This is a genomic window from Nonomuraea sp. NPDC051941, assembly GCF_044593615.1.
Genome location: NZ_JBIUCF010000007.1, coordinates 56,180 through 113,850 on the forward strand (window position 1 = coordinate 56,180; position 57,671 = coordinate 113,850).

The window sequence follows — 57,671 nt, forward strand, 5'->3', positions numbered from 1 at the left end:
CAGAACATCAGAGCGGCTGAGCCGGACGGCTCCGCCCCTTCCTTGGAGGAACATCATGAGGACGATCGCTGCAAGCCTGTTCATCTCGCTCGACGGGGTCGTCGAGGAGCCGGCGCAGTGGCACTTCCCGTACTTCAACGACGAGATGGGCGCCGCCGTGACGGCGCAGATGGCCGACACCCTGCTCCTGGGCCGCAAGACCTATGACAGCTTCGCCGGAGCGTGGCCGGAGCGGGAGGCCGAGGGCGGCGAGGACGCGGGCTTCGCGAAGACGCTCGGCGACGCGCGGAAGATTGTCGTGTCGCGCCAGCCCCTGGAGTTCAGCTGGCGGAACTCCGAGCTGCTCCAGGGCGACCTGGTCGAGGCGGTGACCGCGTTGAAGAACGAGCAGGGCGGCCGCATCGCCGTCAGCGGCTCGGTGTCGGTGGTCCGCCAGCTCCTGGCCGCGGGGCTGCTGGACGAACTGCACCTGCTGGTGCACCCGATCGCCGTCCGCAAGGGCGAGCGCCTGTTCGACGAGGGGGAGAGCTCCATCCCGCTGGAACTGATCAAGTCGGAGACGTTCGCGACGGGCGTGCTGTACCTGGTCTACCGGCCCGCCGGGGCGAGCGGTGACGCCTCCTACGACGACGCCAAGGCCCACCTGTCCCAGGGCGGGCAGTAGACGCGAGAGTACAGGGGCATGCCGGCCGATGAGGTGTAGCTGTGCGGCCGAGGTCCATGGAGAACTCGGCCGGCACGACCTCACACAGGTCCAGCTGTGTTGAGGTCGGCGGCGAAGTGTCATAGTCGTACTGCTTCTCCCAGGAGTGAAGCCACGAAGGCTGTCGAACCGCAGAGGTCAGTGATGAAGAAGTCATTCAGAGGCCTTGGCGGCGGCAGGATCGAAGATCACACACCTCCGCTCCCCGGACACCCCGTGCGAACGGACAAGATCGCACGCGTCGGCCCCTCCTGGCGGTACCGGATCTCGGGGCCCTTCCTCCTCACCGCGCTCCTGGGATTCGGCGCCTTGGCCGGCGCCCTCTTCCTGCCCCGCTACCTGCTCGCATGGGACCTGGGCGCGGCAAAGCCGCCGGCCGACTACGCCACCGCCGTGAACAACATCCGCACCGCCCTGCTCCAGGGCGTCGGCGGCCTGGTGCTGCTGATCGGCGCCGGACCATCGGGGAGATCCTCTCCGCGTTCGTCGGCAACCGAGCCTGCGAGCCGCAACGTGACGCCCGGCACGCCGCCACGGCGGCGGGCAGCTCGTCAACCTCTCCTTCCGCGCCCCTGACATCCACGCCGCACTGACCGTGCTCGGCCGCCGGGACACGGTCCGGGGACAGGTGCTCCGCCTCGACCGCCTGGTCCTGCCACGCTGACCGGCGCCGTCGTGACCGGTGCTTCGCTGAAACGCGTGGTCTTCGACGAGACCACCGCCTGGCCCGACGGCTTCGACACCTCCCGTATCACACCCGCACGGATACGCTCGCTCCCGCCTGTCCGTATCAGGGACTACGAAGAGCTCGCTGTCCGGCCGGCGCCCGTCAAGACCGACTCAGCGGCCGAAGCCGAGTAGGCCACATCAGCGGGCAGGGGCTACGCCGGCGTCCGCCCGGGTGTCACCAGGGGTCGACGTCGACGCCGGTGGTGACGATTCGCAGGGCCGTGGAGGCGACCCACGGCCGGTCGTGAGAGCTGATGCCGCCGTAGGACGGCATCGGCAGCTCGGGGAGCAGGGCCAGCACCGCGCTCAGGTGGCGGCATTCGGCGGCTTGGACGGCGAGCTTGACGGTCGGGCCGTGGCGGCGTCCCGGGGGCATGCGGAGCAGCTCGGCACGCGCCTGCGCGAGGGCCTCGACGTCCGCGCCGCCGGGCCCGGCCGGGCGGCCGTGGGCGGCGTTGCGTTCCGCGATCGGCACGGCCTCCTCCACCCAGCAGTTGTAGCGCTCACCCCAGTCCACGAGCATGCGCGGCAGGCCGTGCTCGACGAGGAGCCGCTGCGCGCCCCAGCCCTGGAACCAGCCGTCACCGGACCGGAGCAACTCCTCGGCGAGCTCCACCTTGCCCTTGCGCAGCAGGTAGCCCAGGAACGGGATGCCGACGTCGTCGCCGGCCGCGCCGGTGCCCTCGGCGAGCAGGGCGCGCGCCTCGCCCTCGCGGCCGCATTCCATCAGTGCCCGGACGACCGGGAGGCTGTGGTCCCAGCCGCCGTCGTTCTCGCGGACCTTCTCCCGTGCCCGGTCGAACCACGCGTCGGCCTGTGCGCCGTCGCCCAGCAGCGCATGGACGGCGCCCATGGAGCCCGCCGTCGAGGCGGACTCACCCCACATTCCGTCGGTACGGCTGAAGACGGAATGCGCGTCGTCCTTCAGCCCCGAGGTTGCGAGCATCATCGCCACCTCGGCGGCGACGCGTGGCCGGCGATGTTCGGGCAACGTCCCGATCAGCTCCAGCGCCCCGGCCGTCTCCCCGCGCAGCGCCCTGAGCACGGCCGCGGAGTGGAGCGCCTCGCCGGCCCAGGTGTTGCGGCGGTTGACCCCGTACTCCACGACCGCCTCCCGGAAGGCGTGGAAAAGGTCGTCGACGGTGGCGGTGTCGGGCGGCGGCCACTCCTGAGGGTCCGGGTCCGTCATCGTCCGGCCCCGGAAGGGCTCCAAGTACTCGTACAGCGGTTCGGGCACGCGTTCGGCCGCGGCGGGCGCGTCGGGGACGACCTCCAGCTCACCCCAGTGCACGGGCCAGGCGAACCGCCGGGCGGGCGCCCACGCGAGGGCCGCGGCCAGGTCGTCGTCGCGTCCGGGAGGGGCGATCACGACTCCGGGCAGCAGGGCGACGGCCCAGGTCTCGTCGTCCAGCGCGAACGTGGGGTTCGGTTCGGGGTACATGTCCTCCCCGAAGTCCTCGTCGTCGAGCATCAGGGGACGTGGCGCGGACGGCTGCCGCAGCAACCTGAAGTCGCCGATCACCTCGCCGGAGTCCGCGCGCAGGAACCGCAGCACCGTCGTGCCCAGCACCACGAGCACGTCGTCGGCGCCCCAGTGCACCCCCGTGGCCTCGGCGGGCGCGTCGAAGGAGCGCAGCCGTTCGCCTTCCTCGTCACCGAGCGACCAGATCTCGACGCGGCCCTCGGCGGTCAGGCACGCGGCCCGCTCGCCGTCCGGCTCCCAGGCCCAGGGGCGTACGTCCAGGTCGTAACTCGGCGACCGCAGCTCGAGGTCGAGGTCATACCGGTGCTGCCCGGTTCTGTCCACGATGCCGACGCGCGAACTGCATTCGACGATCGCCAGGCGCGTCCCCCACGACATGAACGTCACCTCGGCGTACCCGGGCCCCTCGGACACCCGCCGCCCCGTCAGCGCGTCCGCGATCACCAGGCGGCCGTCGTGGTGATAGGCGAGGAGGCTTTCGTCGGGGCTCCATTCGCCGGACGGCCACGTGTAGTTGCGGTCGCCCTCGGTCATCCACGTGACGCGGCCCGACGCGGCGTCGATCGAGCAGATCCGCCCGTCGTGCAGGTTCCCGTAGAGCCGCCGGCTGTCCCGCGACCAGACGACCCGGTCCAGGACGAACCGGGCGCGGTCCGACAGCGGTTCGATCCTGGGGTCGTCCGGCCAGACCTCCCCGCCGTCCAGCGGGACGACGGCGCCGTGAGCGCGCGCGTCGGCCTCCTGAAGGACGTAGGCGCGCACACCGTCGGGCGCCAGGGCGAACGGGTCCGGGCGTCCCGAGTAGGTGAGGCGAGCGGTTCCGACGGGTTCGTTCTTCTCGCCGAACGGGTCCCAGACGCCCACGTTGTTCGACCGGTAGGCCATGGCGAGGCGCGAATCGTCCGCCGACCACTGGATGACCTCGCCGTAGCCGGGCCAGCCGATCCCGCCCTCGATCCAGTCGATGACGTTGACGCACCGCCCGGTGGTCACCTCCCAGATCTGCAGGGTGGCTCCGCGGTCGTAGTCGTCGCCTCCGAAGTCGCCCACCGCCAGATACCGGCCGGACGGGCTGAGCGCCTGCGCGGTGATCTCGACCTGGTGGACGTCCGGATGGCGTAGCAGCGCGCCGTGCTCCCGGATCCGCTCGGTCGCGTACCGGTGCGCGTCGACGACGCCGTGGCGTCGCTCCAGCTCGACGAGTGCGGCGCGCAGCGGGACAAGGTCGTGTTCCGGGACGAACGCGGTCCAGTCCGCGGCCCGCAGCGCCGCCTCGAAAGCCTCAGGTCCGGTCTCGGGCGAGTCGGGGATCTTCATGCCCAGTGATCGTACGACCGAGGGTGCGTGGAAGGAGGGTGAACGCGGTCGTCGGCGCGTGGAACGGGATGGAACGCCCATCGGGTGTAGACCCACCGACGAGCCATGAGGAGCTCCCATGTCGTACCTGATGAAAAAGCTGCTGGTCGCGGCGGCGCTGGTCACCGCGACCGCCACTGCCACCGCCACGGCCGCGACCGCCCAGAGCGGCGCGCTGTTCGACGGCTTCGGCAAAGGAGTCGTGGAGGATACGGCGCTCGCCAACGCGGAGAGCGCCGCCAGGCAGAACGCGCTCGACCACGGGTTCACGGCGTGCGACGTGTTCGAGTCGGTGGTCTCCCAGGATGCGCGGACGCACGTGTTCTTCGCGTTGGTCACGGTCCGCTGCGACGACGAGGCCGTGCTGGGATGATCCCGGTGACGGACACCCCCGAGGCCGCACACTGCGCATGCGGCCTCGGGCGGGGTCAGCGGGTGGTCATGAGGGTCAGGCTCTCGTCCTGTACGGAGGCCGTGACGCCGCGGCTGATGCGGTATCCGGCGAGGCCGGGGCCGTCACCGTCGATGATCTCCTGAGCCGCGAGCCGGCCGAGCTCGGGCGCCAGGTTGACGCCGCTGTGGGTGACGAGGTGGTAGAGGCCGGGGACCTCGGGGTGTGTGCCCGCCAGCGGCAGGCCGTCCGCCGGCACGGGCCGGACGCCGAGGCGTACGCCGGCCAGTCGGGCGGCGCGCAGCGCGGGAAGGACCCGCTGGCCGCCGGCGTGCAACCGTTCGGCCAGGGCGTCGTCGCTCTGGCCGGGCAGCAGCGCGTCCACGGGCCAGGAGATGGAGCAGATCCGGTCTCCGGGGGCGGGGCGCAGGTCCACCTCGGGCGTGGCCAGGATGGCGTCGAGCCGCAGGCCGGGGACCGGGGTGCTCTCTCCCACCAGCCCGGGGATCCGGGTCATGGGCAGGTCGGTGCCGGCCAGCGCGGCGATGCGGTCGGCGTCCGGGCCGGTGCAGTTGACCACCCAGTCGGCCTCCCAGCGTCGCGTGCCGGTCTCGACGCCGGTGACGGCGTCGCCGTCGCGGATCAGCGCCTGTGCCCGCAGGCCGTACCTGATGTCGGCGCCGAGCGTGGCGGCGCGATCGAGCAGGCGCTGCACGAAGAGCGGGGCGTCGTACCACGCGCTCTGGTCGTGGACCACGAGCTCGCTCGCCGTGCAGGCCGCCGGGTCGACGGCGGGGGCGAGTTCGCGCAGCTCGGACGGGTCGGCGATGCGGCAGGGATGCCCCCACGACTTGAGGCGGACGGCCCGCTCCCTGAGCCCCCGCTGGCTCTCCTCGCTGTCGCCCCACTGGATGGCGGGCATGGGGTGCCGCCACGACGGGCCTTCGAGCTCCTCGGCCAAAGTGGCGTGCAGGGCCGCGCTGGCGCGGTTGAGCTCGTAGTAGGCGCGCGGGGTCTTCAGGTGGGTGACGTCCATGGAAAAGGTCGCGCTGGAGGTGCCTGCGGCGGGGCCGCCGGCCTCGATGACGACGACCTGAGCCCCTGCGGCGGCCAGGTGGTAGGCGACGGAGGCACCGAGCACTCCGGCGCCGAGAACGATGACGCGGGACACGTGGATATCTTTCCTTCGGGAGTCAGAGGACCTTGCTGAGGAATGCCCGGGTGCGCTCGTGCCGGGGCTCGCCGAGCACGGCGCCGGGCGGCCCGGACTCCACGACGACCCCGTCGTCCATGAAGACGATGGTGTCGCACACCTCGCGGGCGAATCCCATCTCGTGGGTGACGATGATCATCGTCATGCCGTCCTCGCGTACGAGGTCGCGCATGACGTCCAGGACCTCGCCCACGAGCTCCGGGTCGAGGGCCGAGGTCGGCTCGTCGAACAGCATGAGGTCGGGCCGCATCGCCAGGGCGCGGGCGATGGCGACGCGCTGCTGCTGGCCGCCGGACAGCTGGTCGGGGCGGCTGTTCGCCTTGTCGGCCAGCCCCACCCTGGTCAGCAGGGCGTGGGCGCGCTCGCGTACCTCGGCCTTCGGCTCCTTCTTGACCATGATCGGGGCCATCATGATGTTCTCGAGCGCGGTCATGTGCGGGAAGAGGTTGAAGCGCTGGAAGACCATCCCGATGTCCACCCGCTGGGCGGCGATCGCCTTGTCCGGCAGCTCGTAGACCTTCCCGTCGCGCTCCTCGTAGCCGATCAGGTGGTCGCGGAAGTAGAGGCGGCCGGCGTCGATGCGTTCGAGGTGGTTGATGCAGCGCAGGAAGGTGGACTTGCCGGACCCCGACGGGCCGATCACGGCCAGCACCTCTCCCTCCGCGACCTCCAGATCGATGCCTTTGAGTACGTCGAGCGCTCCGAACCGCTTGTGCACGCCTTCCGCGCGGATAAGGGTCGTCATCGGCTGAACCTGCGTTCGATGTAGTGCTGCCCGGCGTTCAGGACGGTCGTGGCCACCAGATACCAGAAGCACGCGACCGTGAGCAGGGCGACCTGCTGGAAGTTCCTGGAGTAGATGCCCTGGATCGAGGTCAGGAGCTCCGGTACGGCGATGGCGAAGACGAGGGAGGTGGTCTTGAGCATGGAGACCACCTGGTTGCCCGTCGGCGGGATGATGACCCGCATGGCCTGCGGAAGAATGATCTTGCGCAGGGTCTGGAAGCGGGTCAGGCCCAGGGCGTGGGCCGCCTCCGTCTGACCGTGGTCGACGGAGGTCATGCCGGCCCGCACGATCTCGGCCATGTAGGCCGCCTCGTGCAGGCCGAGGCCCAGCACCGCCGCGGTGAGCTGGGTGATGATCAGGTTGGTGTCGACCTCGAAGAACGTCGGCCCCCAGGGCACACCGAGCCCGATCTTCGGCACCACCGCGGACAGGAAGTACCAGAACAGCAGCTGCACCAGCAGCGGCACGCCGCGGAAGACCCAGATGTAGAACGCGCTCAGCGCCGCCAGCAACGGGTTGGGCGACATGCGCAGCACGGCCAGCACGATGCCGCCCGCGACGCCGACGAGCATGGCGAGCAGCGTGAGCAGCAGCGTGGTGCCGAGCCCGCTCAGGACCGCGGGGGAGAAGAGGTACTCGCCGACCACCTTCCACTCCATGCGCGGGTTGGCCACCCAGCCCTGCAGCAGGAAGATCACCAGGAAGCCGAGGACGGCCGCGCTCACCCAGCGCCCCGGATGGCGGAGCGGGACGGCCTGGATCCGCTCCCGTGGAGCCGGGGGAGCGGTCTGCCCGGTCGTGGTCACGACTCGCCGCCGTTGAGCACGGCCTTGTCGAGGGCGCCCGACGACATCTTCCACTTGTCGAGGATCTTGGCGTAGGAGCCGTTCTCCATCAGCTTCTGCAGCGCCTGCTGCACGGCCTTGGAGAGGTTCTGGTCCTCCTTGTTGACGAGGATCCCGTACGGCAGGAAGCGGTAGGGCTCGCCCACCTGCTTCATCCGGCCGCCGGACTGCTCGGCCTGGTAGGTGATGGTGGGCGTGCCGCCGATGAAGGCGTTGGCCCGGCCGGTGGAGACGGCCTGCAGACAGCCGACCGTGTCGGGGAACACCAGCACCTGGACCGCCGGCTTGCCCGCGTCCGTGCACTTCTTCTTCTGCTGCTCAGCGTCGTCGGCCTGGGCGGTGCCCTGCTCGACGGCCGCCGTCTTCCCGCAGAGATCGTCGAGCGACTTGATCGTCTGGGCGTCCTTCTCCTGGACCAGGAGCGAGCTGCTGGTCTTGAAGTAGTCGACGAAGGTGACCTTTTCGCGGCGTTCCGGCTTGTCGAGCATCGCCTGGATGGCCAGGTCGTAGCGGCGTGCCTGCACACCGGCGATGAGGCTGTCGAAGCTGGCCTGGCTGAATGTCACCTCGACGCCGAGCACCTGGCCGATGGCCTTCATCAGCTCGGGTTCGAGGCCGATGACCGACTTGTTGTCGGTGTCGAGGAAGACCAGGGGCGGGTAGTTGTGACCAGCGGCCACGTTGAGCGTGCCGCTCTTCTTGATCTTGTCGGGCAGCAGGTCATGCAGTTCCTGATTCTTCTGCTGTGCCGGGGCGGCCGCCTGGGAGGCGCCGCCTCCGGAACAAGCTGTCAGGGACAGGAGTCCCGCCAGGCCGAATGCGGCGGCTGTTTGGGTGAACCGCATCGCGCAGGACACCACCTCTCGCGCTTGGTACTACTACGTTCCGTAAACACCAATATTGGGGGTCCGTTTGGATACGACAAGGTAAGCGAGCATGCGCATTGGTGCACATCCTGTTCACTCCTCCTTATCCTCTTTCTCATCCGCCCCAGGTAGCCGCCCAGGTGATCGATCGCCTTGCCTCAAGATGGTCCGCGGTCTGGTGATGCTTATCGCCGGACTGTTAAGTTGAGCCGATGCTTACTCCCGCCCAGCTTCAGGCGATCCGTGAGGTGGTCGCCACCGGTTCGCTCCGGACCGCCGCCAAGCGCCTCGGGTTCACCCCGTCGGCCATCTCGCAGCAGGTCTCCTCGCTGGAGCGGACCCTGGGCGTCCAGCTGTTCGAGCGCCTGCCGCGCAGCATCCGGCCCACCGCGGCGGGGGCCGAGCTGGCCCGCAAGGCAGCCCGGCTGCTGGCCGACCTCGAGGCGGCGGAGGAGGAGATGCGTTCCTTCGCCACCACCCACCGGGGCAGGCTGCGGCTCGGCAGCTTCTGGTCCGCCGGGTTCCGGCTGGTGCCCGCCGTGCTGGCCGAGTTCCTGCGCGACCGGCCCAACGTGGACATCCGCTACGAGGAAGGCGATCCGCACCGGACCATTCCCGCCGTCAACGAGGGGCGGCTCGACCTGGCCGTGGTCTTCGAGTACGGCATGGTGCCGCACAACTGGCCGAAGGACCTGACCATGACGTTGATCATGGAGGAGCCGCTCTACGTGCTCGTGCCGACCGGTCACCGGCTGGCCGCCCGCAAGCGCATCCAGTTCGGCGAGCTGTCAGCCGAACGGTGGATCTCCTACACCGAGGGGATGGACGCCTCGCTCAACCTGTCGCACATCTGCGCGGCCAGCGGCTTCGACCCTGACGTGCTGTTCCGCACCAACGACTACAACCTGCCCTTCGAGCTCGTACGCAAGGGGCTGGGGGTGGCGATCGTGCCGGAGCTGGCGATGATCGAGTCGCGCGAGGTGTGCGTGTTCCGGCTCGGTGACCCCTCCCAGGTCCGCAGGGTCTTCACCGTGTGCCGCGCCACCGACCCCAACCCCCTGCTCGGTCACGCGACGAGCATGCTCATCAACGCCGCCGAATCCCTGCACCAGCGCGCGGACCTCCCCATCGCCGTATGAACCCGGCCCGCGCGGCCGGCGCTCAGGGGCCGAGCAGCGGCTCGACGGCGTCCCACGTGGGAGGCGCAGGCCATTCGCTCCCCTCCGCCGCCTCCAGGCCGATGACCGCGCAGGCCAGCAGGTGTTCGCCGGGCGGCAGCTCGCCCGTCAGCGTGGGGATCGTGGTGCGCGGGGCGAACACGTTGGTGCCGGGCAGGGGCGTGACCAGGGCGCCCTCCCGCCCGCCGGACAGGTCCTCGATCACGCACAGGCCGTTCGGCGAGTCGAGCCGGGCCCACCCACTACCGGTCTCCACTCGGGTAGGCGGCCGGTCCCGGTCGACCGCGAAGGCGCCCTCGGCCGTGCGCAGCGCCCGTCCGGTCCTGATCCGGTGCACCCGTACGTGCCACGGGGGCAGCGCCACCAGCCAGGTCTCGATCTCCACGTCGTCCCAGGGCTTCCAGTGCTCGTGCAGCACGCCGTCGGAGGCGGAGACGTCGTACGGCAGCTCGCACGGCCGCCAGTGCTCGCCGTCCTCGCTGAGCGCCAGCGTGCTGTCGAAGGCGCCCTGTTCGAGCCCCAGTGTCCCGGCCGGCACGCTGAAGCCGAAACGCGTGGAGTAGGCGAACTTGGCGTACTTGGCCGCGCCGTGCCGCATCCACGGGGCGTGCTGCCCCGCGCTCAGCAGCACCACGTGCCGTCCCTCCTCGCAGCGCAGCAGCGCCACGCCCGCCTCCGGCTGGGTGCTGACCTCGGGCAGCGGCGGCGCGTCGGCCTCCTTCGCGGCCCAGAACGGGTGCTCCGCGGGCAGGGCGAGCGGCAGGAACGCCTTCATGGCCCAGTACGGCGAGCCGGGCGCGTTGTACTGCTCGGCCAGGTGCGGCTGGGGATAGCCGTAGCCGATGGTGAGCAGCCCGGCGGTGTCGCGGATGGGCCGGCCGCCCCACCAGCGCACGTTCCGCAGCAGGTGGCCCTTGGTCACCTCCCACGGCAGCGCCTCGACCCCGGCGAAGGCCAGCGCCCCCCAGAACGCCGACTGCGCGAAGCGGTAGGTCAGGCTCCTGCCGAACGGGACCGCAACCCCCTCGCTGGTGAACCAGTGCTGGAAGTCGTGGGCGAACGCCGCGGCCCGCTCGCGGAAGCGCCCGGCCCTGGCCGGGTCGTCGCCGAGCGCCGCGTAGATGAGGCCGTAGTAGTGCATGGCGAACGGGATGTAGTAGTCGCGCTGCCACTTGGGCCCGTCGGTGTACCACCCGCGCCCGAGGTCGAACTCCTCCAGCCGGTCGAGCCTGGCCGTGTTGGCGTCGCGGTCGTGGGCGACCCCGACGCGGTCGAGCCCGAGCCCCACCATGACCGGGAAGAACAGCCAGTTGTTGTCGTTGGGCTCCACGGTGACCGCGTGCCGCAGCCAGGCGGCCACCATGTCGCGCTGCGGGCCGGTCAGCGGGTCCCAGACCTGCTCGGGGGCCAGGGCGAGCGCCAGGCCGATGGCGGCGGTCTCGACCAGCCGCTGGTTGCGGTCGAAGGCGGTGCCCCAGTAGTCGGGGTGCTCGGGGTCGGTCCCGGCGGCCAGCCCGGCGCGCCAGAGCTCCCAGTGGTCGAACGCCCCGCCGCCGGCCGCCAGCGGCGCCAGCCCCCACAGCGGCCGGGCGAACGCTTCCAGCTCGGAGGCGGCCTGGTCGTAGTGCGCCGTGTTGAACCCCAGCCGCAGCCGCCCCCCGCCCGCGCTGAATCTGGTGGTCAGTGGTGCGACCAGGTCCAGGACCTGCCGCTGCAGATCGTCTCGGTCGCTGCCAGGCCGCCCTGCGCGGTCGTCGGTGTCCACGGGTTCTCTCTCCTCCGCTGGGAAAGCGCTTTCAGAAAGACAGGGTTCCCGCCGCCGGCCGCACTTGTCAACAGTGGGGCGGTGCCGTGCTGTCGCGGACGTGCAACTCCATCGGCAGGTAGACCGGCTCCCCGTCGTGCCCCTCGGTCATGAGGGCCTCCAGCATCTCGGCCGCCTGCCTGCCGAGCTGACCGCGCGGCACCGACACCGTGGTCAGGCTCGTGTGCGCCACGTGGTCCAGCGCGATGTCGTCGAACCCGACCACCGACAGGTCCTCGGGAACCCGTACCCCGAGCTCGCGCATCCGGGTCACCGCCCCCAGCGCCACCAGGTCGTTGTAGGTGGTGAGCGCGGTGGCGCCGGTGCCGGCCACGTCGGCGGCGGCGTCGTACCCGGAGCGGCTGGTGGACCCGCACGGCAGGATCGTGACGGAGATGCCGAACGCCTTGGCCGCCTCCAGCGCCCTGATCCGCTCGGCGTTGGCCCAGGACACCTCGGGCCCGCTCAGGTAGGCGACCCGGCGGTGGCCCAGCTGCGCCAGGTGGCCGCAGATCAGCATCATCCCGCCGAAGAAGTCGGCGGAGACCGCGGGCGCGGCGATGCCGGGGACGATCCGGTCGAGCAGGACGAGCGGGTGGTCCCGGGCGGTCAGCACGACCAGGTCCGAGCGCTCCAGGCGGGAGGAGCAGAGCAGCACCCCGTCGCAGCTGCGCATCAGGTCCGCGACCAGGTCGTGCTCGATCGAGGGGTCGTCGTCCGACTCCATGACCATGACGCGCCGCCCGTGGGAGCGGGCGACGGCCGAGACCGCCTTGAGCACGTCGGGGAAGTAGGGGTTGGCCAGGTTGGGGACCAGCACGCCGATGGTGCCCCACTCCCCGCGGGCCAGCCCCTGCGCCGCGGCGTTGGGCCGGTAGCCCAGCTGCCTGACCGCGTCGTGGACGCGCGCCGCCAGCGAGGGGGCGACCTTGGCCGTGCCGTTGAGCACGCGGGAGACCGTCGAGGCCGACACCCCCGCCGCCGCCCCGACGTCGCTGATCGTCACCCGGGCCGAGCGGCCCTGCCGCAGATTACGCACCCGCTCCTCCTGCCCCCGTGGAGCGCCCGTCAGCCGAGCAGCCCGCGTAGATGATCAAGATCCCGCCGTACGGCCGCCGCCGGGTCGGCCGCCGGGTAGTGGACGTGCAGCGACAGCACTCCGGCGTAGCCGCGTGCGCGCAGCCCGGGGACGATCTCCGGCCAGGGGACCACGCCTCCGTCCGCGAACGGTTGCCACTCGCACACCCAACCGTCCGCGGTGGACCGCCAGACGGCGTTCTTCACTCCCATGCAGGCCATCCGATCGCCCAGCAGGTCGACGTTGAGCGCCCATGCCTCGCTGCCCTCCTTGGCCTGGTTGCCGGGGTCGGCGTAGAAGCGCACGTCGTCCAGGTCGCCGGCGAGTGCGAGGGCGAGCGAGGCGGATGGATGGATCGTACCGTGATGCAACTGGACCGCCAGCCGCACGCCGTGCCGGGCCGCGACGGCGGCCAGGCGGGACAGCGCGGCCTGGGACTCCTCCAGCTGACGGCGGTATCCGGCGGCGGGGTCGTAGCGGAAGAAGCCCACCCGCATGAGGGGGACGCCGCTCTCGCCGCAGGCCGCGATGATCCGTTCGGCGTCCGCGTCGGCGTCGAGCAGGTCGGTGGTGACGACGTCGAGGGTGAGCCCGCGGCGTTCGAGCTCGGCGGCGACGACGGCGATGCCGCCCGGGTCGGCGGGGCTGACCGTCTGCCCCTCGCGCACGACGAGGTCGACCCCGTCGGCGCCCACCGAGGCCACGGTCTCGGCCAGCCGGGCGGGGTCGATCGGGCCGAAGGGCTTGGTGAAGGCGAGCAGGCGCACACGTACTCCCGAAGTGCTGAAAGCGCTTGTAGAGATTTTTCCGGCGCGCCGAGCTCATGATCTTATCGGCGCGCGCCGCCGAGAAGTGCCAGGAAAACCAGCATATGTCTGGCGGTACGGGTCGTCGACGGACGGGTGTCATGACCGAGCATCGATCTGAAACCGCTTTCTCACAAGTCTTGAATCGGCCTGTGACCGGGGTTACTCTCGGACCCACCTCTCGGGCAAGCGCTTACCCGATGCCCGACACCCCTCTGACCTCCGTCTCTCGGGAGGGCTTCATGAAACTCCATCGGCCCGCGATGATCACCGCGATCCTGGCCTCGCTGCTCGTGGCGGCGTGCGGCACGTCGAGCACCGGCCGCGACGGCGGCAGCGGCTCGCAGACCACGCTGCAGATCTGGGACTTCTCCGCCGAACAGGTGAACTTCCACAAGGACATCGGCGCGCAGTTCACCAAGGAACATCCCAACATCAAGATCGAGTGGCGCTCGATTACCCAGGCCGACTACATGAAGACCCTGCCCCTGGCCTTCCAGAGCAACCAGGCGCCGGACATGTTCTACTGGAACGCGACCGGGCTGTCCCAGCTGCTGGACCAGAAGTGGATCAGCCCGCTCAGCCCGGGCACCACCGTCCCCGCCGACTTCACCAAGCGCTGGCCGGACGGGTCCTTCCTGGAAGGCATCAACATGCAGGACGGGAAGACGTACGGCTTCCCGTTCTCGGAGAACCTCTACTGGGGCTCCGGCTACATGTTCCTCAACAAGCAGGTCTTCCGGCAGGCCGGGCTGGACGTCAACAGCCCGCCCAAGACCTGGACCGACCTCAAGAGCGCCTGCGCGCAGATCAAGGCCAAGACCAAGGCCGAGTGCATCGCCGCCCCCACCAAGGGCGTGGACATGCAGCGGATCTGGTTCGGGCTGATCAGCAGCGTCTCGACGGACGATTTCTTCGACTACAAGACGGGCAAGTTCGACCTGACCGAGCCCGGGCAGGTGAAGACCTTCGCCTACATCCAGGAGCTCAGCAAGGCCGGATACCTGGCGCCGGGCACCAACGACAAGAACTTCTCCCGCCAGCAGTTCGCCGCCGACCAGGCCGGCATCATGTTCGACGGCACCTGGCTGCCGAGCGTGTGGGCCAGCCAGGGCTTCGGCAGCGACAAGTACGTGGTGGCGCCGCGCCTCAACCCGGACGACGGGCAGACCGGCGCGGCCGGCCGCAAGTACGACACCAACAAGTACTGGGTCAGCTCGCAGACCAAGAACCCCGACGCCATGTGGACGTTCATCCAGTGGATGACCGACCCGAACGGCTACTTCGTCAAGCAGTACTACAAGAGCGCCTTCGGCACGCTGGCCTACGTCGACAACCAGAAGATGGTCACCGACCCGGCGCTCAAGCAGATCATGCAGATCGGCGGGCAGCCGGGCTACCGGGTCCAGCTTCCCGTGCCGCTGCTCAAGTGCCCCGACATCGCCAAGTCCAAGGCGTACGTCAACGCGCTGGCGAAGACCCCCGACGCGGAGTGGGAGGCCATGGGCGAGGCGCTGGTCAGCGGCCAGTCACTGGAGTCGGTGGGCGCCGCCATCGTCAAGCAGCGGCAGACCGCCCTGGAGGAAGCGCTCAAGCAGGAGGCGGCCAGCGGCCTGAAGGTGTCGATGGACTGCTACACCTTCCCCGACTGGGACTACACCAAGGACTACACGAAGGACATGTACAAGAACTGACCGGTCGGCGCCCCTTCTCCCTCGTGAGGACATCCATGACAACCACCGCCCCCGCCCCCGGTAGGGAGAGGGTGCCGGACAGGGACCGGACGCCCGCCGAGCGTGTGCCCGAACGCGTCGATCACTCCCGCGAGCGCGTCCGCGGCTTCGACAGGGTCTGGCTGGTCGTCTTCCTGGCCCCCTTCCTCCTGCTCTACCTCGGCTTCACCCTCTGGCCGCTGGCCGCGACGATCTACTACTCCTTCTTCGACTGGTCGGGCATCGGCCCGATCGACCAGTTCGTCGGGGCCGACAACTACGGTTCGATCCTGGTCGACCCGCTGTTCTGGCTCTCGGTGGTCAACACGCTGATCTTCGCCGTGCTGACCACCGTCATCAAGCTCCCGATCTCGCTCCTGGCGGCGATCGTGCTCACCCGCAAGTGGCTGCGCGGCAAGCGGTTCTTCCGGACCCTGTTCTTCGCGCCGCTGATCATCCCCGTCGCCATGGCGGGCCTGGTCTTCACCTACCTGCTCAACCCGTCCAACGGCGCGCTGAACGCGATCCTGCGCGACCTCGGCCTGGTCGACCAGGGGTTCGACGTGTTCGCCAACCGGTGGAGCGCGCTGCTCGTGCTCGTGCTCGTCTCCGTCTGGCAGATCTTCGGCCAGTACATGATCTACTGGATCGCGGCGCTGCAGAACGTGCCGGAGGAGGTCTACGAGGCGGCCGACATCGACGGCGCGGGCGAGTGGAAGAAGCTCACCCGCATCACGCTGCCGATGATCAGGCCGGTCGCCGTGATCATCACCCTGCTCGGCATCGTGAACGCCATGCACGTCTTCGGGCTGGTCGTCACCCTCACCGCCGGTGGGCCGGGCACCAGCACGTACGTGGTGTCCTACTTCATCTACCAGAACGCCTTCGGCTCGGTGCCGTTCGCCTACGGCTACGCCTCGGCCGCGGCGCTGCTGTTCTCCGTCATCGCCTTCGTCCTGGTCTCCGCCCAGGGCGTCGCGGTCCGCCGGGCCCAGCGGCTCAGGAAGGAGTATGGCGTCTGATGGCCACGATCAGCCAGGCCGCCCGGCGCAGCCACAGGACCCGGGCCAACCTCATCGCCCTGCCGATCCTGGTGGTCATCGGGCTCGTGTGGGTCTATCCGTTCCTGTGGACGATCTCGGCCGCGTTCAAGACCCAGGCCGGGATGTTCACCAGCGGCGCGAGCCTCATGCCCGACCAGCTGAACTTCGACAACTTCGTACGCGCCTGGGTCAACGCCGGGTTCTCCGGATACTTCTTCAACACGGTGCTCTACTCGGTCGCCTCGACCCTCGTCGAGCTGGTCAAGGCGGCTCTGTGCGGCTACGTGCTGGCCAGGTACGAGTTCCCCGGCCGCACCCTGCTCTACCGGATGATCGTGGGGACCCTGTTCATCCCGGTCGCCTCGATCATCGTCCCGCAGTTCGTGCTGATCGAGAACCTCGGCCTGCTGAACACGCGGGCCGGCGTCATCCTGGCCATGTCCGGCGGCGCGGGCGCGCTCTACGTCCTGCTGTTCGTCGGGTTCTTCTCCAGCGTCCCGAGCGACCTGTTCGAGGCGGCCAAGCTCGACGGGGCCGGCTTCATCAAGACGTTCGGCCTCATCCTGCCGCTGGCCAAACCGGTCATCGCGGTGGTGGTCATCTTCCAGTTCATCAGCAGCTGGAACGAGTTCAACATCCCGCTGGTGTTCACGCTCGGCCAGCCCGACCTGCAGAACCTCGCCGTCGGGATGCTCTCCTTCCAGGGCGAGCACGCCACCGACTGGACCGGGTTCGCCGCCGGGATGACGATCTCGTTCCTGCCGATGCTGGCGATCTTCCTGTTCTTCCAGAACTACTTCACGCGCGGCCTGGCCGGCGCCACGAAGGGGTGACAGTCCGCTTGAAGACGAGGCACGGCGCGTTCGCCTACACCTGGGACCTCGTGGGCGACCCCGCGGGGGCCGAGCGCATCGCCGGGCTCGGTGTGAGCACGGTGACCCTGCAGGCGGCCTACCACTCGGTCCGGGCCACCACCGCGTGGCATCCGCGCCACCGCATCGTGCAGGCCGATCACGCGGCGGCCTACTTCCGGCTGCGTCCCGACCGCTGGCGGGGGCGGCTCAAGCCGTACCCGCCGAGCTGGGGGGTGCCGGACGAGGACCGGTTCGGGACGGCGCTGGCCGCGCTGGCGGGGGCCGGGCTGCGGGCCGAGGCCTGGATGGTGCTCACGCACTCCTCGGTGCTGGGCCGCGAGGCGCCCGACCTGACGGTCAGGAACGCGTACGGCGAGTCCTACCCCTACGCGCTCTGCCCCGCCCAGCCCGCCGTCCACGACTACGCGCTCACCCTCGTGAGCGAGGTCTGCGAGCAGTACGACGTGCCCGCGCTGATGCTGGAGGCGTGCGGCTGGCTGGGCGCCGAGCACGCCGGCCACCACGAGAAGACCTCCGGCGCCCACCTGTCCGCCTGCGGCAGGGCCCTGCTGTCGCTCTGCCTCTGCCCGGCCTGCCGGAACGGGCTGGCGGAGCGCGGCCTGGACGTCGAGGAGCTGGCGCGCGACGTGCGCGCCGCCGTGGACGGGGAGCTCCAGCAGGGCGTCCCCGCCGGGGAGAGCCTGGGCGACGCGCTCGGCCACGAGCGCGCCCAAGCCGTCTACGACCACCGCGGCCGGGTGATCGCCGACCTGGTCCGGGACGTGGCGGTGCCGGCCGCCGGCCGCGAGCTGCTGCTCATGGCCACCGACGACCCGCAGGTCACCGGCCCCGACGTGGGGATCGACCTGGCCTCCTTCGACGCGCCGGTCGACGCGTACGTGCTCAAGTGCTGGGGCCCGGAGGAGGCGGCGTTGGCCCAGGTGAAGGCCGCGGCGAGCCGCACCGAGATCCCCCTCGTCGCCAACCTGACCGTGCTGGAGGACGGGCACGCCCGGATCCCGGCACTTGCCGCCGACCTCATCGCAGGGGGAGCGCGGCAGCTACGTTACTACCACGCCGGGTTGGGCTCGCCTGCCCGCCTGGCCAGCGTGCGGGCGGCGGCTCGCGTGAAGGAGAGGCAATGCTGAACGGGCTGTACGTGATGGACCCGAACCGCTTCGACGACGTCTACGGCCCCCAGGCCAGGGAGGCGATCGAGCGGCACCTGACCATCGCCTCGCCCCTGCTCACCGCCGACCGGATCACCCCGGACGTGCTCGCCGATCTCGACGTGCTGGTGACCGGGTGGGGGGCGCCCAAGCTGGACGCCGACCTGCTCGCCGCCGCGCCCAAGCTCTCGCTGGTGCTGTACGGCGCGGGCTCCATCAAGCCGATGGTCACCCCGGAGATGTGGGCGAGGGGAGTGCGGGTCACCTCGGCGGCCACGGCCAACGCCGAGCCGGTCGCCGAGTTCGCGCTCTCGCAGATCCTGTACGCGCTCAAGCACGGCTGGCGCTACGTGCTGGCCGCGCGCGCCGCCGCGGCCACCGCCCCGCGCGGGCCCGAGATCGGGGCCTACGACGCGGTGGTCGGCCTGGTCTCGCTCGGCGCCACGGGCCGGGCCACGGCGCGGCTGCTCGCCCATCACCACCTCGACGTGCAGGCCTACGACCCGTACGCCGACCCGGCGCAGGCGGCGGAGCTCGGCGTGCGTCTCGTCGGCCTGAAGGAGCTGTTCGCCACCTCCGACGTGGTCAGCCTGCACTCGCCGCTCACCCCCGAGACGCAGCGCCTGGTCGGCACCGAGCTGCTGGAGTCGATGAAGCCCGACGCCACCCTGATCAACACGGCGCGCGGCGCCCTCGTCGACGAGGCCGCGCTCGTGGACGTGCTGAGCCGGCGGACCGACCTGTTCGCGGTCCTCGACGTCACCGAGCCGGAGCCGCCCGTCGCCGGGTCGCCGCTGTTCACGATGCCCAACATCGTCGTCACCCCGCACGTGGCGGGCAGCCTGGGCTTCGAGCGGCGCCGCCACGGGCAGGCGATGGCCGAGGAGCTGGCCCGCTACATCGCGGGAGAGCCGCTGCTGTACGAGATCACCGAGTCCGGGCTGGCGAGGAGGGCGTGAGCCCAGCCACCCTGGTGCTGCTGCCGCCGCACGATCCGGCCACCGCGGGCTGGCGGGCCCGGCTGGAGCAGGCGGTGCCGGAGCTCGTCGTGCTCCAGCCGGAGACCCAGGAGGAGGCGGCGCGGGCGCTGGCGGAGGCCGACGCCGCCTACGGCACGCTGCCCGCGGACCTGCTGGCGCACGCCGGACGGCTGCGCTGGCTGCAGGCCCCGCAGGCCGGGCCGCCTCCGGGCTTCTACCATCCGGCCCTGGTCGCGCACCCCGTGCAGGTCACCAACATGCGCGACACCTACACCGACCACGTGGCCGCGCACGCGCTGGCGCTCGTGCTCGCGCTGGCCAGGGGCCTGCCCAGGTACGCCCGCGAACAGGCCCGCGCGCGCTGGGCGCCCGACTGGGACCCCGGCGCCGTGCTGTCCATGGGCGAGGCCACCGCCCTGGTGGTGGGGGTGGGTGCGGTCGGGGCCGAGGTCGGCAGGTTGCTGGCGGCGTTCGGCACCAGGGTGGTGGGCGTGGACGCCCGGCGCGGCGGCCCCGTGCCGGGCTTCGCCGAGGTGCTGCCGGCCGACGCCCTCGACCGGCGGCTTCCCGAGGCGGACCTGGTCATCCTGACCGTTCCGCACACCCCGGCCACCGAGGGCCTGCTGGACGCGCGGCGGCTGGCGCTGGCCAAGCCCGGGGCGTACGTCGTCAACATCGGCCGCGGGCCCATCGTGCGGCTCGACGACCTGACGGCCGCCCTGGCCGAAGGGCGCCTGGCCGGCGCGGCCCTGGACGTCTTCGAGACCGAACCGCTGCCCGCCGATCACCCGCTCTGGCGGCGTCCGGACGTGCTCATCACCCCGCACGTGGGAGGCGTGGGGCCGCACGGCGACGAGCGGCGCTTCGCCGTACTGCTGGAGAACGCCCGGCGCTTCGTGGCCGGACGCGAACTGATCAATCTGGTCGACAAGTCCGAATGGTACTGAATCACGTGAACCGGATAGCACGCGTCGAGACCTTCACCGTGGGCCTGCCCTCGCTGCGCGACTTCGCCGTGGCGGGCGGGTCCGTCGTCCAGGGCGGCCGCCCGGCGGTCAGAGTCCTGGTGAAGGTCACCGCCGACGACGGGGCCATCGGGTGGGGCGAGGCCACCCCGATCCCCTCCTGGACGTACGAGACCACCGAGTCCATCGTCTCCACCATCGAGAACTACCTGGCCCCGACGGCCGTCGGGCGCCCGCTGTGGGACCTGGACGGGCTCTGCCGTGCCTTCGACCGTACGATCAGCAAGGGCTTCTCGATCGGCATGCCGCTGGCGCGCGCGGCGGTCGACGTGGCCTGCCACGACGCCTACGCCCGCAGCCTCGGCCTGTCCCTCGGCGAGCTGTGGGGCCGGCGCAGGCGCGACACCATCGAGCTGGCCTGGATCGTGGCCACCGAGTCGGCCGCCGTGGCCGCGGACTCGGTGGCCGAGGGCCGCGCGCTGGGCTACCGCCACGTCAAGGTCAAGGTCGGCCTGCACACCGAGGACGAGGACGTGGCCATCGTGGAGGCCGTGCGCGCCGCGGCTCCCGACGCCGTGCTCTGGGTGGACGCCAACCAGGGTTACACGGCCGCCGTCGCGCTCCGGGTGGCCCGTCGCCTGACCGACCTGGACGTGGCCGTCTTCGAGCAGCCGCTGCCGTCCAACGACGTCGCCGGCCTGCGCCGCCTGCGTGACGCCAGTCCCATCCCGGTGGCCGTGGACGAGAGCCTGCGCCATCCGAGCGACCTGGCGACGTTCGTCCGGCTCGACGCCATCGACGTCGCGGTCGCCAAGGTGCAGCGCTGCGGCGGGCTGACCCTGGCGTTGCGGCAGTGCCAGCTCGCCGAGGACTGCGGCCTGGCGATCATGGGCTCCGGCCTCACCGAGTCCGACATCGGGCTGGCGGCCTCGCTCCACCTGTTCGCGGCGTTCGGCGTGGACACGCCGGTGGACCTCAACGGCCGGCAGTTCATCACCAGCCCGTACGCCACGGATCCGGTCATCACGGTCACCGACGGCGTCGCCCAGGTGCCCACCGGCCCGGGCCTGGGGATCGGAGTGGACGAGGAGGTCGTCCGCGCGCTCGCTCTGTGAGCAGGCGTTCACGCGATCGCCTTGAGATCCCGGCCGGCGTGAGCACCAGGCACTGTAACGCGGGAGCGTGTCCCCCTGAGGGTCAGGCCGTCGAGGCCGGCTCGGGTGGCGACGTGGCGGGGGCCGGGCGGCGTGGTGCCCGCAGCCCGAGCGCGCGCCGGCCGGCCTCGACGAGTTGCCGGAGCAGGACGTCGTCGTCGACGTGGACCAGGGCCGGCCTGGCCGCGGAGGCGATGCCGGCCAGCACGATGGTGGCGTTGACGTAGCCGGCCGGGCCGGGCGTGATGTCGGCGAGGATGGCCAGCTGGCGGTTGATCAGGTCGCTGGACTCCGGCTGGCCGCGCAGCAGGTCGATCGCTCCGGGATCGGTGGCGAGGACGGCGACCACGGCCCGGTGCTCCACGGCCAGGGTGGCGTAGGCGGTGAGCAGGTGCTCGGCCCGCGCGTGGGGCGTACGTTTCGTCTCGGCCGATTCGATGCCCGCCCGCAGCTGGCGCAGCGCCGGTTCGACCACCGCGCTGAGCAACTCCTCGCGGGTGCGGAAGTGGTGGTAGACGGCGGCCTTGGTGATGCCCATCTCGTCGGCGATCATCTGGAGCGACGTGCCCGCGAAGCTGTGCCGGGCGAACAGGCGAACCGCGACGTCGATGAGGCGCTGCCGGGTGTCCGGCGCTACGGACCCCTTCCGGGCGGTTCTCGCTGTCACGTCTGCTCCTTCTCTCCTGTGGTCTGCCCGGATTCTAGCTTGCCGATCGGCAAGCATCAAACCTGCCGACCGGCAAGTGATTTACCTCACAATGCCTGGTTTGCTACTTGCCGATCGGCTAGGAATTAGCTTGCCGATCGGCTAGGTCGGCACTTGTCGTGCAGGACCGAAGGAGAGACCTATGGCCGACGCTCCCGGGTACCCGATGCCCAGGGACAGCCGCTGCCCGTTCCACCCACCGGCGGACGTGCGGCGGCTGACCGCCGAGGAACCCGTCTCCAAGGTGCGGATCTGGGACGGCAGCACGCCGTGGCTGATCACCCGGCACGCCGACCAGCGGGCGCTGATGAACGATCCGCGCCTCAGCATCGACGAGAAACTGCCCGGGTTCCCGCACATGACCCGAGGCCGGGCGGAGGCCGCGAAGGTCACCCCGGCGCTGATCACCAACACCGACGCGCCCGAACACACCCGCCTGCGCCGGATGGTCAACGCCCCGTTCACCGTCAAGCGGGTCGAGGCCCTGCGCCCGGCCATCCAGAAGATCACCGACGACCTGATCGACGCCATGCTGGCCGGGCCGCGGCCCGCCGATCTCGTCACCGCGCTGGGCCTGCCCGTGCCGACGCTGGTGATCAGCGAACTGCTGGGCGTGCCGTACGAGGAGAGCGCGTTCTTCCACCGCAACAGCACCGTCGCGGTCAGCCACAGCGCGTCGGAGCAGGAGGCACAGGAGGCGGGCGCCGCGCTCTTCGGCTATCTCGACGGCCTGCTGGGCCAGAAGATGACCGCTCCCGCCGACGACATGCTGTCGGAGCTGGCCGCCCGGATCAAGGCCGGCGAGATGACCCGCGCCGAGGCCGTCACCATGGGCGTGGCCGTGCTGATCGCCGGACACGAGACCAGCGCGAGCATGATCTCCCTCGGCACGCTGCTCCTGCTGCAGAACCCTGACCAGCTCGCCGTGCTGCGCGACATCGACGACCCGAAGGTGATCGCGAACGCGGTCGAAGAGCTCCTGCGCTACCTGACGATCGTGCACACCGGGGTCCGGCGGATCGCCCTGGAGGACATCGAGCTCGGCGGCCAGGTCATCCGGGCCGGGGACGGCATCGTCTTCGACGTGTCCGCCGCGAACTGGGACGCCGGCACGTTCCCCGAGCCCGAGCGGCTCGACCTGGGCCGGGCCGCGCGCCATCACCAGGCGTTCGGGTACGGGCCGCACCAGTGTCTAGGCCAGTCGCTGGCCCGCGTGGAACTCCAGGTCGTCTACGGCACGCTCTACCGCCGCGTGCCGACACTCCGCCTGGCAGTGCCGGTGGACGAGGTCCCGTTCGCATTCGAGGGCATCGCCTACGGCCTGCGTTCTCTGCCCGTCACCTGGCTCGGTTGATCAAGGAAGGAAGAAATCCCATGCGAGTAGAACTGGACGAACCGAAGTGCGTGGCGTCGGGGCAGTGCGTGCTGGCCGCCCCCGAGGTGTTCGACCAGCGGGACGATGACGGCGTCGCGATCCTGCTGGACGAGACTCCCGCCGCCGGGCTTCTCGACGGAGTCCGGGAGGCCGTGGCGATCTGCCCCGCGGCGGCGATCCGGCTGGTGGAACGATGAAGCGGATCCTCGTCGTCGGCGCCTCGGCCGCCGGACTGGCGGCGGCCGAGACTCTGCGCAGGGAGGGCTTCGACGGCACGCTGACCCTCGTCGGTGACGAGCCGGAGGCTCCCTACGACCGTCCGCCGCTGTCCAAGCAGATCCTCTCGGGCGAGTGGAGCGCCGGGCGGCTGCCGCTGCGCCCGCCCGCCGATCTCGACGCGCTCGGCCTCGACCTGCGGCTCGGGGTCGCCGCGACCGGTCTTGACCTCGCCGAACGTACGGTGCGGCTGGCGGACGGCGCCGTGGTGCCGTACGACGGGCTGGTCGTGGCCACCGGGGTGCGGCCGCGCCGCCTGCCCGGCCGGGGCGCGCACGTGCTGCGCACCCTGGACGACGCCCTGGCCCTGCGGGGGCGGCTGGGGCCCGGGCGGCGCCTGGCCGTGGTCGGCGCGGGATTCCTCGGGGCGGAGGCCGCGGCGGTGGCCCGCGGCCTCGGCTGCGAGGTCACCCTCCTCGAACCGGCGCCGGTCCCGCTCGCCCACGCCCTCGGCGAACATGTCGGACGCGTGCTGTCCCGGGCCCACCTGGAGCACGGGGTGAACCTGCGCACCGGGGTCACCGTGACCGAGGTGGACGAGGGCGGGGTACGGCTCGCGGACGGCGAACTGGTCGAGGCCGACGAGGTCCTGGTCGCCATCGGCTCCCTGCCGAACACCGAATGGCTGGCCGGCAGCGGCCTGACGGTGGCCGACGGCCTGGTCTGCGACGCGTACTGCGCCGCCGCGCCCGACGTGTACGCCGCCGGGGACGTCGCGCGCTGGCACAACCCGCTGTTCGGCACGTCGATGCGGATCGAGCACCGTACGAACGCCGCCGAACAGGGCATGGCCGCCGCCCGCAACCTGCTCCACCCCGAGGCGCGCAGGCCTTTCGCCCCGGTGCCCTACTTCTGGTCCGACCAGTACGACATGAAGATCCAGGCGTACGGCCAGCTGCGTGGCCATGACGGCGTGGCCGTGATGGAGGGGGACCTGGACGAGCGCCGGTTCCTGGCCGCGTACCGCACCGGGGACCGCCTGACCGGAGTGCTCACGGTGGGCATGCCACCCAAGGCGATCCGCCCCTGGCGCCAGGCGATCGCGGCCGGCGCCGACCGGCTCCCCGCCTCGGCCTAACGAAAGACCGACACGAGCCAGCAGCCAAAAGCGCCCGCCCCGCATCACCTCACGAAAGAGAGTCCCGCCATGGCCACGATGAAATCAGTCCAAACCGGGGCACAAGGCACGATTGACGTGGTGGACATCGAACGTCCCGTCCCCGGCCCCAAGGACGCCCTGCTGCGGATCCGCGCCTGCGGCATCTGCGGCACCGACCTGACCTTCATACGCATGGGCGGCATGCCGCTGGGCCCGGACGGACAGCTGACCTCGATCCCGCTCGGGCACGAACCGGCGGGCGAGATCGTCGAGGTGGGCGCCGAGGTCACCACCCTGAAGGCCGGCGATCGCGTCGTCGTCAACCCGCAGGCCGCTCCCTCAGGCATCATCGGCTGTGGCGGCGCGCTCGGCGGCATGAGCGAATACCTGCTCATCGAGAACGCCGTCGCGGGCAAGAGCGTGGCGGTCTTCCCCGACACGGTGCCGTTCGCCGTCGCCGCTCTCAACGAACCCATGGCGGTCGCCCGCCACTGCGTCAACCGCTCCGGGGCCGGACCGACGGACAAGGTCCTGGTGTTCGGCGCCGGCCCCATCGGCCTGGGCGCCGCGATCTGGCTGAAGCTGCGCGGGGTCGAGCACGTGACCGTCGCCGACGTCATCCCGCAGCGCCTGGAGACCGCCCTGGCCGTGGGGGCGGACGCCGTCATCGACTCCGCACGGCAGGACGTGGCCACGCGCCTGACGGAACTGCACGGCCAGGGCACCGACTCCCTGGGCCGGCCCCGCCCCGGCACGGACATCTACATCGACGCCGCGGGCGTGGCCGCCGTCGTCAACACGGCGCTGTCGTCGGCGAAGTGGGGCGCCAAACTGGTCACGGTGGCCGTGCACACGAAGCCCGAGCCCATCGACCTGGGCGCGATCCTCCGCAGCGAGATGACCATCCTCGGCTCCCAGGGCTACCCCACGGAGATCTTCGAGGTGACCCCGGAGATCGTGGCACACCAGGAGCGCTTCGCCCGGCTGATCAGCCACACCGTCCCCTTCTCGGAGGTCGGGCGCGCCTTCGACCTCACGCTGACGCCCGGTGCGGCGGAGAAGGTAGTGGTGACCTTGTGATGGGCGAGGGCGTGCTTGGCGATATCGCCCGCGACGTGGTGAAGGCGATGAAATGTGACTCCGTCAGGAAGTCTTTGTGTATACGCTCTACTTTGCGAGCCGCATTGATTCCACGAATTGCCGATCGAATGGCGTGGGCAGCCGAACTGCGACTGTTTCAGGAGCAGGCGGCGTTGTCGACGCCAGTGAGGTCAAGTACTTGATGGCGGGAGCCCTTGGCGTTCCAGTACATGAGTAACCCCGTGCCGTCGATGGCGAGACGGATGATTCCGGGGTTATAACGCACGTAAACCGTATAGGGCGCTGGCGCATCGGGTGGATCGAGCAGGGCTACCCGGCCGGCGCAGCGATCGTAGATTGCGACGGCCGTCCCCCGTGTTCCGATGGCCCACGCGGTGGAAACAAGTCCGCTTTTGCCTTGACCGCGGATGAAGGGTGGGCCGAAGAAGCCGAACCTCTCTCGATACAAGCTTGTCTGGAGGTGTTCGGCCGGTACGAGTTGACGGCCTGTGCCGTCGAGGCGCTGCACGACGACCTGTGTCAGCTCTCCAGTCCGTCTGCTCGCCTCGCTTACGCACCACGCCGGCCCGCAGCGGGCGAACGATCCGTCCAGGCGGCCGATCCGCCGCGTCTGTCCGGTGGACATGTTGGTCAGGGAGCGGTCTTCGTTCTGGATCCAGGGCCAGGAGGACGTACGCAAACTGTCGCCAACTTCAACCCGGGTGATGGCGCCTCCCTCTGGGGGCATGCGGTGGATCTCTCCGTCCCCCCACCAGACCAGCCCGGCGGCGTCAAGTCTCAGTCCTTCGACGAACTTCGGGCCATCAAGTCTCGAGGCCAGTCGTTTCATATGTCCGTCTCGCCATGGGGCCGCCCAGACTTCGCGAGCCCCCAGGTCATCTCCCGAGATCCAGGCGATCCGGGTGGTGTCCGTGGTCACGGCCAGGATCTCGCCTGCCGACTCCCTCTCAGGCGCCTTGCCGATCAGCCGGTGTCGGCCCGTTCGGTGGTTGTAGGTGAGCAGGGCGGTGCGTCTGTCATCGGGGTCGCCGTCGTGGACCATCAGGACGACGTCACGATCGACCATCGTGGCAGGGCGGACGTCACCGACGCCGTTGATCTCCTGAGGAACGGTGAAGGCGGCCTTGCGCCACACCTCTTGTGCGGCTGGCAGGACCGGCAGTAGAGGGGCTGGTCGCGCCGGTTCCGTGCTGTGCCGCGCCGAGGGGTGTTCGACAGGCCCCGATCCGAGTGCCAGAAGCAGGATCACGACGAGCACCACTTTCGATCTCAACGGCCCCGCCTTCTTTCCGAAAATGCGCGGGCCGGAGGTTATCTCCGGCCCGCGCATTTGCTTAGATTGTCTGCTTCGGGAACTTGCTGTAGTTAGATGAATGGTCGACGTCGATGCACTTGGCCCAGTCCGGATACATGACCTTGGGCTTCAAGTCGCCAGCGCATGGAATCTTCGAATTGTCGCAGACGTTGAAATTTCGCTCGACCATGATGTACAGGCTGTGCCTGATCGGGTGCCAGTCGTACTCTTTGTGCTGAAGTTTGCCGTTCTTGTCCTTATAGGTGTAGACGAAATCGAGGATGAGTTCGCTCCTCAGTGCGTGCCGGTAGGCCTTGATGTCGCATTGCTCGAAATCGCCCGTCGGACAGTTGCTGAGGATGCCCGTGAAGTAGTCGCGGATCTCGCGGCTGTCACGTACCTTCGACGGGTTGTAGTCACCGCACTCCTCGCTGGCGTTGCCGCCCCAGGTGGCGCCGAAGTCCAGGCCGGCGGTGATCTCCGGGGAACCCTTCACCTGTCCTTGGATGGCGAGTGAGGCACTGGGCGAGAAGCTGGTCTTGTTCCACAGGAAGCAGGCCGTCGAGGCGGCCTTCAGCGTCACGTTCGACTCCCGCTTCGAGGGGTCGGTGTCGCTCTTGTGAGTGCCTCTCAGTTGCTTGGCGAACTCCGACTTCTCTCCCCACGCAGCCGTCTGATTGGTAGTGCCGAACGTCACCATGCTGCTGAGGTTCTCGATCTTCCACCGTTGGTTCTTGGTGAACGAGCCCGCCGCCTGGCCGATGTTCCAGTCGGAGTAGAGGCGGGTCGAGTAGAACCAGCCCTTCTTTCCCAAGTTATCGATTTGACGGCACGTCACCCATGCTCCCGGAGCTCGCGCCTCAAGCGGCCCGAGCTCGCTGGTGCAGCCGCTGACGCTCGTTCCCGGAGCACAACCCCCTGATTCCGCGGTGGCCCGCAGACCGGTCGGCGGCAGGGTCCCCGGCACCATGTTGCCGCACGCGTCATAGACGTCCGTCGAATCCTGCCCAGCCTCGACCGGCATCTCGATGATGGTCAGACCGCCGCACCGGTCGTGGACGAATACCGACACGGTGAACTCGCTTGGCTCGACCTGCCCGGCGATCCCCGCGCGCATGGCTGGCGAGGTAGTGCCGTTTGGTGTCGTCTCCTTCCACGTCCGCTTGACCATGGCGGTTACCCGCGTCGTTCCATCCCGCCCGAGTTGGGGCACCACATTCTCGAGCATGACCTGAGAGTCGGACCGCGTCACCTCAAGCCGGTCCAGCTCACCCTTCTGTGAGAGCAGCAAATCGTTGAGCAGCGAGAGCTTGGCCGTGACCGGGGCGGCGGGGGTGATGCCGGGAGCTTGCCAGACGCTGGCCGCGCTGCCTTCCAGGACCGCGTCCTGAGCCTTGAAATAGGCGCGGATCCGCTCGGTGTAGTCCGCCACGGTCGTACCCGCGTCCGAGTCTGCGGCAGACCGTGACAGCTCGCGGTCCACGTTAACGTTGCAGGGTTCGGGGCCAGGCTTGGGCGGAGGAGGCACGGCCTTGGGCGTGACCGTGGCCAACGCCCACTCGCCCTCCCCGAACTGTGTCCTGGCCCGAACCCTGACCGTGTAGGTCTTGCCGTTGGTCAGGCCGCCGATGGCGACAGTGGGCTCGGTTGTCTTGAACTCCTTGACAATCGTGTCGCCGTCCAGTGCTTGGGCGTCATAGCCATCCAGCATGACCATTCCGCCGTTGTCCTCCGGCATGCCCCAGCTGAGCACCGCCCCGCTGTCACCGGGCGACGCCACCAGGTTGAGCACCGCGCTCGGTGGGCCAGGCTGCATGTACGACAGCGCCATCGACATTTGTTCGGCCGCATCCGCCGTGCTGAAGGTCACCATCTCCTCCCGATTGGAGGTGAGCACGTACCAGGTGTATGTGCTTTCGGCGATGTCGGCCTGCGGGCTCGCGATCGGCAGGTCGTACGTCACACCTGGGTCGACGTATCCGGTGAGGTCAGAGCCCTTTGTGTCGGCAGTGACACCGCTCTTCAAAGCCCTCATGGTGACGACCGTGTCCGCCGGGCAGGTCCCTCCGGAACAAGACGGACTGCCCAGCTTGAGTAGTGCCTTGGTGAACGTGGCCCCGTCCGGAACCGCGTCCAGCCTGATCCCGATCACGCCGGCGACCTTGCCAGTGCTTGATCCGCCGACCTCGATGTGATCGCTCTCGGTGAGCGAGCACGGGGCGCCGTCGCAGGCGGCCGGGTCGGTCTTGGCGATTTTTAGGACGAAGTTGTCCTTGGCCAGCGTCAGGTTCCGGACTTCATCCGTGGGAGGCGGCGGGGACGTGCCGGGGGTGGTGAAGTTGACGGCGACGGTCTTGGGGGTGCAGACCTCTTCGACGCCCTCGCCGGTCGCGACCGCGGTGGCCATCGACCGGGCGGCCGGGGCGGTGCCCTGCTGGACCTCCAGGTAGTCGAGTTCCAGGCCGAACCAGGCCTGGTTGATCCAGACCTCGATCGTGTTGGATCCGGCCTTGAGATTCACCGTCGTGGTGAAGTCGGTCCAGCCGGAGGAACTCTCGGCGAGGCTGTGCGCGCTTGTGGTCCCGTTGACGGAGAGCCCGATCGTGCTGGCCATGGCGGTCATGTAGCGCAGCCGCAGCGTCGCGCTGCCGGCGGCGGTGGCGTTGACGGTCCACTTCGCGCTGTCACTGGTGCTGTCACCGACGATGGCGGCGCCGGCCGATGTCCCCTCAGGGACATCCGTTGTCTCCTCGAAACCGGACAAGGTGGCGTCTTCGGCCTCATAGCGGCCCGATCCCGGCGTGGGGGTCGGGGTTGGGGTCGGGGTGGGCGTGGGAGTGGGGGTGGGGGTGGGGGTGGGGGTCGGGGTGGAGCCGCCGGTCGGGCCGGTGGCGCAGGCGACCATCTGCCACTTGTACGTACGCCCCGCCTGCACCGTGCCGGGCGGGAGCTGGAAGGAGGCGCGTTCTCCGCCGTTGACCGTGCGCGAACCCAGAGGGGCGGAGCCGACCGGGAGGTTCTGGTCGTCGTACAGGTAGTACTTGGCCATGACCGGGCCACCCGAGGGGCGGTTGACCATGCCCGAGAGGATGGGCTGGGTCGGGTCGGCCATGCCGGTCTCGGTGTCGGCGGGCAGCTTCGGCGCGTCCGAGGTGATCCGGTAGGCCGGGCTCTCGTTGCAGGAAGGCGGCGTCAGGCCGCTGCGGCAGGCCTTGACCACGAACTTGAAGCTGGCCGGGTTGTCCAGCGTGAACACCTTGTCCAGGCTCTGCCCGGAGGGGATGTTGTTGTGCGTGGTGGTGCCGGGCACGCCGACCAGCGCGCGGATCTCCTCCGCGGTCAAAGCTCGCTGGTAGACGTGGACGTCGTCCACCGCTCCGCTGAGGTTCTTGGAGATGACGCGGGCGCGGCCGATCTCGAAGGCGCCGCGGGCATTCCAGGTGGCCGTGAAGGAGCGTTCGGACGACAACGCCCCGTCCACGTACAGCCGGATCTTCTGGGCGCTGTGGTCGTACTGCACCGTGACATGCGTCCACTCCGCGACCTTGGCCAGGTCCTTGGACTGGATCGGCACCTCGCGGATCGTGTCGGCCGTGTCCTGTTCCAGCGTGGAGAACCACCAGCGCTGGTCGAACTCGGGAGCCGTGGAGGTCTCGTACTTCAGCACGAAGCCGGGCTGGTTGACGCCCATCTGCGAGAACACCGTCTGCGGTTCGCTGCTCTTGTCCAGCCGGACCCATGCCGAGACGGTGTAGCTCTGGTTGGTGTCGAGCACGGGCTTGCTGGTCGCGGCGTACCCGGAGCCGGTGAACTTGACCGCCTGCCCGAGCTGACCGGCCTCGCGGCTGTAGCTGCCGGACAGGGTGGCCGGCAGGTTCTTGCCGGAGGAGTCGGCGGCGGTGGCGCCGCTGGTCTCGTCCAGCTTCCAGTACGCCGCCTCACCCGCGGGCAGCTGGGCGGCCGGAGGTGCCATGGTGGAGTCGTTGACCGTGACGGTGTAGTCCAGGTTCGCGCTCTCGGGGACGCTCGACTTGTAGGTCACCTTCACGTTGGTGCTGCGCGCGATGGCGTCGTTGCCGCTCATGGAGTCGATCGACTCGGCGCTCACCGTGGGGATCTCCGGCGGGAGCACCCAGTCCACGCTCAGTTTGGGCACGTTCTGCCCGAACAGCTGCGGCCAGAACGCGAACGACTCGGAGAACCACGTGGGGACCGGGCTCTCCGACGACAGGCTCAGCATCAGGCCGTTGTTCGGGGTTCCCGAGGCCCACAGCCGGGTCATCGCGGTCAGGTCCCAGCTCCACACCGAGCCGGTCGTCCCGGGCAGGGAGCACGGGTCGATCGAGGAGCGTCCCTCCGGCGTGGTGGCGGGCTGGTTGCCCCAGAAGGTGCTGTCCGCGACCCACTTGTCGGTGATGCGCTGGGCGACGATGCCCTGGAAGGCGCTGCAGTTGCCGACGTCCTGGCGCAGCATCAACTGCATCGTGGACCTGACCACCTGGCGGCCCGCGATCGAGGAGGTGTCGAACGCCATCAGTGCCCTGTCCAGCGTGTCACCGTCCCGCGAGTTCGACCGGCCCACGTATCCCGGCGAGGACTGCCGGGTGGGCGACCTGACGCCGACCTCCTGGCTGATGCCGAGCGTGGTGGTGGGATCGACGGTGACCGGGTAGGTGGTCGCGGGATCGGCCAACCACTCGGTGTCCGGCTTGAGCACCAGCACCTGGCCGTCACCCTCGGACTTCACCTGGGTGGTGACCTTCTCCTCGCGGCCACGGCCCCCGCTCGCCGCCGCGTCCCACATCCGCGGACCCGGCGCCGACAGCACGGTCTTGCCGCCGTGGTCGGTCAGCTTCAGGCTGCCGCGCTTGGTCATGGCCAGCTTGAGCTCGCCGGCCTCGACAGGGATGCGGAACTCCACCGGCCCGGCGGGCCGTTCGCGCAGCACCACGTCGTGCCGGAACCCGGTGGGCAGGGCTGTCACGACCAGATCGGCCCCTGGGCCGGCGGCGTCACGATAGGTGGCCACGTTCCCGCTGACCTGCGGCCGGGGCAGCTCCTTCGGCCACGACAGCGCCATCTTCTGGCCCTTGGCGCGCTCCAACGACGCGAACGGCCGGCTCCCGCCCAGGGAGAACGCCACATCGGCCAGGCCTACCTTGGGCTTGAGCACGCCGTCACGTTCGGTCAGCGTCGGATCGATCCACGCCCACGAGCCGTCGTCCTGCTTGAGCTGGGCGGGCCCACCGTAGGACTGGGTGGTGAGGTGCCCGTCGGGATAGGCCCAGGTGCGCGACATCTCCGTGTAGGCGGCCTCCACCGGAACCGCCTTGCCCTGTTCCCTGGCCTTGGCCACGGCCGCCCGCAGTTCCGCGTCCGGATCCTCCGGCTTGGGGAACGTCGTGACCGACGCGGCGGCCGGGGGCTCGGGCTTGGCCGGATCGGCGTCGGCGGGCAGCGCCACGAAAAGGGACGTGGTCAGTGCGGTGACGGCCGCCGCGGCCGTCCATCCGGCGTAGCCGGATCTGCGCCGGGGCGGCGACGCCGGTGGCGCCGGCATCGCCAGAGGGAGATCTCCCGATAAGCGGCGCCGGCCGCCAGGGGGGATCGGGGGGTGAAGGGGCACCCGTTTACTCCATCCATGTCAGGAAAGCCCCGGTTGACGAGCAGGCCGGAGACCGGCTCGACCGGGGATGGCCACATGAGCATGGATGAGACCTCTGTAGAGATTGTCTAGATCTTGTCATGATCATTGTGGAGTCGATCTGTCATCGCATGTTGCGAGGTCTGCGACAGCGTGTAAGGGGGTTCGGGTGAAGTTCCGCATTTTGGGGTCGGTCGAGATCTGGCGCGGTGGAGCCGAGGTGCCGATCGTCGGCGAGAAACAGCGGACGTTGGTCGCGCTGCTGGTGCTCCGGGCCAACCGGGTGGTGCCGCACGACCAACTGCTTCATGCGCTCTGGGGAGACGATCAGCCGGCCGCGGGGCGGCGGGCTCTGCACAACTACCTGTGGTCGGTGCGCCGCCTGCTCGCCGATGACGACGACCTCTCGACGAGCTCCGGCGGGTACTCCTTGAAGGTCTCGGCGCGGGGCTCCGACCTCGCCGTCTTCCGGGCCGAGGTCGCCGCCGCCGGCGAGGCCCGGGCCGCGGACGACCTGTCGCAGGCCGCCGGGCGGCTGCGTGCCGCACTCGATCTGTGGCGCGGGCCCGCGCTGACCGGGACGCGCCTGGAGTTCCAGACCGCGCAGGGTTACGCACTGGAGGAGGCTCGATTAGCCGCGCTCACGGATCGTATCGAGGTGGATCTGGCCCTGGGCCGGCACGCGGAGCTGATCGGCGAGCTCCGGCAACTCGTCGTCGCCGCTCCGCTGCAGGAGCGCTTCCGCGGCCAGCTCATGCTGGCCCTGTATCGCGACGGCCGGCGCGCGGACGCGCTGGAACAGTACAGGCTGGCCCGTCAGTGCGTGCGCGACGAGCTCGGTCTGGAGCCCAGCGACGAGCTCACCAGGCTCCACCAGGGGATCCTCGCCGGCGAGCCCGAGCTGCTCAAGCTGAACGATTCCGAACGGGCGCGCGTTACCCAGCCCTCACGGCCGGAGGTCGTCCCACGGCAGTTGCCCGCCGACGTGGCCCGGTTCACCGGCCGTGAGAAGAACCTGGCAGCGCTCGACCTGCTCCTGTCCGCGGATTCCGGCAAGACGCTGGTGGTCTCCGCCATCGCCGGCGCGGGAGGCGTCGGCAAGACCGCCCTGGCCATCCGCTGGGCGCACCTCCGTGCCGCCCATTTCCCCGACGGTCAGCTCTACGTGAACCTCCACGGCTATTCGCGCAACGCCACGGTCACCTCCGTGCAGGCACTGCGGCAACTGCTGCGAGGGCTCGGCGTACCGGCTGAGGAGATCCCGCTCGAGACGGACGAACGATCGGCCATGTACCGTTCGGTCCTCGCCGGCAAGCGCGTGCTCGTCGTCCTGGACAACGCGGCCGCTGCCGATCAGGTCCGGCCGTTGCTTCCCGGCTCGTCGGCGAGTCGCGTCCTCGTCACCAGCCGTGATTCGCTGCGGGGCCTGGCCGCCACGCACGACGTCGACCTCGTCGTGCTGGACGTGCTCGCGCCGGAGGAGGCGGAGGCGATGCTGCGTGCCTTCCTGGACGACGACCGGGGTCAGGAGCCGATCGGCGAGCTGGCCGCCCTGTGCGGATACCTGCCCCTCGCGCTGCGGCTGGCCGCCGCGCACCTTCGTGACACGCAGGAGCCGGTGGCCGACCTGGTGGCGCGTCTGCGCGCGGGGAACCGCCTGGAGACGCTCGAGTTCGCGGAGGACCCGCACATCGGCGTCCGCTCCACGTTCGCGCTGTCCTACCAGGCACTGCCGGAGTCCGTACGTACGGTGTTCCGCGCCGCCGGCCTGCACCCGGGACGGGACCTCAGCCTCGACGCCCTGGCGGCCATGACGGGGCAGAGCCCGGAGGCCACCCGCCAGGCCGTGGCCGCACTCGTACGCGCCCATCTGGTCCAGTGCTCCGACCGGCAGCGCGTGAGCATGCACGACCTCATCCGGGAGTACGCCAGAGACCTCGCGGAGGCGGAAGGGGGGCAGGCCGAGGCGCTGGCGCGGCTGCTCGGATGGCACGCGCACACCGCCCGGGCGGCGATGACCCACATCGACCCCGACGTGCGGCTGCTGTGGCCGGACATCCCGGGACCCGCGGGCGGGCCGCAGGACTTCGCCGACCGGGACAGCGCCATGGCCTGGCTGAACACCGAATGCCACAACACCGTTTCCCTGACCGTGCATGCCGCCCGGCACGATGCGCCGGTCGCCGCCTGGCAGCTGGCCTACATCACGGCGTACCACTTCTACCTGACCGGGCGCATCGACGACTGGATCGTCGCCCACCAGGCGGCGCTGGAGGCCGTACGCCAGGTGGGCGACCTCAACGGTGAGGCGAAGGTCCTCACTACTCTGGGCCACGCCTTCATCGAGGCCGACCGGTACGGCGAGTTCCTGGACTGCCAGCGCAGGGCGCTCGAACTGGCCGTGGCGACGAACGACCTGCGCATGCAGGCGGAGGCCCAGTGTTACGTGGCCTTCGGGCTGTTCAGGATCGGCCGGCTCGCCGAAGCCCTCGACGCCAACGCGCGTGCTCTGGAGCTCTACCGTGCATACGACCATTGGCCGGGGGAGATGGCCATCGTCTACCAGACGGGGCAGATCCATCTGCGGCTCGGCAAGATGCACAGTGCGCTGGAGCACATGGAGCGCACGCTCGCGTATCTACGCGAGCACGACCGGCGCCACGACGAGACGTACGCCCTGTTCGAGGTCGTCATGGCCAACCTGGGCCTGGGAAATGTGACAGCGGCCCTGGAGAGCGCCACTCTCGCCCTCCGCATCGCCCGCGAGCTCGGCGACCGCATACTCCAGGCCCTGGCGCTGTGCCACCTCGGTGAGGTCAAGGCGCGGCAGGGTCTCCATGACGAAGCGCTCCGGTTTCAGGAGGAGGCTCTGATCCATGCTCAGCAGCTGCGGGGGCGGCTGACCGAGTGCAAGGTACGCAACGGGCTGGGACGTACGTACGAGATGCGCGGCGACCACGAGGAAGCCGGCAGGCATTTCCGCGCGGCCCTGGACATCGCGGCGAGGATCGACGACCCCTACGAGCTGGAGGCCGCCCAGGCCGGGCTGGCTCGGATGATTTAGGCGCTGTTTGTCGCTTTCATGACCTCGTTCGGGTGGTGCGGATGTCAGCGTGAATGAATAGGGCCTTTTTCGAGGTCCGGCCGGAGAGGGGTACGACATGATGAGATGCCGGGTTTCGTGCGCCCTTCTCCTGTCGGCCGTGGCCGTCGTGCCGGCGCCCGGTGCGGCGGCGGCGTGGCACGAGTCGTGTCCGTCGCCGGGCGCGAGCAGGGTGACGGTCGTGCTGGTGCACGGTGCGTGGGCCGACACCTCCAGCTGGAGCGGGGAGGTGCAAGCTCTGCAGCGGGCGGGTCACGCCGTGCGGGCGGTGGCCAATCCGCTGCGCGGCCTGACCGGTGACGCGCAGACCGTACGGGACTTCCTGCGGACCCTCCCGGGGCCGGTCGTGCTGGTCGGGCACTCCTACGGCGGCTCGGTGATCACGAATGCCGCCGCCGGCGACCCGCGCGTCAAGGCGCTGGTGTACGTCAGCGCCGCGGCGCCGGACGTCGGCGAGACCACGGGGCAGCTCAGCGGCACCGGCTCGGCGCTCGGCGGTGACCCGGCCACCCTTTACGACCGCTCGGCCTACCCCGGGTCGAGCGGCGGCGCGGCCGACCTGTACCTGAAGCGGGAGGTGTTCCTCCGCTCATTCGCCTCCGACCTGCCCCGCGAGACGGCCGCCCGGCTGTGGACCTCCCAGCGGGCCGCCTCGACGGTCGCGTTCACGACGCCGTCGAAGGCCGCGGCGTGGAGGACGGTCCCGTCCTGGTACTTCATCCCCACCGGCGACCGGATCATCGTGCCGGCCTCGCAGCGGGCGATGGCCAAGCGGGCGGGCTCGAAGGTCACCGAGTTCCCCGGCGGCTCCCACCTCACGCTCATCTCGCACCCGGACGCCGTGACGCGGGTGATCGAGGACGCGATCTGCTCCGTACGCTGAATCCAGAGGCCCCGCTACCGCGAACAACACAGAAAAGGGGATCCTGATCATTCGCGGAGGCGCTCGTGGGCGGTTCGCCGGGGGAGAGATGCGCGCAACGGATCGTGGTCGGCGAGGCGAGGGAATTACCGGAGTGGCTGGTCGACGGCATGTTCCGCCTGCGCCACACAGTGTTCTACGAACGCCTGCAGTGGGACGTCGACAGCGTCCGCGGCAGGGAGCGCGACTCCTACGACGACTGCGATCCGGTCTATGTGATCGGCTACGCGGAGGACCGCCAGGAGGTCACGGGGTGCTGCCGGCTGCTCCCGACCGTCGGTCCCTACATGCTCCGCGACGTCTTCTCCGAGGCGTTACGCGGTGGCCAGGCACCGTGCGATCCGGCCGTCTGGGAGCTCAGCCGGCTGGCCACCGCGGGCGCCTGGTCCCACAAGGCGACGGTGGGTTTCGGGCCGCTCGCCCGCGCGCTGCTGCGGGAGGCGTTCCGCTGGGTCGACCGGCGCGGTGACACGGTGGTCGCGGTCTCCAGCCTGGCGGTGGAGCGCAGCGTGAACGCCATGGGCGTCGCGACCCGGCGCTTCGGCGACGGCGGGGCGACGCGGCTGGGCAGTCTGCTCTGCTCCGCCTACACCACCTCCACCAGGGACTTCCTGGAGAAGGTGGGCTAAGTGACGTTTCGGCGGTGCCGGGCCGGATCAAATCTTCATTGACGTGCCGCAGGCCAAGAAGTTCATCTCGCCGAAACCCAAGGCGGGATCGCGCCGGATAGAGTCCCGCCATCCTCGACAACGTTGATCCTTTCATCGGCACCTCGGCGACCGACCTGCCCCGGGCACGTGGTCTGGCCGCCACTTGGTGGTGGCCGAAACCGCAGGTGGGCAACACCCACCCGGGGGCCACGTCACCGCTCGGCATGGTGTCGGCCTGCGCCTACTCCGGCGCGTACCCGACGGGGTACGGGAGGTACACGAAGAACACCGAAGGTGTGCCCGAGGAGATGCTGGAGCGGCTGCAGGCGTCCGGGTTCACCCATTTCCAGCAGTCCGGCACCGGCGCGATCCGCAAGTACTACAACTACGTCCGGGTCACGCCGATGGTGCAGCCGCTGGACGCGCTGGGGGAGGCCTGGCCGCTGCACGACGAGGTGGCGGAGGCGGGCTACTACGCGGCCACCCTGGACACCGGGGTCCGCTGCGAGCTCACCGTGGGCGCCAAGGTCGCCGTGCACCGGTACACGTTCCCGCAGCACAGCAGCGCCCGTGTGGTGATCGATCTGTCCTGCGGCGGGCTGGACATCGAGCTCGGCCGTACGGTGCCGCTGCGGGCCCAGGTGGAGAACATGGGGCACGGGCGGACCCAGGGCACGGTCGTGATGGAGGGCGTCCCGCTGTCGGTCGTCGTGGACGTCGACAGCCCGGGCTGGCGGCAGATGCTCTGGTACGACCGGCGGCTCATCGACGGCGGCACGCGCCTCGACTTCGACAGCATCCGGCACACCACGCTGCGCCCTTTCGGCATGCTCTACATGGGCCCGGCCGCGCCGGGGCAGACCATCGAGGTACGGCTGGGCTTCTCGCTGCGCGGGTGCGACCAGGCGCGCGAGAACCTGGAGCGCGAGTGCGGGCAGGGGCAGCCGGCGTTCGACGCGGTACGCGCCGGGACCCGCGCCCGCTGGGGCGATCACCTCGACCGGGTCCAGGTCGAGGGCGGCACGCCGGCCCGCAGGACCGTGTTCGCGACGGCGCTCTACCACGCGCTGATCAAGCCGTGCGTCGCCGACGACGAGAGCCCGTTCTGGCCCACTCCCGGGCCGTTCGCGTTCGACGTGTGCACCATGTGGGACATCTACAAGACCCAGCTCCCGCTGCTCGCGGCCATCGCCCCCGATCGGGCCGCGGACCTGCTGGAGTCGCTGATCCGGGTCTGCGAGGAAGAGGGCAACTTCCCGATCGGCTACCGGATGTCCCGCGGCGCCGACCGGTTCTTCCGCCAGGCCAGCGCGCTCGCGCACACCGCGCTGGCGGACGCCCACGCGCTCGGCTGGGCGGGCCTGGACTGGAACTGGGCGCTCGTGCACATGGTCGACGACCTGCGCCGGATGTACGGCGAGGACTTCTTCGAGCACGGAGTGGTGCACCCGATCACCCACACTCTCGACCTCGCCTACGCCCACCATTGCACGGCGCAGGTCGCCCGCGCGCTGAACGACCGCCGCCTCGCCGCCGACCTCGAGGACCGCAGCCGTCACTGGTCCAACGCCTTCGACCCCGGCACGGGGCTGCTGCGCGACTCGGAGTTCTACGAGGGCGGCAAGTGGAACTACTCGTTCAGGCTGCTGCACGACATGGCCGCGAGGATCGCCCTGGCCGGCGGCGACGCGGCCTTCATCGACAAGCTGGACAGGTTCTTCGGCTTCGGCGCCGCACCGGTGACGCAGCCCGGCCGCCGCCCGCGCACGGCGGAGATGGCGGCCGGTTACGCCCTCAACCGGTTCGAGGGGCTGAACAACGAGCCCGACATGGAGGCGCCATGGGCCTACCACTACGCGGGCCGGCCCGACCGCACGGCCCAGGTGGTGCAGGCGGCGCTGACCTGGCAGTTCGGCACCGGCCCCGGCGGGCTGCCCGGTAACGACGACTCCGGCGGCCTGAGCTCGTGGTACGTCTGGGCGTCGCTGGGGCTGTTCCCGGTCGCCGGACAGAACCTGTTCCTGGTCAACGCGCCCGCCTTCGAACGGGCCGTGCTCCGGGCCGGCGGCAACGAGTTCGTCATCGAGACCAGCGGGCTCCGCGAGACGCCGATCGGCGTCGACGGCATCGATCGCGACCCGCCCGCGCAGTACGTACAGTCGGCGACCCTCAACGGCGAGCCCCTGCACGCGACACACCTGAGCGCCGCCACCGTGCACCGGGGCGGCCGGTTGCACCTGCGGCTGGGGCCGGAGCCGTCGGCGTGGGGCCGGGGGCTCCGCCCGCCGTCCCTGTCCGATCCGCCCGCGACACCGGAGGAACCGTGATGACCCACCCCCGTCGCCGTCTCGTCATCGTGGTCAGGGCCGACCCGGTCATCTGCGGCCACTCCGGCGAGGCCCGCAATCTCGCCGAGGTGGCGCTGACCCGCGGATTCGACGACGTACGGCTGCTGACCTGGCCGATCCCGACGCTGCAGGCGGCCGGGCTGCCGCTCAAGCCGCTGGACCGGCTGCTGCCGTACAGCGCCGGGATCACCGTGGAGCGGCCGGAACCGGTCGGCGACTACCGGGTCCCCGACGGACGCCACCAGGCCGGGCTCACCGGCCGCCTCGTCGAGCTGCTCGCCGAGCCGTTACGCACGACCTGCCTGTCCATGTACCTCGCCCCGCACACCGCGGTGGTCGTGGACGCGGTCGCGGCCGCGCGGGCGGCCGGGTTCGCGCCGGACGTCCACACCATCGCGAAAGCCGTCGGCTCCGACGTGACCAACGTGATCCGCTCGTGCCTGCGGGAAGGCCGGTTCGGCGCGGCGACCGTGCTGTTCACCACCTTCCTGGCCAACGACGAGGTCGTCGCGGTCTCCGAGTACACCCGGGAGGAGATCGTCGCCTCGGCCGAGCAGGTGGACGCCCACTGCGGCACCACGTTCGCCGAACAGTGCCGGCGCCGCGTCACCGTCAGCTACCCGCCCATCGACTCCGCCGCCTTCCTCGACCCGGACCCGGCCCAGGTGGACGCCGCGCTCGCGCGACGCGGCCTGGAGCGCGACGGATACATCCTGTTCCTGTCCCGCGTGACCCGGGCCAAGGGGATCCACGACCTGCTGGCCGCCTTCGGCCGGATGCGCTGCCGGTCGCGGGTGAAGCTGGCCGTCGTCGGCACCGGCCCGGCGCTGGAGCAGGTGCGGGCGGCGGCCGAGGGCGACGACCGGGTGGTCCTCTTCACCGACGTCGACGACCAGGAGAAGCCGCTGCTCATGCGCGGCTGCGCGGCCTACGTCCTGCCCACCAAGCCCGAGCCCGAGTTCGTGGAGACGTTCGGCATCGCCCTGGCCGAGAAGATGCTCTCCGGCGGCGGGCCGATCGTCACCACCACGACGGGCGGGACCCTCGAGGCGGTCGGCGACACCGCCGTCGTCATCGAGCCCGGCGACGTCGCCGGGCTGGTCGCGGCCGTGGACCGGGTGGTCCTCGACATGCCCGCCGCCGAACGGCAGGACCTGGAGCTTCGCGCCCGCGCCCGCGCGATGTCCTTCGACCGGGTCGCGGTGTTCGACAGCTTGTTCCCACAGGGGACGCCTGCCGTTGCTTCTTGCTGATTTTGGACGTGTCTGAATAAGTCCCGAACACGTCCATATGTTTCGTGGTAGGACGTACGAGCGAACGTAGGGGATCGGCTGGATGTTGCGCTCGGCCCGCCCATGGTGCGCGCGCTCGCCGCGCGCTGCCGGGCTACGGGGCCGTCGACGGGGATGATCAGAGTCGGCCGCGTGCCGCGCGGGGGCCAGCCGACGACGATTGGAGCAATGTGCGACGAAAGTACTCTGTGCTGGCTGCCGCCTTCGTGGCGTTAGCGGCGCTTTTGCCCGTCTCGCCGGCCGCAGGCGCGGCCACGCGGGACGGAGCCTCGGGGGAGACCACGACAGGCAGCATCGCCTGGGCACCCTGCGAGGAGGAGCCCACCGCCGAGTGCGGCAAGCTGGCCGTCCCGGTCGACTGGTCCAACCCGAACGGCGAGAAGATCGACCTGGCCATCGCCCGGCGCAAGGCCACGGACCCCGCGGCCCGGGTCGGCTCCCTGGTGATCAACCCGGGCGGTCCCGGCGGGTCCGGCGTGGAGTCCGTGTACGGCGCCACCTGGTTCACCGATGAGCTCCAGAGGCGCTTCGACATCGTCGGATTCGACCCCAGAGGCGTGGGCCGCAGCCACCCGGTGATCTGCTCGGCGTCGGTGTACAACCAGATGCCGCACACCGTCATCTCCTCCCAGGCCCAGTTCGACGCCTGGGACGCCTTCACCAAGAAGCTGCACAAGGACTGCCGGGAGCGCACCGGCCCGCTGTACGACCACGTCGACTCGCGCAACGTGGCCCGCGACATGGACGCCCTGCGCGCCGCCCTCGGCGAGGAGAAGCTGACCTACTACGGCATCTCGTACGGGACGCTGATCGGCCAGATGTACGCCGAGATGTTCCCGAACCGGATCCGGGCGCTCGCGCTGGACAGCAACATGGACCACAGCCTCGGCGTCGCGGGCTTCCTCGCCACCGAGGCGGTCGCGGTCGAGGACGCGTTCGACGAGTTCGTGGGCTGGTGCGAGGCCGACGAGAGCTGCGTCCTGCACGGGCGTGACGTCCGCGCGATGTGGCGGGACCTGCTGGCCAAGGCGCGGCGCGGGGAGCTGTACTACCCGACCGCCCCGGACAAGCCGATGACGGAGCTGCAGGTCATCTACAACGCCGCGCTCGGCACCGAGGGGCCCGACTGGCGCACGCTGAGCGAGGTCATCAACTGGCTGAGCGGCGGCGCTGAGCCGTCGTGGGTGCCGCCGCTGCCGGGGCGGGGCCCCGTCGAGGGCGACGTGGCCGAGCTGCCGACCCGGATCCTGTGCCAGGACTACAACCTCCGGGTGCGGAACTACGCGGAGTACGCGGCTCTCATGAAGGTCTCCAACAGCCTGGCGCCCGACGTGCGGTACCACCCGTTCCCGTACGACGACCTGCCGATCTGCCTCAACTCGACCCCGACGAACCCGCCGCATGCGCTGCGGTACACGGGTGACGCCCCGATCCTGCTCGGGAACTCGCTGCACGATCCCGCCACTCCGTACATGTGGTCCGCCAACGTGGGCCGCCAGCTCGGCTCGAAGGCGACGCTGCTCACCTACGAGGGCTGGGGCCACCGCATCTACGGCAAGGACGAGTGCAGCACGGTGCCCATCGACAACTTCCTGATCTCGCTGACGGTGCCCCCGAAGGGCTACCGCTGCGAGGTGGGCGGCAAGGCCGAGATCATGGCCAAGCGGCAGCCCGGGCGGCTGTGGCCGACCGACCGGCTCAACTGGGGCGGCTCGTTCGTGACCCCGTCCTTCAAGACGGCCGGCTGAGCCAGCCGGCGCTGACGCCGCCCATGGCCCGGGTACGTGGCCATGGGCGGCGTCTCGCTTTCCCGTCAGGAACGGGGCCGGCGGGCGTGCAGGACGAAGGCCGGGGGCCAGTTGCGCCAGACGGTGCGGCTGGGGACGACCTCCTCGAAGCGGTCCGCCAGCAGGTCGCGGAAGCGGCGCGCGGAGCTCAGCGGGACGGCGTGGAGGTAGGTGAAGGCGGTGAAGGCGCTGTACGGCCCGAGGATCGCGGTCGTCGCGTCCATGAGCTGCTGCTGATCGGCGGCCGGGAAGAGGGTCCAGGGCAGGCCGCTCACCACGACGTCGGCGCGCTCGATCCCGCGCTCGTCCAGGAGCCGCCGCAGATGCTTGGCGTCCTCCTGGATCACCTCGGCTCCCGGGTAGCGGTGGCGGAGCAGGTCGGCCAGGCGCGGGTTGAGCTCGATGGCCAGGTGGCGGCCGCGGCCGTCGAGCCGGCGCTGGATCTCCGCGGTGAACGGCCCCGTGCCCGGGCCCAGCTCGACCACGACGGGCTCTCCGCGCTCCGGCAGAGGGCAGGAGACCGCGCGCGCGAGGTGCCGCGAGCTGGGCGCGACGGCGCCCATCCGCAGCGGGGATCGCAGCCACTGTCCCAGGAACAACGTGAGGTCGTTCGGCGCGAGCCGGGCCGGGGCCGCCTCGGTGTGGTGGCGGTCCGGTTCGCCTGTGGCGCGAGTGGTGCTGGAGGTCATGCTTTCCCTTCGCGATGTGCGGATGCGGGGCATTGCGATCACTTACGTCCTCACCGGCTGGCCGACCAGGTCATTGGAGAGCTCTACCCAAATGAGATGTCCTGATTAGTGTGGGGTTGTCCGAGCCAGTGCGCATCCGGTAGTGGGGATCCGGCCTTGTCGGTGTCGTCGGCAAGGGTGTCGCTCCAGTTGTCGCGGCCTGTGACCTGGTAGTAGACCCTAATGCCGATGCGGCCGCCCGCGTGCCCGCCGGCCCGGGGAATCACGTCGGGCGGTGCCATTGGTAGCGGCGTTCCGGGCGGCCGGTGCCGCCGTAGCGCAGGGAGACCTCGACCTGGCCGATCGCGGCCAGGTGCTCGAGATAGCGGCGGGCGCTGACCCGGGAGACGCCCACCTGGGCGGCGCACTCGGTGGCCGACAGCGTGCCGCCGCTTTCCCGGAGCGCGCGTTTGACCAGCTCGGCCGTCTCCACGCTCATGCCCTTGGGCAGCGTGGCGGGCATCGCCGAGCCGGTCCCGGACAGGAGCCGGTCGACGTCGGCCTGGCTGGTGATGACCGTGCTGCCCAGGCCGGCGCGCTGAGCGGCGTAGCGCTCCAGCCGGACGCGCAGGTCGTCGACGTCGAACGGCTTGAGCAGGTAGTCGCTGACACCCCGGCGGGCGGCCCCGCGTACCGCGTCGAGCTCGCGGGCCGCGCTGATCACGATGACGTCGCAGTCGTGCCCGGCGGCGCGCATCCGGGTGATGACCTCCAGGCCGAAGACGTCGGGCAGGTACAGGTCGAGCAGCACCAGGTCGGGGTGGAGCTCGGCGACGCGCTCCAGGGCCTGCTCGCCGGAGCCGGCGGCGCCGATCACCCGGAAGCCCTCGATCTGGTTGACGAAGCCGCTGTTGACCTTGGCGACCATGAAGTCGTCGTCCACGACCAGTACGTCGATCATCGGGATACCTCCATCGCCAGGCGGCCGACGGACATGCGGGCGGTGAACATGGCGCCGTCGGCGGTGTTGGTCACCGCGACCTCGCCGCCGCGCCGGCGGCAGACGAGCTGGATGAGCGCCAGGCCGATGCCGCGTTCGCCGCCTTGAGCGGCTTTCGTGGTGAAGCCCCGGGTGAAGACCTCGTGGGCGAGTTCGGGTGCGACGCCGGGGCCGGAGTCGCGTACGACGATCTCGACGCTGGAGGTGTCCTGACGCAGCTCCACCTCCACCCAGGCCGGCTCGCCGCTGCCGCAGGCGGCGTCGATGGCGTTGTCGACGAGGTTGCCGGTCACGGTGGCCACGTCCGCGGCGTCCAGGGGGTCCAGCCGGTCCAGGGCGGTGCGTCCGGACAGGCGCAGCTCGACGCGGCGTTCGGCGGCGAGGGAGGATTTGGCCATGAGCAGCGCGGCGACGGAGGTGTCGCGGACCCGGCTGCTGAGGCTCAGGTCGAGGGACTCGCGGTGCTCGCGGATCGCCCGGATGTAGCGGACGACCTCGTCGTGCTCCCTGACCTGGATCAGCCCGGAGATGACGTGGAGCTGGTTGGCGAACTCGTGCGCCTGGGCCCGCAGCAGCTCGGTCGAGCTGCGGAAGGAGCCGAGCTCGCGTTCGAGCTGGGCGAGCTCGGTGCGGTCGCGCAGGGTGGTGACCGAGCCGAGGCGGCGGCCGTCCTTGTCGATCATCATGCGGTTCATGACCAGCACGCGGCCCCGGTGGAGGGCGATCTCGTCGTGGGCCTCGTCGGCGCCGCTCAGCACGTCGTACAGGCGGCCCTGGACGCCGAGCGCGGTCAGGCTCATGCCGACGCAGTGGTCGGGGAGGTCGAGCAGCGTCCTGCCCATGTCGTTGACCATGGTGAGCCGGTGCTGCGGGTCCAGCGCGACCACGCCTTCGGCGATGCCGTGCAGCATGGCCTCGCGGTGCTCGGTCAGGCCGGCGATCTCGCGCGGCTCCATGCCGAGGGTCTGGCGTTTGATCCGCCTGGCCAGCAGCCACGACCCGGCGCCGCCGAGCGCGACGGCGACGCCGAGGTAGGTCAGCAGGTACGAGGAGGCGCCGACCAGCCGTTCCCCCACCGTGGGGGCGGCCACGCCGATCATCACCGTGCCCAGGTGAGCGCCGTGGTCGGCGGGGGCGTCGCTCAGGACGGGAACCTGGGCGGCGACCTCGGGCACCCCGTCGACCACCAGGTGACCGGACCAGCCCCGCGCCCGGGCGACGCCGGGATCGCCCAGCGGCAGCGCGGCCCCGACGATGGTGGTGTCGGTCGAGCTGATGATCTTGCCGCTCGCGTCGGCCACGGTGACCATCGTGACGCCGGACTGGGTCAGCGTCGAGTGCACCAGCGGGGCGAGCACCTCGCCGGGCGCCGGCTGGTCGATCTGGGCGCGTACGAGCGGATTCCAGGCGAGCTGTTCGGCCAGCGCGGTCACCCGCCGTCCCTCGACGCGGTCGAACGTCGCCTCGGACTGGGCCAGCGAGAGGGCGCCGACGGCGAACAGGACCATCAGGACGATGGCCAGTTGCAGGATCAGCATCTCTCCGGCAAGAGTCGGGCGGCGGCGTCTCACGAACACAATGAACACAATCTCCGCTGGTCACACAAGGCAGACGGCCTGTCGGCCGGGTTCGCATAATCATGGCGCTGCACTTGTCCATGCGAAAGAGACCATTGTGAGAAATCGGATCGGCGCCCTTCTCGGCGCACTGGCGGCGCTGTCGATGCTCGCGGTCAGCGCCTGCGGGGTGACCGCGGCCAAGCAGACAGGCACGAGCGCGAGCGCGGCCGGCGAGCCCGTCAGCGGGCTGCGCATCATGGTGCCCAACACCCCCGGCGGCGGCTACGACACCACCGCCCGTACGGCCGCCAAGGTCATGGAGGACACGAAGATCGCCTCGGGGGTGCAGGTGTTCAACCTGCCCGGCGCGGGCGGCACGGTCGGCCTGCAGCGCACGATCAACGAAAAGGGCAACGGCAAGCTGGCCATGCTGATGGGCCTGGGCGTCGTCGGCGCCTCCTACGCCTCCAAGTCCACGGCTACGCTCACCCAGACCACGCCGATCGCCAGGCTCGTCGAGGAGGCGGGCGCGATCGTGGTGTCGAAGGACTCGCCGTACAAGACGATCGGCGACCTGGTGGCGGCGTGGAAGAAGGACCCCGAGAAGGTCACCGTCGGCGGCGGCTCCTCGCCGGGCGGCCCCGACCACCTGCTGCCGATGCAGCTGGCCAAGGCCGTCGGCATCGACCCCAAGCAGGTGAACTTCGTCTCCTACGACGGCGGCGGCGAGCTGCTGCCCGCGATCCTCGGCAACAAGATCGGGTTCGGGGCGAGCGGCTACGGCGAGTTCCTCGACCAGGTCGAGGCCGGCACCGTGCGCATCCTCGCGGTGACCAGCGCGGAGCCGATCGACGTCGTCAAGGACGTCCCCACGCTCAAGGCCTCCGGCATCGACCTGGTCTTCAGCAACTGGCGCGGCATCGTGGCCCCTCCCGGCATCGGCGACGCTGACAAGAAGACCTGGATCGACGCCATCACCCGGATGCACGACTCCCAGGAGTGGAGGACCGAGCTGACCAAGCGCGGCTGGACCGATGCCTTCCTGCCCGGCGACCAGTTCACCGCCTACCTCGCCGAACAGGACAAGAGCGTCGCGGCGATCCTTTCCGAACTCGGGCTGGCATGAGCCGGGATCGCGCCCAGTACGGCGTCTGCGCCCTCCTGACCCTGACCGGCGCGCTGGTGATCGCCGACGCGCTCCGGATCGCGCACCTGACCAGCAGCAACGACCCCATCGGCCCTCGCCCGGTCCCCATCCTGCTGGGGGCCTGCCTGCTCGCGGTCGCCGTCGCGTACGGCATCGACGTCGCCCGCGGCGGCCGCGGCGAGCCGGAGGCGGGCGAGGACGTCGACCTGACCACCCGCGTCGACTGGCGCACGGTGCTGCTGCTGATCGGCACCTTCCTGCTGAACGCCGCCCTCATCGACTGGCTGGGCTGGGTCATCAGCGGCACGATCCTGTTCTGGGGATCGGCCTTCGCCCTGGGCAACCGGCACCATGTGCGCGGCCTGCTGATCGCCGTCGCGCTCGCGCTGATCACCTTCTACGCGTTCGCGATCGGCCTGGGCGTCAACCTGCCCGCCGGCGTGCTGCAGGGGATCCTGTGATGGACAACCTGCGCCTCCTGCTCGACGGGTTCGCCAACGTCGCCTCCCCGGGCAATCTCCTGGTGGCCCTCATCGGCGTGGTCGCCGGCACCGCCGTCGGCGTGCTGCCCGGCATCGGCCCGGCCATGACCGTGGCGCTGCTGCTGCCGGTCACGTACGGGATGGATCCCACCCAGGCCTTCATCCTGTTCGCGGGCATCTTCTACGGCGGCATGTACGGCGGCTCGACCACCTCCATCCTGCTCAACACCCCCGGCGAGTCCTCCTCGGTGATCACCTCGATCGAGGGCAACAAGATGGCCAAGGCCGGGCGGGCCGCCCAGGCCCTGGCGACCGCGGCCATCGGCTCGTTCGTGGCCGGCACGATCGCCACCCTGGCGCTGGTGCTCGTCACCCCCGTGGTGGTCAGGTTCGCCATCAGCCTGGGCGCGCCCGACTACTTCGCGATCATGCTGCTGGCCTTCGTCGCGGTCTCGGCCACTCTGGGCGGCTCGCGGGTGCGCGGCTTCGCCTCCCTGCTGGTCGGGCTGGTCATCGGCACCGTCGGCATCGACGGGGTGACCGGTCAGCAGCGGCTCACGCTCGGCATCCCGCAACTGGCGGACGGCATCGACGTGGTCGTCGTCGCCGTTGGCATCTTCGCCGTCGGGGAGGCACTGTGGGTGGCCGCGCACCTGCGCCGCAAGGCCGTGCCCGTCGTGCCGGTCGGCCGGCCGTGGATGGGCGCGGAGGACTGGCGGCGCTCCTGGAAGCCCTGGCTGCGTGGCACCGCCCTCGGTTTCCCCTTCGGCGCCCTGCCCGCCGGCGGCGCCGAGATCCCCACCTTCCTGTCGTACGCCACCGAGAAGCGGCTGGCCGAGCGGCCCGAGGAGTTCGGCAACGGCGCCATCGAAGGCGTCGCCGGACCGGAGGCCGCCAACAACGCCTCCGCCGCCGGCACCCTGGTGCCGATGCTGGCCATCGGCCTGCCCACCACGGCCGTGTCCGCGGTGATGCTCGCCGCGTTCGAGTCGTACGGCATCCAGCCCGGCCCCCTGCTGTTCGAGCGCCAGCCGACCCTGGTCTGGACGCTGATCGCCAGCCTGTTCGTGGGCAACCTGCTGCTGCTCGTCCTCAACCTGCCCCTGGCCCCCGCCTGGGCCAGGCTGCTGCGCATCCCCCGGCCCTACCTGTACGCGGGCATCCTGTTCTTCGCCTCCATGGGCGCCTACGCGGTCAACGCCCAGCCGTTCGACCTGATCCTGCTGCTGCTCCTCGGGCTGCTCGGCTTCGGCATGCGCCGCTTCGGGCTGCCGGTGCTGCCGCTGATCGTCGGCGTCATCCTCGGCCCCCGCGCCGAACTCCAGGGCCGCCGCTCCCTGCAGCTGTCCGGCGGAGACCTGTCGGGCCTGCTCGGCGGGCCCGTCTCCTACACGATCTACGCCGTCATCCTCGTGCTGCTCGCCTGGCCGTTGATCAAGCGCCTCCGGAGAGGCTGAGGGCCGCCTCCGCACGGAGGCGGCCCCGTCGCTCACCTACTGCTGGCCCTCTTCCGGCAGCCCGTTGTCGAACTGCTGCTGGGGCCGCACCTGCTTGTTCGGCTTGCCCCGCTCGCCCCGCGCCAGGACGGCGGCGTCCGGGTAGTCGGTGACGAACGCGTCCACGCCCAGGTCCAGGTGCGCGCGGTACTCCGACAGCGCGTCACCGTGGTCGGTCGCGACCTGGCCGCGGCGCAACTGCAGCGGCAGGTACTGGTTCTCGCTGCGGAAGGTGTACACGCCGATCTTCAGTCCCGCCTTGTGCGCATCGGAGACCAGCGTCGTCGGGGTGCCCGAGCTGCCGTCCGGGTTGAGCGGGATCGCCGAGGACTTGTCCGGCCCGATCCACTGCGCGTACTGCGCGATCTTCGCCAGTCCCTCGGGCTTCATCATGTCCGCGTAGGTCGTCGGGTCCCCGGCCGCGGTCAGGTCGTACGGCCGGCCGGTGGTGCCCAGTGCCTGCCACAGCGGCACGCGCAGGTCCTTGGCCACCCGCTTGAGGCTGGACGGCTCGAACGACTGCACCACCACCGGGCCGCCCGGCCGGTTGAGGCCGTTGCGCTTGACGGTCTCGATCAGCGGCTCCTCCAGCGGCAGCCCGATCGACCTGAAGTACGTCGGGTGCTTGGTCTCGGGGAAGACGCCGACCTGCCTGCCGTACTGGCGGGAGAGCCGCTTGGCCAGGTCGAGCACCTCCTGGAAGGTGAGCACCTGGTAGTAGCCGTCGTAGACGGTGTTGCGCTGGCGGATCGCGGGCAGCCGCTCGACCGCGCGCAGCGTCTTCAGCTCGGCCAGCGTGAAGTCCTCGGTGAACCACCCGGTCACGTTGCGCCCGTCGACGACCTTGGTGGTCTTGCGCGTGGCGAACTCGGGGTGGAGCGACACGTCGGTGGTGCCGGAGATCTCGTTCTCGTGCCGGACGACCAGCACGTGGTCCTTGGTCGGCACCAGGTCGGGCTCGATCCAGTCGGCGCCCATGGCCACGGCGAGCTCGTAGCCGCCCTGCGTGTGCTCGGGGCGGTGGCCCGCCGCGCCGCGGTGGCCGATGACGACGACCTGGGACCGGTCGGGCGTGGCCTCGGCGGCTGCCGGAGCGGCGCTCGCTCCGGCGAGGGGGGTGATGATGGCGAGCGTGGTGGCCGCGATCTTTCGCACGTGAAACTCCCTGCGGCATCGGCACCGGAGACTCTCACCGGTGATCGCCGCGGCGATTATGGTAAGGACCGAAATACGCTTATGGGCCAATATTGGCGAAATTTCCGGTGACACCGTGGTGGGAACAAGCCGCGGCCCGCTCGGCAACAACAGGTGTGCTACTTCAGAGCCGTGAGGCCACAGAATGAGCGGGACGAGCCGGGCCGAGGTGGATGACGCCGCCTGCATCGAACGGTCCCGGCGCGACCCCGAGGTGTTCGCCGAGGTCTTCCGCCGGCACGCCGCGGACATCACCCGCTACGTCACGCGCAGGCTGGGCGAGGACGCCGCCGACGACGTGGTGGCCGAGACGTTCCTGGCGGCGTTCCGGCAGCGCGACGGCTACGACCTGTCCCGTCCGAGCGCGCGGCCCTGGCTGTACGGCATCGCCACCAACCTGATGCGCCGCCACGTCCGGACCGAGGTCCGGCAGTTGCGCGTCGTGGAACGCACCGGTGCCGACCCCGTCACGGCGTCGTTCGCCGATCGCAGCGACGAGCGGCTGAGCGCCGAGGCATCCGGGCGGCGGCTGGCGGGCGCGCTGGCGGCGCTGCCCAAGGGCCACCGTGACGCGTTGCTGCTGGTCGCCTGGGGCGGGCTCAGCTACGCGGAGGCAGCCGAGGCGCTGGGCGTACGCCTGGGGACCGTGCAGTCGCGCATCAACCGGGCCCGGGGTCGGCTCCGGGCCGAGCTCGGCGGGATCAACCCTTCGGCCACCGTCAGCGAGGAGTCCGTCTGTGAATGAGATGACCAGGGTCGAGCGGTTCCGCTCGGAGGTCCCCCAGCCCGACCCGGACCGCCTGCGTGTCCACGAGGATCGGCTGCTGGCCGCCATCGCCCAGGATGCTCGACGCCGCCCGCGCCGCACCACCTCCCGCCTGCGCAGGCTCGGCCTGGCGACCGGCCTGGCCGCCGCGCTGGCGGCCGGAGTCGTGGTCGTCACGACCCACCGGGCCGACCCGCCCGCGATCATCCACCCGATGCCCGCGGCGGCGTCCGAAGTCCTCACCCGGGCCGCGCAGAACGTGACCAAGACGCCCGAGCTCCACCCCGAGCCCGGCCAGTTCCTCGTCTACGAGTCGCGGACCATGAACCCCGCCACCGGCGAGGACCGCGCCGGGCGCCCCATGCGCTACCTGTCCCGCGCCGTGCGCAAGGTCTGGCTGCCCGTGGACGGCGACGCGACGGGCGGGTTCATCGAGGAGGAGGTGCTGGAGCCCAAGCCGTGGCCCGGCTGGCCGATCCCGCCCGAGGCCCGCGAGAACGTCGGCTCTGGCGGCGGGCCTTCCAAGCTCGCCGACTTCGACGACCGCGCCGAGTTCCTGCGCAACGACTACGCCTACGTGAGCCGCCTGCCCACCGACCCGCGCAAGATGTACGAGCACCTCTACACCCGGCTCGGCAACACCCGGCAGGACGACACCGAGGCCTGGGACCGGGTCCGCGGCCTGCTGACGGAGGCCTACCTGCCCGCGGCCCAGCGCGCCGCCCTGTTCCGCGCGGCGGCGGCCATCCCCGGCGTCGTCACCGTCGAGCACGCCGTGGACGCCGCCGGGCGCGCGGGCATCGCCGCGGCCAGGGTCGATCCCGTGCTCGGGCAGCGGCAGGAGTACATCTTCGACCGCGAGACGTACCTCTACCTGGGCGAGCGCAGCGTCGTCACCGACGCCGCGCGGGCCGGGGCGCCGGTGGGCACGGTGCTGACCTCCTCGGCGCAGCTCAGCGTCTCGGTCGCCGGCCACGCGCCGTCAGCAGCAGTCAGGGATTGACCGCACGGGCCCGGCGGACCCCGTCGCCGACCGGGTGCCGGCGCTCGCCTCCCGGTCGGAGGCGATCCGGCCGCGCAGCATGGTCTCCATGACCTTCATGAAGCGCTGCGCCCGGGGAGCGCCGATGACGAACGGGTTCGCGGCCCCGGACGACCCGCCACGCAGCTCCTCCATGCGCGCCAGGCCGTTGTCGCAGAGCCCGTGGTTGTTCAGCTCGACGTCCACGCCCGCCTGCCGCATCCGGGCGGCGAAGGCGAGCACGGAGGCGAGGTAGGTCCGCTTGTCCTTGGTGGCGGTGGGCGGGTTGGTGCCACCCCACAACATCGCGGTGTGCCGCTGCCCCTTCCACCGCACCGGGAAGATCGGCGAGACGGTGCCCGGCGTGTGCCCGGGCGAGTGGTGGAAGGTGACCGTGGTGTCGCCGAGGGTCAGCCGCTGACCGTCGGCGATGTCCAGGTCCCGTTTCGGAGCGTTGGCCGGACGGTCGGCGGCGACGAGCTTCCAGTCGGCCGGGGCCATCATGACGCGGGCCCCGTACCGGTCGGCGAGGTACTGGGCGCCGCCGAAGTGGTCGCTGTGGCCGTGGGCGGCCACCACGTACTTGATCGTCGAGGGGTCCACCCCCAGCGAACGCAGCTCCGGAACGATGATCTTCTTGGCGTCGTCCGGCGACCCCAGCGCGTCGATGAGGATGACGCCCCCGGACGTGAGGAGCGCCGTGGCCGAGACCAGGCCGGTGCTCACCACGGCGACGTTGTCGAAGATCCGCAGCGGCTTGGGGGCCTTCACGTCCGGGATCACGGCGCCGGGGGAGAGCGCCTTGACGAGTTGCCGCAGGACCGGGTCGTCGCCGGCCAGCCCGGCCGCGCGGTCGTAGTAGTCCTTCGCGCGCCCGGCCGACACGGCGGCCGACGCCTCGGCCGCGCCTCCTGCCAGCGGCAGGACGGCCGAGGCGATCAGCAGGGTACGGCGGGACAGACTGGTCTGCTCGAACGACATGCGCCCCAGCAGACCAGAGTCGATCATGCGGTGTCCAATATTGGCAACGCTCGCGCTGCGATAGGAAAGTCGATATCGAAGCCGGTCAGGAGCGCGCATGGCTGCGCAAGTCGCTCATCGAGGTCGAGGGTGCGCGGGCAGGGCCCTGCGGGGCGTGAAGAGCGCGACCAGCACCAAGGCCACGACGGTCAGCGGCACATTGATCAGGAAGACCCACCGGAAGGACAGGAAATCGGTGATGGCGCCGCCGATCACGGGCCCCGCGATCAGGGCCGGGACGGCGAGCGCTACCGGGATCACCAGCGCCGGCCCCCACTCGGTGCCGCGGAAGTGCTCCCGGGCGAGCTCGAAGCCCGCCCGCAGCACGATCGCGGCCGCCAGCCCCTGCCCGGCCCGGCAGCCGATCAGCATGGCGCCGTTCGGGGCGAGCGCGGCCCCCGCCGAGGCCAGGCAGAACGCGCCGAGCCCCAGGAGGAGCACGCCGAGCCGGCCCTTCACGGGGATCAACACCCCTAACAGGGCGGCGGGATAAAGGTAGATCAGCCATACGCCGGCGGCCGAGGTGAGGTGGAGGTCTCTGGAGATCGCCTGCTGAGCCACGTACAGCGCGGTCCAGTTCGCGCAGAAAAGTGCCACGCACAAGCTCAGGGCGACCATCATCTGCCATCGTCCAGTCACAGGCTGCACTTTACTCTCACGTACTTGACGGTCACCTGCCGCAACCACTACGCGAAGTTGCCGTACGACTCCGAAGGGTTACTATTGCGTGGGGCCCGCAGGACCTTCCCGCCCCTTCCCCTGACCACGGAGTGCCGCATGGAGCGAACGGTTCTGGCCGCCGTCACCGAACGTCCCGACGCCGACTCGGCACTCGCCGAGCAGCTCCGCCGCGTGTCCGCGGCGATGGACGAGCTCGGGCTCCAGGTGCGCTGGACCCACCGGGCCGAGGACGCCCTGGCGGTGGTCGGGTCCGACGCGTCGCTGTCGGCGGTGCTGGTGGCGTGGGAGGCGCCGGGCGCCGAAGAGCTGCTGGGCGCGGTATCCAGGCGGTTCCGCGGCCTGCCCGCCTTCCTGATGGCGCAGGAGCAGGAGCTTCCGCTGTGGGTGTACGAGGTCATCCAGGGCTACGTCTTCCCGCTGGAGGACACCCCGCGCTTCATCGCCGGGCGCATCGCCTACGCGGCCGAACAGTACGCCGAGAACATCCTGCCGCCGTTCTTCGGCGCGCTGCGGCGCCTCGAGGATCACCATCGCTACTCCTGGCACACCCCGGCGCACGCCGGCGGCGTGGCGTTCCTCAAGTCGCCGGTGGGGCGGGCGTTCTTCGACTTCTACGGGGAGCGGCTGCTGCGCACCGATCTGTCCATCTCCGTCACCGAGCTGGGGTCGCCGCTCGACCACACCGGCCCGATCGGCGAGGCCGAGCGCAACGCCGCCCGCATCTTCGGCGCCGACCGCACGTTCTTCGTGGTCAACGGAAACTCCACCGCCAACCGCATCGTCGGTCACCACGCGATCGCCCGCGACGACACCGTCCTGGTCGACCGCAACTGCCACAAGTCGGTCCAGCACGCGCTGGCCATCAGCGGGGCCCGCCCGGTCTACCTCGTGCCCGAGCGCAACGGGCTCGGGCTGGCGGGCCCGATCCCGCCCGCCGCGCTGGAGGCGGACGCCGTCCGTGCGCTGGTTGCCGCTCACCCCCTGGCCGCCGGAGCGCCGGCGTACGCGGTGATCACCAACTCCACGTACGACGGGGTGTGCTACGACGCGGTGCGGGTCGGCGAGCTGCTGGGCGCCGGCGTGCCACGGCTGCACTTCGACGAGGCGTGGTTCGCCTACGCCCGGTTCAACCCGCTCTACGCCGGCCGGTACGGCATGGCGATCGACGAGCGCACGCTGCCCGGTCCCGGCCGCCCCACCGTGTTCGCCACCCAGTCGACGCACAAGCTGCTGGCCGCGCTGTCGCAGGCGGCGATGCTGCACGTCCGCCCAGCGGAGCGGGCGCCGGTCGACTACGACGCGTTCAACGAGACGTACCTCATGCACGCCTCCACCTCGCCGCTCTACCCGATGATCGCCTCGCTGGACGTCGCGGCGGCGATGATGGACGGCCCGTCGGGGCCGTTCCTCACCGGGGAGGCGATCGTCGAGGCGATCCGGTTCCGGCAGGCGATGGTGCGGCTGGCCGCGCGCATCCGCGAGGACGGCCGGCGGCCCGACTGGTTCTTCGGCGTCTGGCAGCCCCGTACGGTCACCGACCCGCGCACCGGGCAGAGCGTCTCGTTCGCCGAGGCCGACCCGGCGCTGCTGTGCGCCGAGCCCCGGTGCTGGACCCTGGAGGCGGGGGCGGCGTGGCACGGGTTCGACGGGATGTCCGAGGGCTACGGCCTGCTCGACCCGGTCAAGGTGACGATCACCTGCCCGGGGGCCGACGCCGTCACCGGCACGCTCGACTGGGGCATCCCGGCCCGCATCGTGGCCGCCTACCTGCAGCGGCGCGGCATCGTGGTGGAGAAGACCGGCGACCACACGCTGCTGGTGCTGTTCTCCATGGGGATCACCAAGGGCAAATGGGGCACCCTGATCGACGCGCTCACCGACTTCAAGAACGCCTACGACGACGACCTGCCCCTGGCGGAGGTGCTGCCCGGCTTCGGGCCGCCGGCGGTCTCGCTGCAGAAGTTCTGCACGCTGGTCCACGAGAAGCTGCGTGACTCCGAGCTCGGGAAGCTGCTCGACCAGGTCTTCACCACCCTGCCCGAGCCGGTGTCCACCCCCGCCGACTGCTACCAGGCCATGATCCGGGCCCGCACCGAACGCGTCCGGCTGGCCGACCTGCCGGGCCGGGTCGCCGCGGCCACGGTGGTGGTCACCCCGCCCGGCATCCCCATGCTGATGCCCGGCGAGGCGACCGGCCCGGCCGACGGTCCGCTGATGACGTATTTGCGGGCTCTGGAGGACTTCGACCGGGCCTTCCCCGACCTGGCCACCGAGATCCACGGCGCCCACCGCGACGGCGACGGCCGCTACCGGGTGGAGGTCGTCAAGGCCTGAGCCCGGCTCGCCGCCCTGGCCCGCTTCTTGCCGGAAGCCGTACCCCCGAGTCGGCCGCGACCCTCGACGTGATCGCCGCGCGGGTCGGTAGGTGGCTTGGTCTCGGATGGGCGGGCTGGGCCGGAAGTGGATGGCCCGGGCTCGGGTCTGGAGGGCCCGGCTCGGGTCACCGCTCTTCGTAGGTGATCTGGTGCCTGGCGGCGATGAGGTTGAGCTTCTTGGCGTCGAACCGTCCGTCAGTGGTGGTGGCGTCCGGTCCGGCCTCGGCGGCGTCCTCGAGGTAGCACTCCCATCCGCCCGGCGTGGAGATCTGGATCACCCGCGGAGGCGGGGTGGATCCCCTGCGCAGGGCGTGCGGAACGCCGTGCGGCAACAGCACGAACCCGCCCGCCGCCACGTGCTCGACCCGGTCGTCGAACTCGACCTCCAGCACGCCGTCCAGCACGTAGACGCATTCGTCGGCCGCGTGGTGGACGTGCCGGGGGATGTCGCGGGCCAGGGTCACCTCCAGGAGGGAGAGCCTGCCCTCGGTGTCCTCCGTCCTGGCCTTGAGGCCGAACACGGGCGGCATGGGGACCCGGCTCGGCCGCACCTCGCCGGGCTTGAGCAGGATGAAACGATCCTTCGACATGATGGCGGCCCTTTCGGACGTGGCATAATGGAATGCGGAATCCTGATTCCGTAATTGAGTCTAGACAGAGGATCGCCAGGCATGTCAACTCCGCCGACCCGCCGCAAGCCGCGTACCGACGCCGAGCGCAACCGTGACCGCGTCCTGGAGGCGGCCCGCGCGCTGTTCGCGGAGCACGGCTATGACGTGCAGATGTCGGAGGTCGCCCGCGTGGCCGGGGTCGGCGTCGGCACCCTCTACCGCAAGTTCCCGACCCGTGAGGCCCTGATCGAGGCCGTCGCCGCGCACCGCTCCGCCGAGATGGTCGCCTTCGCGCGGGAGCGATGCCTGGCCGAGGGTGACCCGTCCCAGGCGCTGGCCCGGTTCCTGGGGCACGTCGGCGAGGTGCTGGCGGGCGATCGCGGCATGTCGGAGGTGATCGAGCAGGCCATGGGCTCGACCGAGCCGCAAGGAGAGCCGCGCGCGAAGCTCCACGCCGTCGTCGGGGAGCTGATCGATGCGGCGCGAGCCGGCGGCACGGTCCGGGCGGACGTGACGGCGGCGGACGTCAACATGATCGTGTGCGGGCTGGCGGCCGTCATCCGGCACTCCGCCGGTGACTGGCGGCGGTTCACCGAGATCGCGCTCAACGGCCTCCGGTCGTGAGCGGTGTGCCCCCGGCTGCCTACGGTGAAACAGCTCCGCTCCACCTCCCGGGGGAAGGTGAAGCGGAGGCGTGAGGTCAGCCGGAGGTGCGGCAGGTGGCGCCCTGGCAGGAGCCCAGTTCGGCCATGCGCTTGTTCAGGCGGGCCACGAGGCCGGCGTGCCGCTCGCGGCCTTTCGCCGTGGCCAGCAGGTTGTGCAGCTCGTACGGGTCCGTGGCCAGGTCGTAGAGCTCGTATTCACGCTTGGCCGCGGAACGTTCCAAGTCGTACCACCGGGTGTAGACGTAGCGCTCGGTGCGGAGCGAGCTCCAGGAC

47 protein-coding genes (1 of these 47 cut by a window edge) are annotated in these 57,671 nt (G+C 70.5%); 28 read left to right on the top strand and 19 right to left on the bottom strand.

Annotation, left to right across the window (positions count from 1 at the left end; all coding sequences use genetic code 11):
• The first annotated feature begins 55 nt into the window (after positions 1 to 55).
• Together ACIHFD_RS14585 and ACIHFD_RS14590 are read left to right on the top strand one after the other, a co-directional pair.
• Positions 56 to 664, top strand: a complete 609-nt coding sequence (locus tag ACIHFD_RS14585) for a dihydrofolate reductase family protein (protein ID WP_397367274.1) — start codon at positions 56 to 58, stop codon at positions 662 to 664.
• Between the two features lie 255 nt (positions 665 to 919).
• Entirely contained in the window at positions 920 to 1,279 is a 360-nt protein-coding gene (locus tag ACIHFD_RS14590) for a hypothetical protein (RefSeq protein ID WP_397367275.1), read from the top strand.
• 328 nt (positions 1,280 to 1,607) lie between these two features.
• On the opposite strand, the gene ACIHFD_RS14595 is transcribed toward ACIHFD_RS14590, so the two are convergent.
• Positions 1,608 to 4,232: a hypothetical protein gene (locus ACIHFD_RS14595; protein WP_397367277.1), complete on the bottom strand. Its 2,625-nt coding sequence runs from the start codon at positions 4,230 to 4,232 to the stop codon at positions 1,608 to 1,610.
• A gap of 118 nt (positions 4,233 to 4,350) precedes the next feature.
• Between ACIHFD_RS14595 and ACIHFD_RS14600 the strand changes: the two genes are divergently transcribed.
• Positions 4,351 to 4,644, top strand: coding sequence for a hypothetical protein (locus ACIHFD_RS14600; protein WP_397367278.1), 294 nt, complete (start codon positions 4,351 to 4,353; stop codon positions 4,642 to 4,644).
• Positions 4,645 to 4,699: 55 nt separating this feature from the next.
• Here ACIHFD_RS14600 and ACIHFD_RS14605 read toward each other — a convergent pair whose 3' ends face one another.
• From ACIHFD_RS14605 to ACIHFD_RS14620, 4 genes are read right to left on the bottom strand one after another with little or no spacing between them, the layout of a single operon-like run.
• Positions 4,700 to 5,833 carry an NAD(P)/FAD-dependent oxidoreductase gene (locus ACIHFD_RS14605; RefSeq protein WP_397367279.1) on the bottom strand — a complete coding sequence of 378 codons (1,134 nt, stop codon included), beginning with the start codon at positions 5,831 to 5,833 and terminating at the stop codon, positions 4,700 to 4,702.
• A gap of 22 nt (positions 5,834 to 5,855) precedes the next feature.
• Positions 5,856 to 6,620 carry an amino acid ABC transporter ATP-binding protein gene (locus ACIHFD_RS14610; protein WP_350731821.1) on the bottom strand — a complete coding sequence of 255 codons (765 nt, stop codon included), beginning with the start codon at positions 6,618 to 6,620 and terminating at the stop codon, positions 5,856 to 5,858.
• On the bottom strand, positions 6,617 to 7,468 hold the full coding sequence (locus ACIHFD_RS14615) for an amino acid ABC transporter permease (RefSeq protein ID WP_355200056.1): 852 nt from the start codon (positions 7,466 to 7,468) through the stop codon (positions 6,617 to 6,619). Before ACIHFD_RS14615 ends, ACIHFD_RS14610 begins: the two co-directional genes overlap by 4 nt.
• A complete protein-coding gene (locus ACIHFD_RS14620; RefSeq protein WP_397367280.1) occupies positions 7,465 to 8,352 on the bottom strand; it encodes an ABC transporter substrate-binding protein in 888 nt (295 codons plus the stop codon). Before ACIHFD_RS14620 ends, ACIHFD_RS14615 begins: the two co-directional genes overlap by 4 nt.
• A gap of 233 nt (positions 8,353 to 8,585) precedes the next feature.
• Between ACIHFD_RS14620 and ACIHFD_RS14625 the strand changes: the two genes are divergently transcribed.
• Positions 8,586 to 9,512, top strand: coding sequence for a LysR family transcriptional regulator (locus tag ACIHFD_RS14625; protein WP_363983332.1), 927 nt, complete (start codon positions 8,586 to 8,588; stop codon positions 9,510 to 9,512).
• A 22-nt stretch (positions 9,513 to 9,534) separates the two neighbouring features.
• Here the strand turns inward: ACIHFD_RS14625 and ACIHFD_RS14630 are convergent, their stop codons facing one another.
• The 3 genes from ACIHFD_RS14630 to ACIHFD_RS14640 form a co-directional block, all read right to left on the bottom strand.
• Positions 9,535 to 11,316 (bottom strand): DUF2264 domain-containing protein, encoded by a 1,782-nt coding sequence (locus ACIHFD_RS14630; protein ID WP_397367281.1) that lies wholly within the window; start codon positions 11,314 to 11,316, stop codon positions 9,535 to 9,537.
• 67 nt (positions 11,317 to 11,383) lie between these two features.
• Positions 11,384 to 12,394, bottom strand: coding sequence for a LacI family DNA-binding transcriptional regulator (locus tag ACIHFD_RS14635; protein WP_397367282.1), 1,011 nt, complete (start codon positions 12,392 to 12,394; stop codon positions 11,384 to 11,386).
• A gap of 29 nt (positions 12,395 to 12,423) precedes the next feature.
• Positions 12,424 to 13,200: a sugar phosphate isomerase/epimerase family protein gene (locus ACIHFD_RS14640; protein WP_397367284.1), complete on the bottom strand. Its 777-nt coding sequence runs from the start codon at positions 13,198 to 13,200 to the stop codon at positions 12,424 to 12,426.
• Positions 13,201 to 13,481: 281 nt separating this feature from the next.
• Between ACIHFD_RS14640 and ACIHFD_RS14645 the strand changes: the two genes are divergently transcribed.
• Genes ACIHFD_RS14645 through ACIHFD_RS14675 form a run of 7 tightly spaced genes read left to right on the top strand, consistent with a single transcriptional unit; the run spans position 13,482 to position 21,077 of the window.
• Positions 13,482 to 14,933 (top strand): ABC transporter substrate-binding protein, encoded by a 1,452-nt coding sequence (locus ACIHFD_RS14645; RefSeq protein WP_397367285.1) that lies wholly within the window; start codon positions 13,482 to 13,484, stop codon positions 14,931 to 14,933.
• Positions 14,934 to 14,968: 35 nt separating this feature from the next.
• Positions 14,969 to 15,973, top strand: coding sequence for a carbohydrate ABC transporter permease (locus tag ACIHFD_RS14650; RefSeq protein ID WP_397367286.1), 1,005 nt, complete (start codon positions 14,969 to 14,971; stop codon positions 15,971 to 15,973).
• Positions 15,973 to 16,827, top strand: a complete 855-nt coding sequence (locus ACIHFD_RS14655) for a carbohydrate ABC transporter permease (RefSeq protein WP_397367287.1) — start codon at positions 15,973 to 15,975, stop codon at positions 16,825 to 16,827. The genes ACIHFD_RS14650 and ACIHFD_RS14655 overlap by 1 nt, the downstream gene beginning before the upstream one ends.
• A gap of 8 nt (positions 16,828 to 16,835) precedes the next feature.
• Entirely contained in the window at positions 16,836 to 17,996 is a 1,161-nt protein-coding gene (locus ACIHFD_RS14660; protein WP_397367288.1) for a hypothetical protein, read from the top strand.
• Positions 17,990 to 18,976 (top strand): hydroxyacid dehydrogenase, encoded by a 987-nt coding sequence (locus ACIHFD_RS14665; RefSeq protein ID WP_397367290.1) that lies wholly within the window; start codon positions 17,990 to 17,992, stop codon positions 18,974 to 18,976. The genes ACIHFD_RS14660 and ACIHFD_RS14665 overlap by 7 nt, the downstream gene beginning before the upstream one ends.
• A complete protein-coding gene (locus ACIHFD_RS14670; protein WP_397367291.1) occupies positions 18,973 to 19,944 on the top strand; it encodes a D-2-hydroxyacid dehydrogenase in 972 nt (323 codons plus the stop codon). The genes ACIHFD_RS14665 and ACIHFD_RS14670 overlap by 4 nt, the downstream gene beginning before the upstream one ends.
• Before the next feature lie 5 nt (positions 19,945 to 19,949).
• Entirely contained in the window at positions 19,950 to 21,077 is a 1,128-nt protein-coding gene (locus ACIHFD_RS14675; protein WP_397367293.1) for a mandelate racemase/muconate lactonizing enzyme family protein, read from the top strand.
• A gap of 82 nt (positions 21,078 to 21,159) precedes the next feature.
• Here ACIHFD_RS14675 and ACIHFD_RS14680 read toward each other — a convergent pair whose 3' ends face one another.
• Positions 21,160 to 21,783, bottom strand: a complete 624-nt coding sequence (locus ACIHFD_RS14680; RefSeq protein WP_397367294.1) for a TetR/AcrR family transcriptional regulator — start codon at positions 21,781 to 21,783, stop codon at positions 21,160 to 21,162.
• 181 nt (positions 21,784 to 21,964) lie between these two features.
• Between ACIHFD_RS14680 and ACIHFD_RS14685 the strand changes: the two genes are divergently transcribed.
• The 4 genes from ACIHFD_RS14685 to ACIHFD_RS14700 all read left to right on the top strand — a co-directional run bounded on the left by ACIHFD_RS14685 (position 21,965) and on the right by ACIHFD_RS14700 (position 25,652).
• Positions 21,965 to 23,176, top strand: coding sequence for a cytochrome P450 (locus ACIHFD_RS14685; RefSeq protein WP_397367296.1), 1,212 nt, complete (start codon positions 21,965 to 21,967; stop codon positions 23,174 to 23,176).
• 20 nt (positions 23,177 to 23,196) lie between these two features.
• Positions 23,197 to 23,394, top strand: coding sequence for a ferredoxin (locus ACIHFD_RS14690; protein ID WP_397230572.1), 198 nt, complete (start codon positions 23,197 to 23,199; stop codon positions 23,392 to 23,394).
• A complete protein-coding gene (locus ACIHFD_RS14695) occupies positions 23,391 to 24,551 on the top strand; it encodes an NAD(P)/FAD-dependent oxidoreductase (protein WP_397367297.1) in 1,161 nt (386 codons plus the stop codon). Before ACIHFD_RS14690 ends, ACIHFD_RS14695 begins: the two co-directional genes overlap by 4 nt.
• 120 nt (positions 24,552 to 24,671) lie before the next feature.
• The gene (locus ACIHFD_RS14700; protein WP_397367298.1) at positions 24,672 to 25,652 is read left to right on the top strand and encodes a zinc-binding dehydrogenase; all 981 of its coding nucleotides are present in this window, start codon (positions 24,672 to 24,674) and stop codon (positions 25,650 to 25,652) included.
• A 157-nt stretch (positions 25,653 to 25,809) separates the two neighbouring features.
• Here the strand turns inward: ACIHFD_RS14700 and ACIHFD_RS14705 are convergent, their stop codons facing one another.
• Positions 25,810 to 27,003, bottom strand: coding sequence for a hypothetical protein (locus ACIHFD_RS14705; protein ID WP_397367299.1), 1,194 nt, complete (start codon positions 27,001 to 27,003; stop codon positions 25,810 to 25,812).
• Between the two features lie 4 nt (positions 27,004 to 27,007).
• Entirely contained in the window at positions 27,008 to 32,527 is a 5,520-nt protein-coding gene (locus tag ACIHFD_RS14710; RefSeq protein ID WP_397367300.1) for a LamG-like jellyroll fold domain-containing protein, read from the bottom strand.
• A 253-nt stretch (positions 32,528 to 32,780) separates the two neighbouring features.
• On the opposite strand from ACIHFD_RS14710, the gene ACIHFD_RS14715 reads away from it, so the two are divergent.
• From ACIHFD_RS14715 to ACIHFD_RS14740, 6 genes are all read left to right on the top strand, one after another.
• Positions 32,781 to 35,675 carry a BTAD domain-containing putative transcriptional regulator gene (locus ACIHFD_RS14715; RefSeq protein ID WP_397367301.1) on the top strand — a complete coding sequence of 965 codons (2,895 nt, stop codon included), beginning with the start codon at positions 32,781 to 32,783 and terminating at the stop codon, positions 35,673 to 35,675.
• 139 nt (positions 35,676 to 35,814) lie between these two features.
• Entirely contained in the window at positions 35,815 to 36,597 is a 783-nt protein-coding gene (locus ACIHFD_RS14720; protein WP_397367302.1) for an alpha/beta fold hydrolase, read from the top strand.
• 65 nt (positions 36,598 to 36,662) lie between these two features.
• Complete coding sequence (locus ACIHFD_RS14725) at positions 36,663 to 37,265, top strand: acyl-homoserine-lactone synthase (protein WP_397367303.1); 603 nt, start codon at positions 36,663 to 36,665, stop codon at positions 37,263 to 37,265.
• 134 nt (positions 37,266 to 37,399) lie between these two features.
• Complete coding sequence (locus ACIHFD_RS14730; protein WP_397367471.1) at positions 37,400 to 39,613, top strand: glycoside hydrolase domain-containing protein; 2,214 nt, start codon at positions 37,400 to 37,402, stop codon at positions 39,611 to 39,613.
• Positions 39,613 to 40,887 (top strand): glycosyltransferase, encoded by a 1,275-nt coding sequence (locus ACIHFD_RS14735; protein WP_350731789.1) that lies wholly within the window; start codon positions 39,613 to 39,615, stop codon positions 40,885 to 40,887. Before ACIHFD_RS14730 ends, ACIHFD_RS14735 begins: the two co-directional genes overlap by 1 nt.
• 209 nt (positions 40,888 to 41,096) lie before the next feature.
• On the top strand, positions 41,097 to 42,674 hold the full coding sequence (locus ACIHFD_RS14740) for an alpha/beta fold hydrolase (RefSeq protein ID WP_397367306.1): 1,578 nt from the start codon (positions 41,097 to 41,099) through the stop codon (positions 42,672 to 42,674).
• Positions 42,675 to 42,739: 65 nt separating this feature from the next.
• Here the strand turns inward: ACIHFD_RS14740 and ACIHFD_RS14745 are convergent, their stop codons facing one another.
• From ACIHFD_RS14745 to ACIHFD_RS14755, 3 genes are all read right to left on the bottom strand, one after another.
• Positions 42,740 to 43,402 (bottom strand): methyltransferase domain-containing protein, encoded by a 663-nt coding sequence (locus ACIHFD_RS14745; protein WP_350731785.1) that lies wholly within the window; start codon positions 43,400 to 43,402, stop codon positions 42,740 to 42,742.
• 262 nt (positions 43,403 to 43,664) lie between these two features.
• Positions 43,665 to 44,342, bottom strand: coding sequence for a response regulator (locus ACIHFD_RS14750; protein WP_397367307.1), 678 nt, complete (start codon positions 44,340 to 44,342; stop codon positions 43,665 to 43,667).
• The gene (locus tag ACIHFD_RS14755; RefSeq protein WP_397367308.1) at positions 44,339 to 45,958 is read right to left on the bottom strand and encodes an ATP-binding protein; all 1,620 of its coding nucleotides are present in this window, start codon (positions 45,956 to 45,958) and stop codon (positions 44,339 to 44,341) included. The genes ACIHFD_RS14750 and ACIHFD_RS14755 overlap by 4 nt, the downstream gene beginning before the upstream one ends.
• A 97-nt stretch (positions 45,959 to 46,055) precedes the next feature.
• On the opposite strand from ACIHFD_RS14755, the gene ACIHFD_RS14760 reads away from it, so the two are divergent.
• Genes ACIHFD_RS14760 through ACIHFD_RS14770 form a run of 3 tightly spaced genes read left to right on the top strand, consistent with a single transcriptional unit; the run spans position 46,056 to position 49,026 of the window.
• Complete coding sequence (locus ACIHFD_RS14760) at positions 46,056 to 47,066, top strand: Bug family tripartite tricarboxylate transporter substrate binding protein (RefSeq protein WP_397367309.1); 1,011 nt, start codon at positions 46,056 to 46,058, stop codon at positions 47,064 to 47,066.
• Positions 47,063 to 47,548 carry a tripartite tricarboxylate transporter TctB family protein gene (locus ACIHFD_RS14765; RefSeq protein WP_397367310.1) on the top strand — a complete coding sequence of 162 codons (486 nt, stop codon included), beginning with the start codon at positions 47,063 to 47,065 and terminating at the stop codon, positions 47,546 to 47,548. The genes ACIHFD_RS14760 and ACIHFD_RS14765 overlap by 4 nt, the downstream gene beginning before the upstream one ends.
• Entirely contained in the window at positions 47,548 to 49,026 is a 1,479-nt protein-coding gene (locus tag ACIHFD_RS14770; RefSeq protein WP_397367311.1) for a tripartite tricarboxylate transporter permease, read from the top strand. The genes ACIHFD_RS14765 and ACIHFD_RS14770 overlap by 1 nt, the downstream gene beginning before the upstream one ends.
• Before the next feature lie 36 nt (positions 49,027 to 49,062).
• On the opposite strand, the gene ACIHFD_RS14775 is transcribed toward ACIHFD_RS14770, so the two are convergent.
• Positions 49,063 to 50,220, bottom strand: a complete 1,158-nt coding sequence (locus tag ACIHFD_RS14775) for a glycerophosphodiester phosphodiesterase (protein ID WP_397367312.1) — start codon at positions 50,218 to 50,220, stop codon at positions 49,063 to 49,065.
• A gap of 184 nt (positions 50,221 to 50,404) precedes the next feature.
• On the opposite strand from ACIHFD_RS14775, the gene ACIHFD_RS14780 reads away from it, so the two are divergent.
• Both ACIHFD_RS14780 and ACIHFD_RS14785 read left to right on the top strand, forming a co-directional pair.
• Entirely contained in the window at positions 50,405 to 51,004 is a 600-nt protein-coding gene (locus ACIHFD_RS14780) for an RNA polymerase sigma factor (RefSeq protein ID WP_397367313.1), read from the top strand.
• Between the two features lies 1 nt (position 51,005).
• Entirely contained in the window at positions 51,006 to 52,028 is a 1,023-nt protein-coding gene (locus ACIHFD_RS14785) for a CU044_5270 family protein (protein WP_397367472.1), read from the top strand.
• Here ACIHFD_RS14785 and ACIHFD_RS14790 read toward each other — a convergent pair.
• Positions 52,008 to 53,054 carry an MBL fold metallo-hydrolase gene (locus ACIHFD_RS14790; protein ID WP_397367314.1) on the bottom strand — a complete coding sequence of 349 codons (1,047 nt, stop codon included), beginning with the start codon at positions 53,052 to 53,054 and terminating at the stop codon, positions 52,008 to 52,010. The two genes, ACIHFD_RS14785 and ACIHFD_RS14790, sit on opposite strands and share 21 nt — an antisense overlap.
• An 87-nt stretch (positions 53,055 to 53,141) precedes the next feature.
• Positions 53,142 to 53,705, bottom strand: a complete 564-nt coding sequence (locus tag ACIHFD_RS14795) for an MFS transporter (RefSeq protein WP_397367315.1) — start codon at positions 53,703 to 53,705, stop codon at positions 53,142 to 53,144.
• 138 nt (positions 53,706 to 53,843) lie between these two features.
• Here ACIHFD_RS14795 and ACIHFD_RS14800 point away from each other — a divergent pair, with 138 nt between their 5' ends.
• The gene (locus ACIHFD_RS14800) at positions 53,844 to 56,081 is read left to right on the top strand and encodes an Orn/Lys/Arg decarboxylase N-terminal domain-containing protein (RefSeq protein ID WP_397367316.1); all 2,238 of its coding nucleotides are present in this window, start codon (positions 53,844 to 53,846) and stop codon (positions 56,079 to 56,081) included.
• 166 nt (positions 56,082 to 56,247) lie between these two features.
• On the opposite strand, the gene ACIHFD_RS14805 is transcribed toward ACIHFD_RS14800, so the two are convergent.
• Positions 56,248 to 56,712: a cupin domain-containing protein gene (locus tag ACIHFD_RS14805; RefSeq protein ID WP_397367317.1), complete on the bottom strand. Its 465-nt coding sequence runs from the start codon at positions 56,710 to 56,712 to the stop codon at positions 56,248 to 56,250.
• Positions 56,713 to 56,793: 81 nt separating this feature from the next.
• Here ACIHFD_RS14805 and ACIHFD_RS14810 point away from each other — a divergent pair, with 81 nt between their 5' ends.
• Complete coding sequence (locus tag ACIHFD_RS14810; protein WP_357745009.1) at positions 56,794 to 57,357, top strand: helix-turn-helix domain-containing protein; 564 nt, start codon at positions 56,794 to 56,796, stop codon at positions 57,355 to 57,357.
• 76 nt (positions 57,358 to 57,433) lie between these two features.
• On the opposite strand, the gene ACIHFD_RS14815 is transcribed toward ACIHFD_RS14810, so the two are convergent.
• On the bottom strand, positions 57,434 to 57,671 hold the 3' portion of the coding sequence (locus ACIHFD_RS14815; RefSeq protein ID WP_397367318.1) for a sulfatase. 1,283 nt of this gene lie beyond the right edge of the window; 238 of the gene's 1,521 nt are visible here — the last part of the coding sequence; its start codon lies off the right edge, out of view; the stop codon is at positions 57,434 to 57,436.

Bases quoted from the DNA above. Each gene is read 5' to 3' on its own strand.
- ACIHFD_RS14585 (WP_397367274.1), top strand. From the start codon at position 56: ATGAGGACGATCGCTGCAAGCCTGTTCATCTCGCTCGACGGGGTCGTC.
- ACIHFD_RS14595 (WP_397367277.1), bottom strand. From the start codon at position 4,232: ATGAAGATCCCCGACTCGCCCGAGACCGGACCTGAGGCTTTCGAGGCG.
- ACIHFD_RS14600 (WP_397367278.1), top strand. From the start codon at position 4,351: ATGTCGTACCTGATGAAAAAGCTGCTGGTCGCGGCGGCGCTGGTCACC.
- ACIHFD_RS14610 (WP_350731821.1), bottom strand. From the start codon at position 6,620: ATGACGACCCTTATCCGCGCGGAAGGCGTGCACAAGCGGTTCGGAGCG.
- ACIHFD_RS14620 (WP_397367280.1), bottom strand. From the start codon at position 8,352: ATGCGGTTCACCCAAACAGCCGCCGCATTCGGCCTGGCGGGACTCCTG.
- ACIHFD_RS14625 (WP_363983332.1), top strand. From the start codon at position 8,586: ATGCTTACTCCCGCCCAGCTTCAGGCGATCCGTGAGGTGGTCGCCACC.
- ACIHFD_RS14645 (WP_397367285.1), top strand. From the start codon at position 13,482: ATGAAACTCCATCGGCCCGCGATGATCACCGCGATCCTGGCCTCGCTG.
- ACIHFD_RS14650 (WP_397367286.1), top strand. From the start codon at position 14,969: ATGACAACCACCGCCCCCGCCCCCGGTAGGGAGAGGGTGCCGGACAGG.
- ACIHFD_RS14655 (WP_397367287.1), top strand. From the start codon at position 15,973: ATGGCCACGATCAGCCAGGCCGCCCGGCGCAGCCACAGGACCCGGGCC.
- ACIHFD_RS14665 (WP_397367290.1), top strand. From the start codon at position 17,990: ATGCTGAACGGGCTGTACGTGATGGACCCGAACCGCTTCGACGACGTC.
- ACIHFD_RS14685 (WP_397367296.1), top strand. From the start codon at position 21,965: ATGGCCGACGCTCCCGGGTACCCGATGCCCAGGGACAGCCGCTGCCCG.
- ACIHFD_RS14690 (WP_397230572.1), top strand. From the start codon at position 23,197: ATGCGAGTAGAACTGGACGAACCGAAGTGCGTGGCGTCGGGGCAGTGC.
- ACIHFD_RS14695 (WP_397367297.1), top strand. From the start codon at position 23,391: ATGAAGCGGATCCTCGTCGTCGGCGCCTCGGCCGCCGGACTGGCGGCG.
- ACIHFD_RS14705 (WP_397367299.1), bottom strand. From the start codon at position 27,003: ATGCGCGGGCCGGAGATAACCTCCGGCCCGCGCATTTTCGGAAAGAAG.
- ACIHFD_RS14710 (WP_397367300.1), bottom strand. From the start codon at position 32,527: ATGCCGGCGCCACCGGCGTCGCCGCCCCGGCGCAGATCCGGCTACGCC.
- ACIHFD_RS14735 (WP_350731789.1), top strand. From the start codon at position 39,613: ATGACCCACCCCCGTCGCCGTCTCGTCATCGTGGTCAGGGCCGACCCG.
- ACIHFD_RS14745 (WP_350731785.1), bottom strand. From the start codon at position 43,402: ATGACCTCCAGCACCACTCGCGCCACAGGCGAACCGGACCGCCACCAC.
- ACIHFD_RS14750 (WP_397367307.1), bottom strand. From the start codon at position 44,342: ATGATCGACGTACTGGTCGTGGACGACGACTTCATGGTCGCCAAGGTC.
- ACIHFD_RS14765 (WP_397367310.1), top strand. From the start codon at position 47,063: ATGAGCCGGGATCGCGCCCAGTACGGCGTCTGCGCCCTCCTGACCCTG.
- ACIHFD_RS14770 (WP_397367311.1), top strand. From the start codon at position 47,548: ATGGACAACCTGCGCCTCCTGCTCGACGGGTTCGCCAACGTCGCCTCC.
- ACIHFD_RS14780 (WP_397367313.1), top strand. From the start codon at position 50,405: ATGAGCGGGACGAGCCGGGCCGAGGTGGATGACGCCGCCTGCATCGAA.
- ACIHFD_RS14785 (WP_397367472.1), top strand. From the start codon at position 51,006: ATGACCAGGGTCGAGCGGTTCCGCTCGGAGGTCCCCCAGCCCGACCCG.
- ACIHFD_RS14790 (WP_397367314.1), bottom strand. From the start codon at position 53,054: ATGATCGACTCTGGTCTGCTGGGGCGCATGTCGTTCGAGCAGACCAGT.
- ACIHFD_RS14800 (WP_397367316.1), top strand. From the start codon at position 53,844: ATGGAGCGAACGGTTCTGGCCGCCGTCACCGAACGTCCCGACGCCGAC.
- ACIHFD_RS14805 (WP_397367317.1), bottom strand. From the start codon at position 56,712: ATGTCGAAGGATCGTTTCATCCTGCTCAAGCCCGGCGAGGTGCGGCCG.
- ACIHFD_RS14810 (WP_357745009.1), top strand. From the start codon at position 56,794: ATGTCAACTCCGCCGACCCGCCGCAAGCCGCGTACCGACGCCGAGCGC.